Origin of the sequence: Pseudidiomarina aquimaris, from assembly GCF_003987395.1 — a bacterium.
Lineage (GTDB): Bacteria > Pseudomonadota > Gammaproteobacteria > Enterobacterales > Alteromonadaceae > Pseudidiomarina > Pseudidiomarina aquimaris.
The window spans coordinates 114,453-172,123 of record NZ_PIPT01000004.1; the positions used below are offsets into that span (position 1 = coordinate 114,453).

49 protein-coding genes and 1 riboswitch (2 of these 50 cut by a window edge) are annotated in these 57,671 nt (G+C 51.8%); of the genes, 14 read left to right on the plus strand and 35 right to left on the minus strand.

Translation table 11 applies throughout. The features are described from left to right. The 5 genes from CWE21_RS06420 to recC form a co-directional block, all read right to left on the minus strand. On the minus strand, positions 1 to 1,981 hold the 5' portion of the coding sequence (locus CWE21_RS06420; protein ID WP_126833626.1) for a penicillin acylase family protein. The gene continues 554 nt to the left of window position 1, outside the view; only the first 1,981 of its 2,535 coding nucleotides appear in the window; it begins with the start codon at positions 1,979 to 1,981; the stop codon falls past the left edge of the window. Between the two features lie 89 nt (positions 1,982 to 2,070). Then, positions 2,071 to 2,490 (minus strand): alternative ribosome rescue aminoacyl-tRNA hydrolase ArfB, encoded by a 420-nt coding sequence (gene arfB / locus CWE21_RS06425; protein WP_126833627.1) that lies wholly within the window; start codon positions 2,488 to 2,490, stop codon positions 2,071 to 2,073. Continuing rightward, the gene (gene recD, locus CWE21_RS06430; protein WP_126833628.1) at positions 2,487 to 4,412 is read right to left on the minus strand and encodes an exodeoxyribonuclease V subunit alpha; all 1,926 of its coding nucleotides are present in this window, start codon (positions 4,410 to 4,412) and stop codon (positions 2,487 to 2,489) included. The genes arfB and recD overlap by 4 nt, the downstream gene beginning before the upstream one ends. Beyond that, complete coding sequence (gene recB, locus CWE21_RS06435) at positions 4,409 to 8,059, minus strand: exodeoxyribonuclease V subunit beta (protein ID WP_126833629.1); 3,651 nt, start codon at positions 8,057 to 8,059, stop codon at positions 4,409 to 4,411. The genes recD and recB overlap by 4 nt, the downstream gene beginning before the upstream one ends. Continuing rightward, positions 8,056 to 11,487: an exodeoxyribonuclease V subunit gamma gene (gene recC, locus CWE21_RS06440; RefSeq protein ID WP_126833630.1), complete on the minus strand. Its 3,432-nt coding sequence runs from the start codon at positions 11,485 to 11,487 to the stop codon at positions 8,056 to 8,058. Before recC ends, recB begins: the two co-directional genes overlap by 4 nt. Before the next feature lie 111 nt (positions 11,488 to 11,598). Between recC and CWE21_RS06445 the strand changes: the two genes are divergently transcribed. The 4 genes from CWE21_RS06445 (at position 11,599) to CWE21_RS06460 (ending at position 14,051) form a co-directional block, all read left to right on the plus strand. Next, positions 11,599 to 12,144: a protein tyrosine phosphatase family protein gene (locus CWE21_RS06445; RefSeq protein WP_126833631.1), complete on the plus strand. Its 546-nt coding sequence runs from the start codon at positions 11,599 to 11,601 to the stop codon at positions 12,142 to 12,144. Positions 12,145 to 12,218: 74 nt separating this feature from the next. Further along, positions 12,219 to 13,145 carry an oxygen-dependent tRNA uridine(34) hydroxylase TrhO gene (trhO, locus tag CWE21_RS06450; RefSeq protein WP_126833632.1) on the plus strand — a complete coding sequence of 309 codons (927 nt, stop codon included), beginning with the start codon at positions 12,219 to 12,221 and terminating at the stop codon, positions 13,143 to 13,145. Positions 13,146 to 13,263: 118 nt separating this feature from the next. Continuing rightward, on the plus strand, positions 13,264 to 13,740 hold the full coding sequence (locus CWE21_RS06455) for a Dps family protein (protein WP_126833633.1): 477 nt from the start codon (positions 13,264 to 13,266) through the stop codon (positions 13,738 to 13,740). A gap of 113 nt (positions 13,741 to 13,853) precedes the next feature. Further along, positions 13,854 to 14,051 (plus strand): DUF3185 family protein, encoded by a 198-nt coding sequence (locus CWE21_RS06460; RefSeq protein ID WP_126833634.1) that lies wholly within the window; start codon positions 13,854 to 13,856, stop codon positions 14,049 to 14,051. A gap of 60 nt (positions 14,052 to 14,111) precedes the next feature. Here the strand turns inward: CWE21_RS06460 and CWE21_RS06465 are convergent, their stop codons facing one another. From CWE21_RS06465 to ubiD, 6 genes are all read right to left on the minus strand, one after another. Continuing rightward, entirely contained in the window at positions 14,112 to 15,455 is a 1,344-nt protein-coding gene (locus CWE21_RS06465; protein WP_126833635.1) for an MFS transporter, read from the minus strand. Between the two features lie 9 nt (positions 15,456 to 15,464). Further along, the gene (locus CWE21_RS06470; RefSeq protein WP_157982738.1) at positions 15,465 to 16,247 is read right to left on the minus strand and encodes a phosphotransferase; all 783 of its coding nucleotides are present in this window, start codon (positions 16,245 to 16,247) and stop codon (positions 15,465 to 15,467) included. Then, on the minus strand, positions 16,229 to 16,852 hold the full coding sequence (gene pnuC, locus CWE21_RS06475) for a nicotinamide riboside transporter PnuC (protein WP_126833637.1): 624 nt from the start codon (positions 16,850 to 16,852) through the stop codon (positions 16,229 to 16,231). The genes CWE21_RS06470 and pnuC overlap by 19 nt, the downstream gene beginning before the upstream one ends. Positions 16,853 to 16,873: 21 nt before the next feature. Then, complete coding sequence (locus CWE21_RS06480; RefSeq protein WP_126833638.1) at positions 16,874 to 19,006, minus strand: TonB-dependent receptor; 2,133 nt, start codon at positions 19,004 to 19,006, stop codon at positions 16,874 to 16,876. Positions 19,007 to 19,066: 60 nt separating this feature from the next. Continuing rightward, positions 19,067 to 19,199: riboswitch (TPP riboswitch) on the minus strand. Between the two features lie 22 nt (positions 19,200 to 19,221). Next, positions 19,222 to 19,920, minus strand: a complete 699-nt coding sequence (fre, locus tag CWE21_RS06485; RefSeq protein WP_126833639.1) for an NAD(P)H-flavin reductase — start codon at positions 19,918 to 19,920, stop codon at positions 19,222 to 19,224. Further along, positions 19,917 to 21,404, minus strand: coding sequence for a 4-hydroxy-3-polyprenylbenzoate decarboxylase (gene ubiD / locus CWE21_RS06490; RefSeq protein ID WP_126833640.1), 1,488 nt, complete (start codon positions 21,402 to 21,404; stop codon positions 19,917 to 19,919). The genes fre and ubiD overlap by 4 nt, the downstream gene beginning before the upstream one ends. A 119-nt stretch (positions 21,405 to 21,523) precedes the next feature. Between ubiD and CWE21_RS06495 the strand changes: the two genes are divergently transcribed. Beyond that, positions 21,524 to 22,528 (plus strand): endonuclease/exonuclease/phosphatase family protein, encoded by a 1,005-nt coding sequence (locus CWE21_RS06495; RefSeq protein ID WP_126833641.1) that lies wholly within the window; start codon positions 21,524 to 21,526, stop codon positions 22,526 to 22,528. A 109-nt stretch (positions 22,529 to 22,637) separates the two neighbouring features. On the opposite strand, the gene rho is transcribed toward CWE21_RS06495, so the two are convergent. Further along, positions 22,638 to 23,903, minus strand: coding sequence for a transcription termination factor Rho (gene rho / locus CWE21_RS06500; RefSeq protein WP_126833642.1), 1,266 nt, complete (start codon positions 23,901 to 23,903; stop codon positions 22,638 to 22,640). A 245-nt stretch (positions 23,904 to 24,148) separates the two neighbouring features. Next, positions 24,149 to 24,475, minus strand: coding sequence for a thioredoxin TrxA (trxA, locus tag CWE21_RS06505; protein WP_126773448.1), 327 nt, complete (start codon positions 24,473 to 24,475; stop codon positions 24,149 to 24,151). A gap of 88 nt (positions 24,476 to 24,563) precedes the next feature. Between trxA and rhlB the strand changes: the two genes are divergently transcribed. After that, on the plus strand, positions 24,564 to 25,856 hold the full coding sequence (gene rhlB / locus CWE21_RS06510; RefSeq protein ID WP_126833643.1) for an ATP-dependent RNA helicase RhlB: 1,293 nt from the start codon (positions 24,564 to 24,566) through the stop codon (positions 25,854 to 25,856). After that, entirely contained in the window at positions 25,856 to 26,773 is a 918-nt protein-coding gene (locus CWE21_RS06515) for a Ppx/GppA family phosphatase (RefSeq protein ID WP_126833644.1), read from the plus strand. The genes rhlB and CWE21_RS06515 overlap by 1 nt, the downstream gene beginning before the upstream one ends. Positions 26,774 to 26,791: 18 nt before the next feature. Here CWE21_RS06515 and hemB read toward each other — a convergent pair whose 3' ends face one another. Genes hemB through trmH form a run of 12 tightly spaced genes read right to left on the minus strand, consistent with a single transcriptional unit; the run spans position 26,792 to position 38,065 of the window. Further along, on the minus strand, positions 26,792 to 27,796 hold the full coding sequence (gene hemB / locus CWE21_RS06520; RefSeq protein WP_126833645.1) for a porphobilinogen synthase: 1,005 nt from the start codon (positions 27,794 to 27,796) through the stop codon (positions 26,792 to 26,794). Continuing rightward, positions 27,797 to 29,587, minus strand: coding sequence for a sensor domain-containing diguanylate cyclase (locus CWE21_RS06525; protein WP_126833646.1), 1,791 nt, complete (start codon positions 29,585 to 29,587; stop codon positions 27,797 to 27,799). It abuts the gene before it with no gap. Further along, the gene (locus CWE21_RS06530; RefSeq protein WP_126833647.1) at positions 29,572 to 30,378 is read right to left on the minus strand and encodes a TatD family hydrolase; all 807 of its coding nucleotides are present in this window, start codon (positions 30,376 to 30,378) and stop codon (positions 29,572 to 29,574) included. Before CWE21_RS06530 ends, CWE21_RS06525 begins: the two co-directional genes overlap by 16 nt. Positions 30,379 to 30,384: 6 nt before the next feature. Further along, complete coding sequence (locus CWE21_RS06535; protein ID WP_126833648.1) at positions 30,385 to 30,891, minus strand: hypothetical protein; 507 nt, start codon at positions 30,889 to 30,891, stop codon at positions 30,385 to 30,387. Between the two features lie 27 nt (positions 30,892 to 30,918). Further along, a complete protein-coding gene (gene tatC / locus CWE21_RS06540) occupies positions 30,919 to 31,656 on the minus strand; it encodes a twin-arginine translocase subunit TatC (protein ID WP_126833649.1) in 738 nt (245 codons plus the stop codon). Continuing rightward, positions 31,653 to 32,039, minus strand: coding sequence for a Sec-independent protein translocase protein TatB (gene tatB, locus CWE21_RS06545; protein ID WP_126833650.1), 387 nt, complete (start codon positions 32,037 to 32,039; stop codon positions 31,653 to 31,655). Before tatB ends, tatC begins: the two co-directional genes overlap by 4 nt. Positions 32,040 to 32,044: 5 nt before the next feature. Continuing rightward, entirely contained in the window at positions 32,045 to 32,245 is a 201-nt protein-coding gene (gene tatA, locus CWE21_RS06550; protein ID WP_198675079.1) for a Sec-independent protein translocase subunit TatA, read from the minus strand. 13 nt (positions 32,246 to 32,258) lie between these two features. Next, positions 32,259 to 33,899: a ubiquinone biosynthesis regulatory protein kinase UbiB gene (ubiB, locus tag CWE21_RS06555; protein WP_126833749.1), complete on the minus strand. Its 1,641-nt coding sequence runs from the start codon at positions 33,897 to 33,899 to the stop codon at positions 32,259 to 32,261. Between the two features lie 2 nt (positions 33,900 to 33,901). Continuing rightward, positions 33,902 to 34,504, minus strand: a complete 603-nt coding sequence (locus CWE21_RS06560) for a ubiquinone biosynthesis accessory factor UbiJ (protein WP_241970235.1) — start codon at positions 34,502 to 34,504, stop codon at positions 33,902 to 33,904. Next, positions 34,504 to 35,259 carry a bifunctional demethylmenaquinone methyltransferase/2-methoxy-6-polyprenyl-1,4-benzoquinol methylase UbiE gene (gene ubiE, locus CWE21_RS06565; protein WP_126833750.1) on the minus strand — a complete coding sequence of 252 codons (756 nt, stop codon included), beginning with the start codon at positions 35,257 to 35,259 and terminating at the stop codon, positions 34,504 to 34,506. The genes CWE21_RS06560 and ubiE overlap by 1 nt, the downstream gene beginning before the upstream one ends. 42 nt (positions 35,260 to 35,301) lie before the next feature. Beyond that, positions 35,302 to 37,383: an ATP-dependent DNA helicase RecG gene (recG, locus tag CWE21_RS06570; RefSeq protein ID WP_126833653.1), complete on the minus strand. Its 2,082-nt coding sequence runs from the start codon at positions 37,381 to 37,383 to the stop codon at positions 35,302 to 35,304. Between the two features lies 1 nt (position 37,384). Further along, positions 37,385 to 38,065, minus strand: coding sequence for a tRNA (guanosine(18)-2'-O)-methyltransferase TrmH (trmH, locus tag CWE21_RS06575; RefSeq protein ID WP_126833654.1), 681 nt, complete (start codon positions 38,063 to 38,065; stop codon positions 37,385 to 37,387). Between the two features lie 119 nt (positions 38,066 to 38,184). On the opposite strand from trmH, the gene CWE21_RS06580 reads away from it, so the two are divergent. The 4 genes from CWE21_RS06580 to CWE21_RS06595 all read left to right on the plus strand — a co-directional run bounded on the left by CWE21_RS06580 (position 38,185) and on the right by CWE21_RS06595 (position 42,989). After that, positions 38,185 to 38,826 (plus strand): TIGR01621 family pseudouridine synthase, encoded by a 642-nt coding sequence (locus tag CWE21_RS06580; protein ID WP_126833655.1) that lies wholly within the window; start codon positions 38,185 to 38,187, stop codon positions 38,824 to 38,826. A gap of 122 nt (positions 38,827 to 38,948) precedes the next feature. Beyond that, positions 38,949 to 40,187 carry a M20 family metallopeptidase gene (locus CWE21_RS06585; RefSeq protein ID WP_241970240.1) on the plus strand — a complete coding sequence of 413 codons (1,239 nt, stop codon included), beginning with the start codon at positions 38,949 to 38,951 and terminating at the stop codon, positions 40,185 to 40,187. Between the two features lie 17 nt (positions 40,188 to 40,204). Then, entirely contained in the window at positions 40,205 to 42,070 is a 1,866-nt protein-coding gene (locus CWE21_RS06590) for a GNAT family N-acetyltransferase (RefSeq protein WP_126833657.1), read from the plus strand. A gap of 1 nt (position 42,071) precedes the next feature. Next, positions 42,072 to 42,989, plus strand: a complete 918-nt coding sequence (locus tag CWE21_RS06595) for a histone deacetylase family protein (RefSeq protein ID WP_126833658.1) — start codon at positions 42,072 to 42,074, stop codon at positions 42,987 to 42,989. 3 nt (positions 42,990 to 42,992) lie between these two features. On the opposite strand, the gene CWE21_RS06600 is transcribed toward CWE21_RS06595, so the two are convergent. Together CWE21_RS06600 and CWE21_RS06605 are read right to left on the minus strand one after the other, a co-directional pair. Continuing rightward, positions 42,993 to 44,642 carry a fatty acid--CoA ligase gene (locus tag CWE21_RS06600; protein ID WP_126833659.1) on the minus strand — a complete coding sequence of 550 codons (1,650 nt, stop codon included), beginning with the start codon at positions 44,640 to 44,642 and terminating at the stop codon, positions 42,993 to 42,995. A 117-nt stretch (positions 44,643 to 44,759) separates the two neighbouring features. Then, positions 44,760 to 46,283 (minus strand): bifunctional GNAT family N-acetyltransferase/carbon-nitrogen hydrolase family protein, encoded by a 1,524-nt coding sequence (locus CWE21_RS06605; protein WP_126833660.1) that lies wholly within the window; start codon positions 46,281 to 46,283, stop codon positions 44,760 to 44,762. A 155-nt stretch (positions 46,284 to 46,438) separates the two neighbouring features. Between CWE21_RS06605 and CWE21_RS06610 the strand changes: the two genes are divergently transcribed. Continuing rightward, complete coding sequence (locus CWE21_RS06610) at positions 46,439 to 47,770, plus strand: Na+/H+ antiporter NhaC family protein (RefSeq protein WP_126833661.1); 1,332 nt, start codon at positions 46,439 to 46,441, stop codon at positions 47,768 to 47,770. On the opposite strand, the gene CWE21_RS06615 is transcribed toward CWE21_RS06610, so the two are convergent. Genes CWE21_RS06615 through gmk form a run of 4 tightly spaced genes read right to left on the minus strand, consistent with a single transcriptional unit; the run spans position 47,767 to position 51,249 of the window. Then, positions 47,767 to 48,159 (minus strand): RidA family protein, encoded by a 393-nt coding sequence (locus CWE21_RS06615; protein ID WP_126833662.1) that lies wholly within the window; start codon positions 48,157 to 48,159, stop codon positions 47,767 to 47,769. The two genes, CWE21_RS06610 and CWE21_RS06615, sit on opposite strands and share 4 nt — an antisense overlap. A 1-nt stretch (position 48,160) precedes the next feature. After that, positions 48,161 to 50,269 carry a bifunctional GTP diphosphokinase/guanosine-3',5'-bis pyrophosphate 3'-pyrophosphohydrolase gene (gene spoT, locus CWE21_RS06620; RefSeq protein ID WP_126833663.1) on the minus strand — a complete coding sequence of 703 codons (2,109 nt, stop codon included), beginning with the start codon at positions 50,267 to 50,269 and terminating at the stop codon, positions 48,161 to 48,163. Positions 50,270 to 50,274: 5 nt separating this feature from the next. Beyond that, entirely contained in the window at positions 50,275 to 50,547 is a 273-nt protein-coding gene (gene rpoZ / locus CWE21_RS06625; protein WP_126833664.1) for a DNA-directed RNA polymerase subunit omega, read from the minus strand. A 60-nt stretch (positions 50,548 to 50,607) separates the two neighbouring features. Further along, the gene (gene gmk / locus CWE21_RS06630; RefSeq protein ID WP_126833665.1) at positions 50,608 to 51,249 is read right to left on the minus strand and encodes a guanylate kinase; all 642 of its coding nucleotides are present in this window, start codon (positions 51,247 to 51,249) and stop codon (positions 50,608 to 50,610) included. 86 nt (positions 51,250 to 51,335) lie between these two features. Here gmk and CWE21_RS06635 point away from each other — a divergent pair, with 86 nt between their 5' ends. Continuing rightward, on the plus strand, positions 51,336 to 51,929 hold the full coding sequence (locus CWE21_RS06635; RefSeq protein WP_126833666.1) for a LemA family protein: 594 nt from the start codon (positions 51,336 to 51,338) through the stop codon (positions 51,927 to 51,929). An 11-nt stretch (positions 51,930 to 51,940) separates the two neighbouring features. Next, positions 51,941 to 53,575: a M48 family metallopeptidase gene (locus CWE21_RS06640; protein ID WP_126833667.1), complete on the plus strand. Its 1,635-nt coding sequence runs from the start codon at positions 51,941 to 51,943 to the stop codon at positions 53,573 to 53,575. Between the two features lie 3 nt (positions 53,576 to 53,578). Here the strand turns inward: CWE21_RS06640 and CWE21_RS06645 are convergent, their stop codons facing one another. The 4 genes from CWE21_RS06645 to CWE21_RS06660 form a co-directional block, all read right to left on the minus strand. After that, on the minus strand, positions 53,579 to 54,571 hold the full coding sequence (locus CWE21_RS06645; protein ID WP_126833668.1) for an alpha/beta hydrolase: 993 nt from the start codon (positions 54,569 to 54,571) through the stop codon (positions 53,579 to 53,581). A gap of 44 nt (positions 54,572 to 54,615) precedes the next feature. Next, entirely contained in the window at positions 54,616 to 55,926 is a 1,311-nt protein-coding gene (locus CWE21_RS06650; protein WP_126833669.1) for an O-acetylhomoserine aminocarboxypropyltransferase/cysteine synthase family protein, read from the minus strand. Positions 55,927 to 56,037: 111 nt separating this feature from the next. Next, positions 56,038 to 57,120 carry a homoserine dehydrogenase family protein gene (locus tag CWE21_RS06655; RefSeq protein WP_126833670.1) on the minus strand — a complete coding sequence of 361 codons (1,083 nt, stop codon included), beginning with the start codon at positions 57,118 to 57,120 and terminating at the stop codon, positions 56,038 to 56,040. Then, positions 57,117 to 57,671 carry the 3' portion of an alpha/beta fold hydrolase gene (locus tag CWE21_RS06660; protein WP_126833671.1) on the minus strand. It continues 357 nt past the right edge of the window, so the window shows 555 of its 912 coding nt (coding positions 358-912); the start codon falls outside the window, past its right edge; its stop codon occupies positions 57,117 to 57,119. Before CWE21_RS06660 ends, CWE21_RS06655 begins: the two co-directional genes overlap by 4 nt.

Sequence of the window (57,671 nt, forward strand, 5' to 3'; positions counted from 1 at the left end):
AAGCGACCTGCCACTGCGGGTTACGACGGAATTCAGTAGCAAACTCACGGAACAACATGGCACCAATACTATTCAGGTTCATGCGGCCGTCGAACTGCGCCAATGCAGCACAACTCGCAGAGATATCGACACTTGCTCCACTCGCTGTCATGACCGGCGTAGAGCCTTGAGCCTCACAATGAGTAACAAGGTCAGCTAAGACTTCCTCAACCAGCCACGCGCGATTACCAATCAGACGATCAACTAAGTCTTCACGAGTGAACTTACCGTCCACTGAACCACCTTGAGCTAACATTTTCTGACCCATACGCGAGCGGAATGACTGCTGATTGCCGACCGGCCCCCACAAGGGTGAAACACCAGTGATAGGCGCAGCAGGGTTGGTTAACCAATAGCTGTCGTTAGAGTTCTGCACAAAGTCTGAGCGTTCAAGCTGCGGTGCTTGCGCAAATGGAACGGTTCCTTGCGGTAAGTAAAGACTTTCATCGCCGGGGAAAATAAATAGTCCTGCTTGTTGTGACAAGCCTTGGTACAGCTGATTCTGTGACCATGCAGCTAAAGCTTCAGGGACAATATTGGGCACCGAAGAGCCATCAGTAAAGAACGCGTTACCGTCTTTATCAACCGCCATCGCATTGTTGAAAACAGTACCTGTGTAATCGACAAAGGTCTGTTTATAGCTTTCGATGCTGTCAGCCAAGTTCATGCCCAGCCAATGATCGAATAGTTCATAGTTGGGTAAGTTAGCATCGTGCAGGGCATACGCGACTTGTTGCCCAGTGACCGGATCGGTACCCCACGGCAAACCATTCGGGATCACAATGATAGGACCAAACTCGCTGTGGTAGCTCGAGCGTTGCAAGGTCATAAACGTACCTGGCCCTGTCGCAACTTCGATCGAGTGTTGCTGTTTCGTCATTGCCACCGGCTCGCCATCGAGCATGTAGGTGGTGCCGGTCGCGTCATTACTATCAAGCGTCAAACGATGAATGGTAAAACGCGAGGCGGTCGAGAAGGTATGGGTCCAAGCGACATTTTCGTTAAAGCCAATATTCACGATACCAGGCATACCCGATAATGAACCGCCAACAACTTTCATTTCGCCCGGAATTTCAATACCGAACTGCCAAAAACGCTGATTACCCGTGTGTGGAAAATGCGGGTTAGCGATAAGCATCCCCTGCCCAGAGGCACTTAGGTCTGAGCCAATCGCCCAGCCGTTCGAGCCTGACTCAGTAGGGTTGGTATCAGGAACTTCCGCGTAAAGCTCGGCCAATGGTGCTAGGTCCAATGCCTCGCCAGTCTCTTTGTTGGTCGCTCCCGCGCTCTGACTCGGCGGTACGGCTAAGAACAGCGGCCCAGTGAAGTTAGCTGCACCAGGCAAGAGTGCAACACCTTGGGCATAAGTCATCATGTCGATCGGGGTAATGGGTTGTACCCACGGCTGACCGGCACACTCAGGTGCAATATTATCCACGCCCGTGTCAGCTAGGTATTTGTTATAGCCGGCAGCGTAGCCTGTAATGAGTGCTTGAGCGCGTTCGCTAATTTGTTCAAACCCTTGCTCGGCATTGTCGCGGATCCCCAGGGCCAAGTAACCAAAGTCATTGAGAATATTGCCGGAATCACCGCTTCCCGGCACTTGGTCAGGGCCAAAGTACATGGCGCGCTGCGAATTAAATTTAATGATTTGGTCGGCCAAAATACAAATATTGTCGCGGGCAAACGCATAGCCGACACCAAAACCGAGACTCTCGAGGTTCTCAGCCTTAACGTAAGGCACGCCGTAGTCCGTCCACGTAACATCAGCACTCAGCTCACCGTCGGGAGCGAAGGTGATAAGACCGGTTGGCGCAGGGTTGGTGACCACTACCTCATCGACTGGATCTGGGTCATAGCCATCGCCGCAGGCACTCAAAGTTAGGACACCTGCCCCAACCAACAGTGCGGCTGCACTGCGTTTAAAGTATTGTTCTGCCATAGTAAATACCTGTTTTAGGTTGTTATTGTTGGTTTAATTATTTGTTGTCAGACCAGTATGGTTGACCAAACAGCGCGCCGCAAGTCGCTTTAGACCAATGGCTTTTGTCGCAGAGATTTGACGTCGCCGCGCTTTTTCTTTTTTTCAATGCGACGCTTTTGACTGGCTTTGCTGGGTTTGGTGGGAATACGCTTCTTCTGCACGCGGTTGACGCTCGCTACCAGCTCAATAAACTGCGCCAACGCTAGCTCACGATTTTGTGCTTGGCTTCGGGTGGTCTGTGATTTGATGATTATTTTGCCGCTTGGAGTAATCCGATGATCGCTCTTCGCCAACAAACGCTGCTTATAAAAGTCCGGCAGCGATGACGCCTGAATATCAAAGATCAGCTGTGCCGCAGTCGCCACTTTATTCACATTTTGCCCGCCGGCACCGCTTGAGCGAATAAACTGCCACTCGATCTCATGCTCGGGAATGCTCACGCGCTGCGAGATTTCGATGTCGCTCATGTTAATCCTCCACTACGGCGAATACGCCGCTCGGTTGCTCGCAACACCAGTTCGCGCTGCTTAAATACTAGGGTGCAATGCTCACTGGCACGGGTGATACCTGTATAGAGTAGCTCTTTCGTGAGAATAGGCGAATCATGGTCAGGCATCACTACCACGGTATGATTGAACTCTGAGCCTTGCGACTTGTGAATAGTCATTGCGAAGGCAGTTTCAATATGCGCCAGCCGCGACGGCAGCAACCACCGCAACTCACCGTTCGCACCGCGGAACAGCACACGAATGGGTTCAGCTGGGCCAATACGCACTGCTAAGCCAATATCGCCATTTCGCAAATCGACGCTGTAGTCATTCTGCGTAACCATCACCGGACGCCCCACAAACCATTTGTCTGCGCTCACTTGCTCGCCAAAGAGCCACTGCGTGATAAGTTTGTTGAGGTGTTCCACGCCCCAATCACCGCTGCGCACCGCAGCCAGTAGTTGGAAGCGTTCGAGCTGCGCCAAGAGCTGTTCGCCCCATTGCTCAACAGCGCCTTCAGGCCCACGTTGCAGCACCTCCAGCAACGGTTGGTAGCCCTCTTGCACCAGCACGCGTAGCGGCTTCTGGCTCGCATGGGTCAGTTCTAGCGTGTGGATATTCGCAAAATCAGGATTTTCTGCGGCGATACGCTTGGCATCGCTCAACCAATCTACAAGCCACTCGGTTTGCTGGGTGTTCACCTCGTGCGCCAATTTGCCGATACCCTGCTCGGCGTTAAAGCGCCGACTTTCATGCAGCATTACCGTATGTTGCAAATAAGGCCAGCGTGCCGCGCCGTTTGAGTCACAATACTGCTCAGGTAGCTGCGGGAGTGCATGGCTGTCGGCTAACCAGTCGGCGAGCTCAGGTGCATAATGTCCTTGCTCGGCTTGCTCACAAAGCTGGCCTAACACAGCGCCCGCCTCGACTGAAGCCAACTGATCTTTGTCACCAAGCAGAATTAACTGCGTATGCGGAGCCAACGCCCCAGTCAAGGCGGCCATCATTTCAATATCGACCATCGAAGCTTCGTCAACGATAACCACATCAGCCAATAACGGGTTACGGCGGTTATGCTTAAATTCACGGCTATGGCTTTGACTGCCAAGCAGGCGGTGTAACGTAACAGCCTGCCGATTCGGCATGGTCTGCTGCAAGGTTACCTGAAACTGCTCGGGCAAATTACCCAATTCACCTTCAATCGAACTGGTCATGCGCGCTGCGGCCTTACCCGTTGGCGCTGCGAGTCTTATACGCAGCGGTTTTGAGCCGCTACGATGATGCTGTAAGGTCGCCAATAAGCGCACTACCGTGTAGGTTTTCCCTGTGCCAGGTCCACCGGTGATAATAGTGAAGCCGCTGCGCACCGCCATGGCACAAGCAAGGCGTTGCCAACTCAATTGCTCAGCATTACCAAACAGTGCATCGAGGGTTTTACGTAACTGGCTCACTTCGAGCTCCGGTTGCGTAGCACAGCGCTGGTTTAAATCCTGTTTAATTGCTTGCTCATAATGATAGTAACGGCGCAAGTACAAACGCTTCTCGTCACTCAAAACCAAAGGCGAGTTGGGCTGATTGACGGCAATTGAAGTGGGCAACACCTGCGACCAATCGCTCGGTAATTGCGCCAGCGCCTGCGTAGCTGTGAGACATTGATGACGACTCTCAAATGAGGCGTTTTCAGGTGGCAATTGCAACAAAGCATCAGCTTCGCTAGCCAAGCTGGCGAGATCCAAACACGGGTGTCCATGGCCAAGTTGGTGGCTGGTGAGTGCGGCTAAGAAGGCGATAGCTTCAGCGTCAGCGCCCAACTTATCTAGCAAGTATTCAGCAAGGCTGAGGTCCACTGCGCGTAGCCAGCCATGCTGGTGCCAGGTGCGTAGAATATGCAGATGCGTCATACCACCTCCTTGCCGGCAAAACACTGTTCCAACGCTTCAATCAAAGCTCTTGCGGGCCGATGAAAATAGGCTCCGGCGGTCTCAGCTTTAGCGCCGCGTAAAAATAAATAAAGACTACCGCCGACATGAGCATCATAGTCATAGGCGTCACCCAAACGCGCTTTCAGTAGCTTATGCAACGCCAGCGTGTAAATCACAAACTGCAGATCGTAACGACTTTCCAGAATTTTATGCTCCATCGCCGCATGGGTGTAGGCGCCGGCATCAGGACCAAGGTAATTCGATTTATAATCGGCCACGTAATATTTACCCTGCCACTCAAACACTAAATCGATAAAGCCTTTGAGCATGCCGTTTAACGTCCGCTCTAGCAATTTCGGCCGCGAACGTTCGGGCAGCACGTACTGACAGACAAGTTGATCAATTGCGGTGGCCTGAACCTGATGAGTTGGAAACCAAAACTCCGGCTCGGCTTGGTAGTGGTTTAGCTCGGCAAGCTTGACTGGTGGTGTGCCATCATCTAACTCAAAAGCTGACTGCAAATAGCTTGGTAGCCATTGCTGTAGCGTTTGTTGCTCACTTTCATCAGTCACATGACGAACTTGCTCAGTCAGCCACGCTTGGCAGGCGCCAGCATCATTTGCCAAGTAGGCAAAACCTTCGTCAGCCGCCGCTTCAAGTAGGTTGTGCAGGAACGTACCCGCCTCAGCACCGCGTTTGAAACTATGAATCGTGCCTAACTTGGGCTGGGCCGGCGCATCGGGCGGCACATCATGCAAGGCTTCTTGTAAGTTTTCCGCTGCCGCATCATCCGTCGCCAACCACTCACCGTAACGCAATGCACTGTAGCTGGCCATCCACCACGAAGTAAACGCGAAGCCATCCGGTAAGTGGCGTACCTCGAGTTCTTGTTGTTCCTGCGGCGGCCCTTGGTAGCACGTTGGCTCAGCGGGCAGTTCAGGAGTGAAGGCGACGCTGTAACCGTCCAAACAGTAACCCTCTGTACTCGCAGCTTCTTCTTGTGCATTAAACAAATAATGCCAGGCAGTTTTGGCTAAGGTTTTGTAACCCGCGACACCGACATAGGTCGCAAATTGAGCGCGGGTGACGGCGACATACAATTTACGAATTTCTTCGGCAAAGGACTCTTCAAGCACCTGCGCTTTCGCCGCGTCATCTTTATCAAAACACAGCGCTAAATTGCCATTAGCATCATGATAGCGCTGCGGGAATTTCATGCGGCTTTCATCGCGCCCCTTACTAACGAAAGGTAAGAATACTAACGGATACTGCAAACCTTTCGACTTATGAATGGTGACCACTTGAATCAGCTCCGCATCACTTTCGAGGCGAACTTGCTGCTCTGCCGCATCAACACTACTGCCGTTTTCTTGTGCTTTGTTGATGTGCTCAGCGAGAAAGCGCAAGAGGCCATGGCAGCCTTCTACCTGCTGCGCATGTTGCTGCAATAATTCCGCCAAATGCAGCAGGTCAGTTAACTCACGTTCCCCTTGCGGCAAGGTCAGCAAACGTGCCGGTATCGAGAAGTGATGCAATACATGTTGGATCATCGGCAGTACGCCTTGCTGCAGCCAAATGTCGTGAAATTCGACAAACTGTCCAGCAAAGTCGTCCCAACGCAATTCGTCAGTGTTAATCGCATCGATTTCAGTAAGTTCCATGCCCAACAGCTCACAGCCTAGGACACTGCGTAAGCGCCGTGGATCACGCGGCACCGCACAAGCATACAGCAAGGTATAGAGCTCTTGCGCCACACGGCCGGCAAACACGGAGTCACGCTCTGACAAGTACACACTGCGTAACTGTCGGCGCCGCAAGGCCGTGCGCATGATCTGAGCCTGCGGACCGTTAGCAACGAGGATGGCAATATCACGCGGTGCCACGCGCGTCAGCTCCCCACTCGCATTATCACGAAAACCCGTCTCGGGGTCATTCAGCAGTGTGACAATCGTCTCGGCAAACGCTTCGGCTAGCAGCTCATCAAGGCTACCGTTGTTGCCTTTCTCTGCGCTGTAATCCACCACAGCCAACGCCTTCTGCGTCGTACCGCCCACCACGAACTCTCGTTTCAAGCCGTTTGCTTGCACTGATTGGAACGGCATCGCATTGTCGTCATCGGCGGTTTTGAAACGAAAAGCCCCCTGCGGGCTTGCTTCGGCTTGCGCAAATAGCGCATTGACGCTATCGACCATCGCCTGCGTCGAACGGAAGTTGGTCCCTAAGGTATGGTGCCGCCCCGCGGTCGCACGCCGCGCTTGCAAATAGGTAAAAATATCTGCGTTTCGAAACGAATAAATCGCTTGTTTAGGATCGCCGATAAGAAACAAGCCATTTTCTTCAGGCGTTTGCGCAACCTGATAAACTCGGTCAAAAATCTCGTATTGAATCGGGTCGGTATCTTGAAATTCATCGATCATGGCGATTGGAAACTGTTGTCGCAATTGACTCGCCAATAACTCGCCGTTCTCCGCGCGCAAAGCATCGCGCAAGCGGGTCAACATGTCATTAAAGCCAATTTCGGCGCGTTGTTGTTGCAACTGGCTAAAGCGCTGTTGCAACCAGTTGCCAGCGTGACGCAGTAACGCAACTTTCGGACTTGGTAAAGCCGCCACATCAGCGGCCAGTCCAGCCAAACGTCGCGGCAATGCGAGCTGACGATCATCAAGCTCGGAACTACACGCCTCCGCTAGGCCTTCGGGCGTTAAGCGGCGACTGGCAGCCTCGGTAAGTGGCGGCGCCAGTGGTGCATCCGTATCCGCTGCGGCGATCGCATCACACCAGTCCTGCACCTGCGCTAACCAGTTTTTCAAGTGGGTAAACTTACGCCCATCAGCCTTAACCTTACCCTTCAACTGTGCGGCAAAATGCTCTTGGAAATCATCCAGTGCAGCTTGCCAAACGTCAGCTTCGTGCCATGTGGCGCGCAGCTCTGCTTCAGCGGCCAAGTAGTCATCGAGCGCCGAGAGGCCCTGAGCGGTATCGCTCGGCTGCACATGCTGGAGTTCGCGCGTTTTTTCTAATAATTTGTCCGGCGAGCGGAACAGTTCGACAAGATAAGCGTACTTTTCGACCTCATCACTTTTGAGGCTAGCAACGAAGTGTCGCCAATAATCCTGCGCTGCTTGCTGCCATTGCGCGCTGTTGTCGGTATTCAAGTTCTGGTTAAACAGACTACCGCTGGCAAAGGCATGCTCACTCAACATGCGATTGCACCAGCCATGTATGGTCGAGACCGCCGCCTCATCCATTTGCTGCGCAGCCAGATCTAAAATGCGCGCTTGCGTTGGCCACTGCGCACTCGGGTAGTCTTTGCGCAAGCCAGCTAAAATGGGATCATCACTCTCGAATTCGTCGCGAAAGAAACTGGCAGCCTCAGTTAGACGCGCGCGAATCCGATCCCGTAACTCTTGGGTGGCCGCATCGGTAAAGGTCACAACCAAAATCTCGGGTGGCGTTTTCATCCTCTCACCGGCCTTCATTTGGCCCTCGTCAGCGGGGTCGTGACCAAGTACGAGGCGCAGATAAAGCGCTGCGATGGTATAGGTTTTCCCGGTACCTGCACTGGCTTCTATCAAATGGCTACTGCGCAGCGGAAAGGTTAATGGATTCAGTGAGGTCGCGCTCATTTCTGCTCCTCCTGCGCCAGCGCCTCAAGCAGCGGCAGGTAAAGCGCTCGCGCTATGCTAAGGCTGCGTTCGTCCGCTGGTAGATCGGCAAAACTTGGGTAAAAGCGACTCATATACCGCGCTCGCAGGCGCAAAGCCGTGTGGAAGCCCATATCATTTGACTCATCATAATAACGCTGAGCATCGTCATTGTGAAAACTCAGATCATCCGCCGCAATAAAAGCTGCGATGCCTTTTTTCATTGCCTTACTCCAACCTGCCAGCACCAACTCAAAATGTATCGGCAAGGGTTCGCATAATGCCTGAGTGGCCCGGTCGAGTAGCTGCTTAAGGACATGGCATGCGTGCGCAGTTTCCATACTGGATAAGCACAGACGATGTTCGGCGCTAACGATATAAGTGGTGCAAGGCGCATCAGAGTTTAGCAGCAGGTGCGCCAGCCAACTTTCGAGCAGCTTATCAAGCCTTATTACACCTTTGTCAGTGACGATTTCCGAGGCCGACAACTTAAGGTGAATTTGTTCACCCGCGCCATTGGTCCGCACGCCACTGAGCACATCCTCAACCTGTACTTGGTCAGCGTCTCCAAAGCCCAGCGGATAAGCTTCGACTTCTTCTGGGTACGCAGCCACCAAGTCTTGTATTTGTTCCCACAGGCTTAGCCCACTCTCAATAACGAATTGTTGCTGAGTGGCGCCCGCAGCACCGATGGCTAAGCGGCCCTCGCCTTCTAAGCGCAGCGAGATATGCTGTAATTGTTCCAACCACTCCTCTTCGTTTTGCGCTTCTCGTATGGCCTCAAGCAAGGGTTCTTCTAGGCCATGCAGTAGCTGCCAGCGGGTCAGACCATCGAGGGTGAAAAGCTCTTCATCTTGGTTTTCAACGCGAGCCTCGGGCAAATAGCACTGGAAGCGCTGCTGCAAAAACCAACGCGCGGGCTCTTCGAGGAAGCCCTTCAACTGCCTTAGCGATACCGCACCCGCAGGCAGCCATTTGGGTAAGACTTGTGGCGTCGACCCATCAGCGCTTGGCACAACGCTATGCAAGGCTTGCCATTCTTTTGCGTAGGTAAAATAGTGTTCAGCCGCAGTGGCTTGAAAGTAAGCTGGATTAAAGGGCTGTAAAAAGTGCTCCTCGAGTTCAGCTGCATGACCTAACTGCTGCAGGTGATCCCGCAGTTGGCTCACCAACACCGAAGGCGGCTGCTCGGCGTTATCTTTACTACTGCGCCCGCACCAACTGAGATAAAACCATTGCCGCGCTGACAACAAGGCTTCTAAGAACAGGTAGCGGTCATCCTCACGGCGCGAGCGGTCGCCCGGTCGACGGTCGTGCGCCATGAGGTCGAAATCAAAAGGTTTGCGTTGGCGAGGGTAATCGCCGTCATTCATGCCCAACAAAAAGACGCCCTTAAATGGAATAGCGCGCATTGGCATGAGCGTAGCAAAATTTACACTGCCGGCTAAAAAGCGCTGGGTCAATTGATGTTCGTCGACTTTTGACAGCCAGCTCTCTAACACGACGGCTAAGGCCACCGGCTGGTCGTACTCAGCAGCAGTGACGCTGTCCTGCCAGTTGTTTAACTGCGTCTGTAATTGCGCCAAAACCCACGCATCCTGATCGGTTTCGGCAGCAAAAAGACACTCCATCAAATCAGTCAGCTGTGCGCACCACTCTACCGGACGCAATTGTTGCAAGGTGAGTTCGAAAGCGCCATCGAGCACCCGCACGAGTTGCTGCAGCGCGCCTACGGCATTGGCCGCCAAACCGCCGACCTCAGGATACGGCTCATCATCTAACCATGCGGTAGTTAAGCTGTCGGTGCGGCCCACCGCATAACCGAGCAACATCCGCCGCAAGCCGAACCACCAACTGTGTCGTCCCTCCGCTGCAGGCAAACCTAGCTGTTCACGATGCTTGCCATGTAAGCCCCAACGTACGCCGGCCTCATGCAGCCATTGCTGCAGCTGCTCGACATCATTGCCGTTCAGGCCAAAGCGCTTTTGTACCGCGGCGACCTGCAAAATATCGAGCATCTCGCTCGCCGTCGCGCGTTCGACATTGAGCTTCAGTACATACTCTAAGGCTAATAAAATCGGGTGTCGTTGCCGCATGCCCTGATCGGCGATAGTGAAAGGAATGCGGCGTGAATCGTCATAGCCATAGCGACCAAACACCGCTTGAATATGCGGCGCATAGAGATCTACATCAGGCACCATGACGATGATGTCGCTCGGCTTTAATTCATCATGTTCAGCAAATAGTTGGAGCAAGCGGTCGTGCAGAACCTCAACTTCGCGTTGCGGACTGTGACAGCTCACAAAACGCAATGAATCATCTTCGGGCAAGGCGGACCAATGCTCCCGCGTTTCGCCAATACTGCGCAGATGCAGCATATCGGATTGTAATTGGGCCAACTGTGACTGTGGTGCCTGCGCCTCTTCAAATAGGTCAAAGTTGAGCTTGGGAAAACGCTTCTGCTGCTCTTGGGTGCCATCAAAAGCATCCAACATACGAATGTAATCGCCGCCTTGTTTACCCCACGACGCTAACAGTGGATGTGTTTCAGTATGCAGATTATTGATATCCAACTCCGCCTGTCCAGGCTTGCGCTGCAAGCGTTTGCGTTTGATTTCACGCAATACATCGCGGCCTTCGATACTGTCCATCCAAAAGTGCTGACTCGGATTGTGTACACAAAGCACCACCTGACAGCAATGTGCCAACGCATTTAGCACTTCTATCATTTGCTGCGGCAAACTCGATATACCAAAAACCACGACGCGTGGTGGTAGACCTGACGGACGCTGCGCCGGCGTTAAACTTTGCGCTTTGGCGACAAAACGCTGATGTAACTGCGCACGGTCACTCAAGCCATGCGCGCCAATGTCCGCGCGAATCAAGCGCCACAATACAGGCTGCCAGGCATTGGCCTCATCGACCGCAATGGCACCGCCTTCCGCCCAGTCTGCCAACCAATCAGCACGATACATTTGATATTGGTCATAAAGGTCCGCCAAACGCTCCGCTAATTGGTAGAGCTTGCGCTGCTCGGTATCGTTGCGCATGTAGTTGGCCAATGCGGCGAATTCAGGGGCGTCGAGATGCTCGGGCAACAAGCGCAATAAACGCCAGGTAAGGCGGTCCTTATCAAAGGGCGAGTGCCGCGGTAAGTCGTTACCGAGGACCGCACGATAGGCCTGCCACTGAAACCGCGCGGGCAAGGTTACATCGACCATGGCGGCAATACCCAATGCTTCAGCCCAGTGTCGCTTGAGCCACTGGGCGATACCGTTGGACTGCACCAGCACACATTCCGATTCGAGGGGGGCGAGAGGAGCAATCCTTGTCATCTCCACAACCAAGTTTGTCAGTTCCTCTAACTTATGGCTGTGGGCTACGATTAATCCTGCGCTTTGTTCACTCATTTGCTATCCTCTCCATACATGTGGATCATCCTACCCAAACATGTAGCGGTAGGCTAGCAAGATGGCGCGACATTTAACGTCGCACAGACGACATTCAATAGGGATGAGCAAATGAAATTATCGAGCGCAATTTTCACGATTTCTATAGCCTTTGCAGTCACCGGTTGTGCTACGGCGCCAGCGCCAGAGAGCAGCGCGTCCGCGCCAGTGGCAGTCTCGGCGACCGCGAGCGAAATCTATAATTTCTCACAACCGGCCCCGCAGCACCTTGCCGGCGGCCAACCGAAAAAGCATGAAATTGCCGCTTTGGCAACGAGTGGTGTTGACGCAGTCATTAACCTCCGCAGCCATGCTGAGATGCGCGATATTCACGAAGCAGAGTGGACCACCGCGAATCAAATGGCGTACTACCACATTCCGATTGCCGGCGCTGACGGCTTGACCAAAGAAAATGTGCAGATTTTTCATGAAACCTTGCAGAACACCAGTGACGACACTGTCTTCATGCACTGCGCTAGTAGCAACCGGGTGGGCGCCATGATGGCCCTTCGCGCAGCGTGGTATCAAGGCGCAAGCACCGAAGAAGCTCTGGCGCTGGGTGAGCAGTACGGCATGACCAGTCTGCGTAAAAGAGTAGAAGAGCTGCTCAGCGAGTAATTTTGTGCTAGACTGCGCGCGCAATTTTTGACCTCGGATTTGCGATCCGAATCGCCAAAAGAAGGAAGTAACAGATGTATATTTGCGCCGCACTCTACAAGTTTGTGGAATTTAACGATTTTGAAGCCTTTCGCGAGCCACTCTACGACTGCATGGTCGAGAATGAAGTGAAAGGCACATTGCTACTCGCCCGCGAAGGTATCAACGGTACCATTTGTGGCACCCGCGAAGGTATCGATAACGTCCTTGCGTTTATTCGTTCGCAAGAAGCCTTTGCCGACATCGAGCACAAAGAATCGCCTAGTGATACCCAAGCGTTTTACCGCACCAAAGTAAAACTGAAAAAAGAAATCGTCACCATGGGCATCGACTGGGTTGACCCGAAAAATGTGGTCGGTACTTATGTTGACCCGCAAGAGTGGAACGATCTCATTCGTGATCCTGAAGTGCTGCTGATTGATACCCGTAACGACTACGAATATGCCGTGGGTACATTCGAAGGCGCGATTAATCCGCACACCGAAACCTTCCGTGAATTTCCGCAGTACGTGAAAGATCATCTTGACCCTGAAAAACATAAAAAGGTCGCGATGTTTTGTACCGGTGGTATTCGCTGCGAAAAATCGACTGCCTACTTAAAATCACTAGGTTTTAACGACGTCTACCATTTGAAAGGCGGCATTTTAAAGTACCTTGAAGAAGTGCCTGAAGATGATTCGACCTGGCAAGGCGATTGTTTTGTCTTTGATCAGCGCGTGACGGTGCGTCATGGTCTTGAGCAAGGTGAGTACGACCAATGCTACGCCTGCCGTATGCCGATTAAGGAAGCAGAGAAGCAATCTGAACACTACCAAAAAGGTGTTAGCTGCCCACACTGCTATGACAAAACCACAGCTGAGCAAAAACAGCGCTTTGCTGAACGCGAAAAGCAAATTCAGCTCGCCAAGCAACGTGGCGAACAGCATATTCGCGATGGAAAGGTCGAAGAAAAATCGATTTAAGCAATCGCTAAACTAAACTTCTCGTTGGCGCTTGAAAAGGTCTATACTGACCTTATGTAATTAATAATAAGATCAAGTTTTTAGACTTATTTTCAAGCGTTCCAACAAGGAGTCTGCAATGCAACAGTTAAATGTTATTGGTTTAGACCATCATCATGCCGAGCAGCTTGGCGAAAAGCTGAATAACCTACTCGCCAACTATCAAATCTTCTACATGAACGTGCGTGGCTTTCATTGGAACATTAAAGGCCAAGAGTTTTTTGAGCTGCACGCTAAATTTGAAGAAACCTACAACGACTTGCTAATGAAGGTCGATGAAATCGCTGAACGTATCCTGACCTTGGGTCAGCGCCCATTGCATGCTTATTCGACCTATATCAAGAGCAGCGAGATCCAAGAAGCCAAGGATATTCACGACGGCAAGGCTTGCGTACGAGAAATTCTGGATAGCTACCGCGTGACCATTCGCTTGCAACGCGAGCTACTCGACCTAGCGGGTGATGCCGGCGATGAAGGTACTTCAGCGCTTATGAGCGACTACATCAAAGAGCAAGAGAAAACAGCTTGGATGCTGACTTCATACCTAGGTTCTTAATAAATAGGTGCTTAATTTTAGTAAAGAAAACCCAGTGTAATTGTATTGCACTGGGTTTTTGCTATGCTGAATTCAGCAGTACCTAAACACAAAAATAACTAAAGGAAGGTTTCATGAACAAAGTCATCGGAATTATCTTACTTGTGGTTGGTATTATCTTGTTGTACTTCGGCTACGAAGCTTACAACTCGCCAGCATCAGAGATTTCTAATGCGGTCACGGGCGAACCAACAGATAACGCAATGTGGTATCTAATCGGTGGCGCTATTGCCGTGATTGTTGGACTTTACGGTGTCGTTCGCGGTAAATAAGCACTTTACGAAAAGAGCAATTAAAGAGCCAACGCCATACCAGCGTTGGCTCTTTTCGTTCTAGTCTTGCTGCACATTTGGCAGGGTCAACGCGCGTAATCCTGCGACACTCCCCAGCACTATAAGCAACAGCATCACCGCCTCAACGCCGGCATAAGCGTCCACCGCACCGAGTACAATACCCAGCAATAACACGAGACCAATAACGGTATTTGATACTGCCGTGAATTCGGCACGATTATCTTGCGTTGCCATATCAACTAAATAGGTCTTACGACCCACACGTGCACCGTGATGCGCCACCGCCGCGACAAAGATTAACAGACCGCCCAGCCATTGTTGCGCCAACCAGTCGCTCGCCAGCGTGTAAAATGCCAGCGCGACTGCCATGACCGCCACGGCAATAAAGGCCGCTGCCGCCATGACATGGTGACTTGCTGAGTCGGACCAACGCCCCCAAAAACGCCCCGCCAGCATACCAGCGATACCACTTGCCAACATAAGTCCACCCAAGCTGGTAAGACTGCCCTCACCACTGCGTTGTATCATCACCACAATGTAAGGAATGGCAAACGCTGATGAGACCAACAGCGCGCGCGTTAGAACAAAGCTGCCAAACTGCTTGTCTTGCCATAACAAGCGAATCGATTTCAGTGCTTCGATAAGCGCATTGCCACCGCCTTCGGTGGCGCCCGGCACTTCAGGAACTTGCGCATAGGTGAGCGCTGCGGCAAACCACAGTACTGCGGCAACACCTAGCAGCCCAACAAAAACAAGGGTATTCCCTTCGCTCACAGTGGTACCGAACAAACTCGGCGCAAACAGCACAACAAGCGCCGTACCGACCGATAAAAAGCCTGCAATGGAGGCTGCCAAGCCCGACAATCGCCCGCGCCGCGTTTTCGAAATGGTTTTGCCCTGGACATCTTTAATCGACACCGAACATACACCACGTGCGATGCTAAACACGGTGAGCAAGGCTACCACGGCCCAGCCCAACGCGCTGCCGTGCAACGCAAGTACGCTGAACAACATGCCCACCAATGCTACGGCTTGACCGATGCTGCCGGCCACCCAAAACCATTTACGTATCGGCGTTTCGCGCAGTTGTTGCGCAATAATCAGTTGTGGCAGTAAAGCCAATGATTCGCGCAGCGGTACCAGCGCACTAATAAACGCCGAAGGCGCACCGAGTGACGTTAAGATCCAAGGTAATACCAACCGCGCGCTCACCAACGAGTCACCCAGTTTCGTCATGCTCAGCGCAATAAGATGGGCAATAAAAGCTTGAGGTTGGTCGTTACAGGCAGAATCTGGAATATCCTTACAAACGCGCGCATCTTCGTCCTCAGCAAGATAACCGTAGAGTTTCTCTGTTAGTTCTTGCGACCGCTGCGTAGTCATTCGCTGTCCTTATTCGTTAATGCGTTGCAGGTGATGATGTAATTCGTACCAAAGCTGATTCACGACCGCAACCAACTCGCGCCAATTCTCCAAAGTATCGCGATGCACCTGAAAACCCGCACTGGCCTCATAAGCATTAATAAAGGCCGTGCGTTGCGGAAGTTCTAATTCATTGGCAGCCATCGCATTGGCCAAGTCAAAATAGCGCTCGCCTATACCGGAATACTCCCAGTCAATAACGCGCGGTGTTGGAGCAAGGAAAACGTGATGTAAGGCAAGATCGTTGTGGCAAAACACCGGGTGTGAAGCAAAGCTATCGATCAGTTTGCGAAAGCCACGCAGGCGACTCTCAAATTGTTTGGCGTGGTCACGATCAAACTCAGCAAGCTGTTGGCAGTAACGCGCAAGGCGTTCGCGCAACGACCACACCGGCGCGTTTACCGTCACCCGATGAATATGCGCTGCCAGCTCTGCAAGCTCGCGTAACTTATCCGCCATGGGTATATCAGCATGGGCAAGGTCTGGCTCTTCTAAATAGCTTTGCAGCACCAAGCCTTGCGCCGCGTCGTAATGCAAAACTTCGGGTGCCAACTGCTGCTCGGCGAGTTGCCGTTGCACCGACACTTCTTGATCGCGGTCGAGGCCGTAGGGGTGATCAAAGCGAAATTGCTTCAAGATATAAGTAGTTTTGGTGGTCGTAATTTTATAAACGTTATTGGCGACGCCTCGCAATAGCGGCTCGGCTTTGATAACGCCGTGTATTGGAAGACTATCTAACCATTGCTGCTGCATTGTTGCTGTTCCGTCCTTGCTGTTTGCCATTGCCACATCGCATAAACTACCAGTATAAGATATACGAAATAAAGTGCCCCTGTGATCACAAAGCCTTTGCTGGCATACAGATACACATAAACACCATCAATGACGAGCCAATACCACCAATTGGCGAATTGCTTTCGGGTCAACAGCCAGGTTGCGAACAAAGAGAATACCGTGGTGTAGCTGTCGAGCCAAACTGCATCGGCTGAGGTATAGCGTTCGAGTAACAGCGCAATGGCGCCGGCTGCGAGTGCGAGTGCAACCAGCCATTGCAAATGCCAGCGAACCGACAACTCAGCGACATTACTTGCCGCTTTTCGCCCGGCACCATAACGCCATTGCCACCATCCATAGCCGGCTAGCAGCACATAAATCAGCTGCAATACCGTCTCCATGTAGAGCTGCGCATGCCACATGAGAAAAGTGTAAATGCTGCAACTGACCGCGGCAGCATACCAACACCACAATGACTGATGCGCAGCCAACACCAAATAGACCACCGCCAACACAACAGCTGTCCACTCCAACCAAGAAGTGGCCGCGATCTGCTCGACGATTGTGTGCAAGAGTTCTGTCATTGCGGTGGTCCTTAGTTGTGCTTAAAAATGGTAGTTAAAAGTAACACCAAGACGGCGTGGCTCACCAAATTGTTCGTAGGTTTCGTTCACGTACTCTTTGCGCGGGTCATTCCCAAAGTAGAAACCACGAATGCCATAGTCTTCATCGGTCAGGTTACGTCCCCATACACGCACTTGCCATGGGCCTTGGCGCCAGCGCAAGAAGGCATTGACTACTGCCATACTGTCGGCCTCACTCATGTGCGAGTCCGAGTAGTAAAAACCGTCTTTCGCATCCACTGAAAGTCCCATTTGCCACGCTTTCGATAACTGATAATTGAAGCCCGCGTTGACTTGATAATTCGGCGCATGCGCTTGGTCGCGTCCGCTCATATCGACGCCATCTTCGGTGACAAAACCCTCGATTTCGGTATCCAGTAAGCCGATGTTGGTAAATAGCTCCAACTGTTCAAACGGACGGTAGCGAACTTCAAACTCCGCTCCATAAGCTTCACCTTCGGCAGCATTTTGCAAATAACCGACAAAGCTTTGATCACGATTCACCCAGCCTTTCAGTTGCACGTCATCACGCTGATGGGCAAAAACAGCGAACTGCATGCTAAGGCGACCATCGGCACTCACACGTTTGTGACCCACTTCAATGCTGGTTAATAGTTCTGGCTTAAAGGTGGCGCGCGCCAGCAAGTAGTCACGTAATTCCGTTAACTCGGTATCTTGCACTTTGCCTAACGCATCACCGTTAACGCCGCCCGCTTTATAGCCGCGCGCTATGGTGGTATACCACAAGACATCCGCAGTTGGCAGATAGCTTAGGCTTACACGTCCGCCCCACATGGTATCTTCCGGTGTTTCATTCACGCCATTAGTGTCGTTGTAGGGGTTATCGTAGCGCTCCACTCGCGCACCCGTGGTGATACGCCACGCTGCAGACAAATGCTGCGTGAGCTCACCGTAAACGGCATTATGGCGGCTGTCATAGCTGCTGGTGAAAAGGTCCTGCTGACCAATGTCCCAATTGGAAAAGTCGCGGGTTAGCACTTCGTCGCGGCGGTAATGGTAGACGCCGAGTACCCAATCACTGTCATTGCCGAACACACTAATAGGCTGAGTACTTACCCAGCGGGCTTCAAGGGTGTGATCATCGCGCTCGCGCTCGTAGGCATCAAACGAGCTGTATTCCCAGCCCGGAGCAATACCAACATAGCTCCAATCTTCGTCATAGCTGTAGACACTGTCGGCACCCAAAAACGCATACGCCAGCTCAAGTTCAGCACCTTGCCAGCCGGAATAGGTGAGTGCCAGTCGGGCCGCGCGAGTACGCAGGTCATCTTCACCCGGTTCATCCGACAGGGTGGTGCGGTTGTTATCTAGGGAAAAAGCATCGTAACCATTGTCTTGGCTAAGCGCATGCAAGGTCGTACGTAATTGCCAATCTTGTCCGAGCTCGCTGAACAGGTTCGCGCGTACATTACGCTCTGAGCGTTTGTTAGTGTCGTCGCGACCTAAGTAAGTATTTTCAATAAAGCCATCGTCGCGCTGCTGGAACACACTCAAACGGCCGCGGCCAAGCGCACCGAGGTCACCGCCCACAGCGAAACCGCCACTTAAGGCGTCGTAATTTGCCGCGCCGAGCTGCCACACGCCCCTGGCTTCAGTACTTGGCATGGTGCTTTCTAACACCATCATGCCGGCCATACCATCGGCGCCGAAGCGGCCGCTTTGCGGACCGCGGTAGACTTCAATTTGGCTGATATCGAACAACTGTGCTGCTTGTGCAAGCCCACTGTAGTTGATGCCATCCACCAGCAAACCGACAGAAGGCTGAATCGGATCAACAAATTGACTGCGCTCACCAACACCACGGATTTGGATGAAGCGGGCGCGCGATGAGCCGCCAGAGAAATTCACATTGGCAAACGCATTCAGCGTCGACTCAAGATGCAAGGCGCCACGCTCAGCAACATCTTCAGCGACGAGCGCCGTGACACTGGTCGGCGCTTCTTGCACAGTCATTTGACGAAACTCACCTTGAATGGTGATACGTTCAATGTCTTTCTTTTCGGTGCTATCGTTCTCTTGAGCGAACGCCGTCGGCGCTACCGCAAAGCTTGATAGAGCTAAATAGACCGCAGCGGCCAGGGTAGATTTTTGCATGGATCATTTCCTCAACGTCTGGTTCAGAAATAATCCGGTCGGGCAGGATTCAAATGGACTAAGGTTGTTAGCTACCATCCCTACGCCAGTATTAACCGGATCAGGTGCAAAGGGTTCGCATCAATGTGCATCTCAGCCGCTGTACGTAGATTCCTTAGAACCTAAACGTACAAGGGCACCCCTTGGTAATTGCGCCGCGAAGTATAGCAGCGCAGTTAAATGAAGGCTAGTGCGTCACCATAAAGCTGCGCCAATGGCAAACCACGCGCATGAAAGTCATCACGAATCACACGCACCATTTCAAATCGGCCCGCCACGTAAACGTCCGCATCACTCAAATCAGATTGCTCCGCCAGTACCGCATGCGGAACCAAGCCAATGGTACCGTGCCACCCTGCGCCAGCCTCTTCTACAACCGGACGATAATGGAAATTAGCATGATCATCGCTGAGCTGTTTGAGCTTCTCATCGTAATACAAATCAGCGGCTTTGCGCCCACCCCAATACAAGGTCACAGGTCGCTTCGAGCCACTGCGCAAGTGGGCCTGCAAAATCGACCAGGTGTACGAGAAGCCAGTTCCGCCAGCGATCAAAATAAGTGAGCGATCACTGTCTTCACGATAACCTGCATCACCTAATGGTGCTTCGATGGTGAGCTCACCGTTCGCGCGGATGGCTTCGATGACTTCCATGGCGTAAGGGTTATCTGGCGTCGCACCAATGTGCAGCTCCAGTTCACGCGTTTTAGAAGGGCACGAGGCGATTGAAAAAGGCCGCTTATCACGCTCACCCATCACCACCTGTAAATACTGCCCAGCGACGAACTCAATCGCTTCGGGCAGCTCAAGTAGCACGCGGTAAACATTCGGTGAAAGCGTTTCGAGCGCCGTTACCTTACAAGAAAACTGTTTCATTTAACTGACTTATCCTGTTGCAAAATTCCGAGGTCATCCCAAATGTCATCAACGCGCTGTTTCACCGCTTCGTCCATAACAATCGGCACGCCCCACTCACGATCCGTTTCGCCCGGCCACTTATTGGTCGCATCCATCCCCATTTTGGAGCCCAAACCCGAGACCGGTGACGCAAAATCGAGATAATCAATCGGTGTATTCTCCACCAGCACCGTGTCACGCGCAGGGTCCATGCGGGTGGTCATCGCCCAAATCACGTCTTTCCAATCACGGGCATTCACATCATCGTCGCAAACAATCACAAACTTGGTGTACATGAACTGGCGCAAGAACGACCACACGCCCATCATGACGCGCTTGGCGTGCCCAGCGTATTGCTTCTTCATGGTGACCACCGCCACCCGATAGGAACAACCCTCGGGTGGCAGATAAAAATCGACAATTTCCGGGAACTGTTTCTGCAGCAAAGGCACAAAAACCTCATTCAGCGCCACACCCAACACTGCAGGCTCATCCGGCGGGCGGCCCGTGTAGGTCGAGTGATAAATAGGCTTACGACGCTGGGTAACATGAGTAACGGTGAACACGGGGAAGTCATCTACTTCGTTGTAGTAGCCCGTGTGATCCCCGTACGGCCCTTCTGGCGCCATTTCGCCCGGCTCAATATAGCCTTCGAGAATAATTTCAGCGTGCGCTGGCACTTGTAAGTCGTTACTCACACACTTGGTTACTTCGGTCTTGCCATCGCGGAGCAAACCTGCGAAAGCATATTCAGACAATGTATCGGGCACCGGTGTTACCGCACCAAGAATCGTTGCCGGATCGGCACCGAGGGCTACCGCCACCGGGAAACGCTCGCCCGGATGCTGCTTTTGCCACTCTTGAAAGTCCAAAGCGCCACCACGGTGCGACAGCCAGCGCATAATCACTTTATTTTTACCGAGCAATTGCTGGCGATAAATACCTAGGTTTTGCCGCTCTTTGTGCGGTCCTTTGGTTACCGTCAGCCCCCAAGTAATCAACGGGGCAACGTCACCGGGCCAGCAATGCTGAATCGGCAACTTGGTTAAATCAACCTCATCACCACTCACCACCACCTCTTGGCAGGGTGCTTTTTTCAGTTGTTTGGGCGACATGCTCAGCACTTTTTTGTACATCGGCAACAAATTCAGCGCATCGCGAAAGCCCTTCGGCGGCTCCGGCTCTTTCAAAAACGCCAGCAGCTTACCGACATCACGCAAAGCCTCAACTGACTCTTGCCCCATACCAAGCGCTACGCGTTCGGGCGTACCGAACAGGTTCGCCAGTACCGGCACCGAGTGCCCTTTCACATTTTCAAACAGTAACGCCGGACCACCGGCTTTGAGCGTACGATCGGAGATTTCGGTGATCTCCAAATACGGATCCACCTCCATTTGAATACGTTTTAGCTCGCCGCGCTGCTCTAGCAACGCGATAAAATCACGCAAATCTTGATACTTCACTGCGTCCGCCCTTATCGCGACTCAATTGCCGCCAGTATACTGGTTTTTCTGACTGTTTTCAGCGCCTCGAAAGTACGCTAGGCTTAAACGCATTATTCGCCACGGACGATCACCTGCGCATGCCAGAATTCAATGTCGCTTTTCTGACCCTAAGTTTGTTTACCCTGCTGCTCGTTGTGGTCAGTTTGCTGCCACTCTCCCAGCGCACCCATTGGCTCATTCGCTTGTGGGACTTCCCACGCCTGCAATTGACAACCTTTGCGTTGGCTCTGCTCGTTGCCAGTGCCGCATTTTTGCCGGTCGATCGCAGCACGACTTGGTTCTTGGTCGCACTGCAGCTGGTGTGTTGCGCATGGCAGTTATGGTGGATCTTCCCCTACACGCCACTCGCCGAGCGCAGCGTGACCCGCTATCAGCGCAAGCGTGACGAAAAAAAGGTCGAAGAGCACCTACGTATTCTTGCCGTCAACGTGCTCGAGCCGAATCGCAATGCCGTTGAACTGGTGCGGATGATTAACCGTGAGCGGCCCGACATTATTGTTGCGGTTGAGACCGACGATTGGTGGGAAAAACAATTCACCGATATCGAAGACGACCTACCCCACGTGGTGCGAGTGCCGCAAAATAACTTGTACGGCATGATGCTCTATTCCGTGTGGCCACTCGAAAACGTGAAAGTTGAAAACTTGGTGCAGGAGAATGTGCCATCCATCAGCGCCGATGTGCAGATGCCCGATGGCCGTGTGGTGAAACTACACTGTGTGCACCCCGCGCCACCGAGCCCGACGGAAAATGAAAAATCCAAACCACGTGACCGCGAGCTCTTACAAATCGCCAAGCGTGCCGCGAAAGAAACAGGACCAGTCATCGTTACCGGCGACCTCAACGATGTCGCTTGGTCACCAACCACGCGCGAATTCATACGTGTCAGCAAGCTCCTCGACCCCCGTATGGGTCGTGGCTTCTTCAACACCTTCCACGCGCAATTGCCATTCTTGCGCTGGCCCCTCGACCACCTGTTTCACAGCGAACATTTCATGCTCGTCAAAATGCGCCGCCTACCCAAATTCGGCTCCGACCACTTCCCACTACTGATCGAGCTCGCCCTCAAACGCCAAGACTAAGCTTCGGGCTTTGGGGTCGGCTTCGGCTTTGGGCTTTTGGCGAGTTTGGGGTCCCTCAGCAATCGATCACGTGGAAGCGCCGAAGCCAAGGGGCCGTGCAAGCCAACGCTTACGATTTCTGGCGCTTCATGGCCTCGAAGAATTCGTCGTTGGTTTTGGTCATTTGCAGTTTGTCGATGAGGAATTCCATGGCTTCGGTTTCGCCCATTGGGTGAACGATTTTGCGTAGGATCCACATTTTCTGGAGCTCTTCTTGCGAAGTGAGCAGCTCTTCGCGACGGGTGCCTGAACGGTTGAAGTCGATAGCTGGGAAGACGCGCTTCTCGGCGATCTTGCGGTTCAGGTGCAATTCCATGTTACCGGTACCTTTAAACTCTTCGTAGATGACTTCATCCATCTTCGAGCCAGTATCGATAAGCGCAGTCGCGATGATGGTCAAGCTACCACCTTCTTCGACGTTACGCGCCGCACCGAAGAAACGCTTCGGTTTGTGCAGTGCGTTGGCGTCGACACCACCCGTCAAGACTTTACCTGAGCTTGGAATAACGGTGTTGTACGCACGAGCTAAACGAGTAATTGAATCGAGTAGAATCACCACATCTTTCTTGTGCTCGACCAAGCGCTTGGCTTTTTCGATGACCATTTCAGCTACTTGTACGTGACGGTTCGCTGGCTCATCGAAGGTTGAGGCTACCACCTCGCCTTTTACTAGGCGATGCATCTCGGTCACTTCTTCTGGACGCTCGTCAATCAGCAACACCATCAACACACACTCTGGGTGGTTGGCGGCAATTGACTGGGCAATGTTCTGCAGCAACAAGGTTTTACCGGCTTTCGGTGGCGCGACGATCAAACCGCGTTGACCTTTACCAATCGGTGAAGCTAAGTCGAGTACACGTGCCGTAATATCTTCTGTCGAACCATTACCACGCTCCATGCGCAGACGCTCGTCGGCATGTAAAGGAGTAAGGTTTTCAAAAAGGATTTTGTTGCGGGAGTTTTCAGGTTTGTCGAAGTTGACTTCACGAATCTTCAGGAGGGCAAAATAACGCTCGCCTTCTTTTGGCGGTCGAATCTTTCCGGCGACGGTGTCACCCGTGCGCAAGTTGAAGCGACGTATCTGGCTTGGAGAGACATAAATGTCGTCAGGGCCAGCAAGGTAAGAAGAATCCGCTGAGCGCAAAAAGCCGAAGCCGTCTTGCAAGATTTCCAACACCCCGTCGCCATAAATGTCTTCACCGCTTTTCGCGTGAGCCTTCAGGATGGCAAAAATGATGTCTTGTTTGCGGGTACGTGCCATGGCCTCGAGGCCCATGGACTCTGCGAGCTGCACGAGCTCGTTTACGGGTTTATTTTTTAATTCTGTAAGATTCATAAGAAGGGTATGACTTTAGTGTCCAAAGAAAACAAAGGGTTCGTTTAATCGTGTAAAACTATAGCTTTCGGGGTTTGCTATCTGGCTGCCGTAAGGCTGGCAACCTGAAGAAATATGGGAGAAAAGTAACACCTAAATCGCAATTCGTCCAGTTTTTTGCTGTTTATTTAGGCTAAAGTTCGCGAAAACGTCACCAAACCTTGCGGATTGGCAACGTTTTCCGCAACTTTGACGCACACCTAAGCTTACAGGTTTGAGTCAATGAACTCTGCTAGTTGCGCTTTCGACAACGCACCTACTTTCGTTCCCGCAACTTCGCCGTTTTTGAACAACAACAGCGTTGGAATGCCGCGGATGCCATACTTCGGCGGAGTTTGACTGTTATGGTCGACGTTCAGTTTACCGATAGTGATGCGATCGCCATACTCGTTTGCAATATCGTCAAGGATAGGTGCAATCATTTTGCATGGACCACACCACTCGGCCCAGAAGTCAACGAGAACTGGCTTATCTGAATTGAGGACATCGGCCTCAAAAGTATCATCACTTAGCTGAACAATTTTATCACTCATGGTAATCTCCGCTGCTGAATTCGCGTGAAATAATAAAACCCTATTATTTCTGTTTTTGAATGTTAGCGCAAACTGGTATGCTTACGCTATGAGTAAAACACACCTTACAGAGACACGCTTTGCCGATCTCGACCTGCATCCGCAGGTATTAACTGCTTTAAACAAGGCGGGCTTTGAATATTGCACGCCTATTCAAGCTTTGAGCTTACCTGTTGCCCTTAAGGGTCAAGATGTTGCTGGTCAAGCACAAACCGGGACGGGTAAGACCCTGGCGTTCCTTGTGGCGACCTTCACCACCTTGCTCAACAAGCCGCGAGAGGGCGAAAAACGTTATCCGCGCGCTATTATTATGGCTCCTACGCGTGAACTCGCCATTCAGATCGCAAACGATGCTGAACTATTGGCCGATCACTGCGACATGCGCCTTGGTATCATCTATGGGGGCGAGGGTTACGAAAGTCAACGGCAGAAGCTCGAGGATGGGGTCGATATTTTAATCGGCACCACCGGTCGTTTGATTGACTATTACAAGCAAGGGATTTATCAGCTCGACAAAATTGACGTGGTCGTGCTGGACGAAGCCGATCGTATGTTCGATTTAGGCTTCATCAAAGATATTCGTTATATGTTCAACAAAATGCCGAGTGCGAAAGAGCGTCAAAGCATGCTGTTCTCAGCGACGTTGTCACAGCGTGTGCAGGAACTTGCGTACGACCATATGAACTCGCCGACGAAAGTTGAAGTTGAGCCGGCCCAAAAAACGGGTACGCGCATTACCGAAGAACTTTTTTACCCGTCGAAGCAAGACAAAATCAAGTTATTGCTGACCCTCATCGAGGAAGACTGGCCCGAGAAAGCCATCATTTTTGCTAACACTAAGCATGTTTGTGAAAAGCTCTATCAATGGCTCGACGCCGATGGCCACCGCGTGGGTTTACTCACCGGCGATGTGCCACAGCGGAAACGCCTGAAGATCCTGGAACAGTTCACTGACGGTTCGCTGGATTTCTTAGTTGCCACAGACGTAGCGGCTCGTGGCTTACATATTCCAGAAGTCAGTCATGTCTACAACTACGATTTACCTGACGACTTTGAAGACTATGTACATCGCATCGGTCGTACCGGTCGTGCTGGAGCAAGCGGTAAAGCGATTAACCTTGCCTGCGAAGAGTATGTGTATAACCTTCCGGCCATCGAAGAGTATATCGGCCACGCGATTCCGGTGACCAAATACGATCCTGATGCCCTACTGACTGATATTCGCAGTCCACGCCCGTCAGGCCGTCGTCGCGCTCGCGGTGGTCGCAGAGGTGGAAGTCAGCAGCGTCGCGGCGGCAATAACCGTGGTGGCAAGCCTTCAGGTAAACGAAGTAACAGCTAATGCAAGTGAACGCGCGCCTTGCGGCAATCGACTTAGGCTCTAACAGCTTTCACATGTTGATTGCCAAGGTGACGTCGCGTGGCTACCGCATTCTTACACGGCAGCGCCAAAAAGTACGCTTAGCCGATGGCTTACAATCTGACCTGACTGTTGACAACGCCGCAATTGAACGCGGCGTTGCTTGTTTAAAGAGCTTTGCTGAGCTCATCGAACGTTACCAACCCCTGCAAGTTCGTTGCGTTGCCACCGCTACTCTGCGACTGGCTAAAAACCGTAAACAACTACTGAAGCAATTTGAAAAAGCACTCGGCTTTCCCATTGATGTTATCGCTGGAACCACCGAAGCTGGCCTTATCTATCGCGGCGCAACCGCCGAACTCGCCCAGGCCGACCAGCCCATGTTGGTCTTAGATATTGGCGGTGCCAGTACCGAAGTCATCGCCGGTGTAGGCACGGAACCACACGTTTTAAAAAGTCTTGATATGGGCTGCGTGGTGTGGCAAAACCGTTTCTTCGCCAATGGCATCAAGCAAGAGAACTTTACTGCGGCCATAGCAGCCGCAGAAGAGCTTATTCGTCCATTGGCACGTACTTATCAAGCACATGGCTGGGACACCGTATGCGGCGCCTCAGGTACGTTCCGCGCCTTGCAAGATCGTCTCCGCCATTTGCAGTCAGAGCATATGGACCAAGCGTTTATCTTGGCCACCATGGAGGCAGCAATCAGTACGGGCGATACACAACGCTTGGTTGAGCTTGGTATACGGGAAGATAGAATTGCGGTGTTCTGTGGGGGCTTGGCTATTCTTATCGCGCTGGTGAAAGCACTCGATATTAAACAAATTGACCTAGCCCAAGGCGCTTTGCGCGAAGGGCTAGTACATACCATGCTGGCTGAGCGCAGCGCCGCACGCTAACCGCGGCGCTCAAGTTAACTAGTCCTTTTGCGCCATTTTTTCCGCAGCGAACTTGGCGAAATACGTCAAAATGCCGTCGGCCCCAGCGCGCTTGAAGCCCAATAAGGCTTCAAAAATCGCTTCTTCGGTCAGCCAACCATTGCCGACCGCCGCCTGCAACATAGCGTACTCACCACTCACCTGATAGGCGAATGTTGGCACTTTGAAGGTGTCTTTGACACGACGCACGATATCTAAATACGGCATACCAGGTTTGACCATGACCATGTCAGCGCCTTCTTCAAGGTCGAGCGCGACTTCGTGCAGGGCCTCATCGCTGTTCGCAGGATCCATTTGATAGGTTTTCTTGTTGCCACCCTTTAAGTTGCCGGCAGAGCCGACCGCGTCACGAAAGGGTCCGTAAAATGCTGAAGCGTACTTGGCTGAATACGCCATGATTTGCACGTTCACGTAGCCGCTTTCTTCCAGCGCTTCACGAATTGCGCCAATACGACCGTCCATCATATCGGACGGTGCTACCACATCGGCACCGGCCGCTGCATGCGACAGAGCTTGGCGCACAAGCGCTTCAGTGGTGATATCGTTCTGCACGTAGCCGTCATCGTCGATAATGCCGTCTTGGCCATGCATCGTGAACGGGTCTAAGGCGACATCGGTGATCACGCCTAACTCAGGTACTGCTTTCTTGATGGCGCGCACGGCACGTTGCGCTAATCCTTCAGGGTCCCATGCAGCTTCGGCAGTCAATGATTTGTCTTCTGCAGGCGTTACCGGGAACAGCGCAACAGCTGGAATGCCAAGGTCAAAAATGGTCTGACATTCAGCAACAAGCAAATCGATGGATAGGCGTTCGACACCTGGCATCGAGGCAACTTTTTCACGTTGGCCTTCACCTGGGATAACAAACATTGGGTAAATAAAGTCGGCTGGGGTTAAATTATTTTCAGCCACCATACGCCGACTAAAATCATGACGCCGCAAGCGACGCATGCGGCGGAACGGGAAAACACCTACATCAGACATCTATGGCTTTTCACTCACATCATTCAATGAACGGGCAATGCGGATTTGATCACGCCCTGCATTCTTGGCTTGGTACAACGCGTTGTCCGCGGCTTCGAGCAACTGTTTACTTGACGCGTGCCCTGGCATGCTATTCAAAAGCGCCATACCGACACTAACGGTGATTTTAACCTCTCCGCGCTCAGTTTTAAACGAGTGGGCTCGAATTACGTCAGTTACGGTCAACACTTTGTCGTGGCAACCAAGCTCTTGTGCGCCTGGCATCAGAATCACAAACTCTTCGCCGCCGTAACGATAGATACGGTCACCCGCGCGACGGAAGTTAACACGTAACAAGCGCGCAAGCTCAACTAGCACCTCATCACCGGCTTGGTGACCAAGGTTATCATTCACTTTCTTAAAGTGGTCGATATCAATCATCACCACAGCAATATCGTAACCCGTTCGACGGGCACGGCGCACTTCGAGCGGCAGGTCCTCGTCGAGAACGCCACGATTATAAAGCTTGGTAAGACGATCTTCGTTGCTTTTCACTTCAAGGCGCTGATTCATTTCTTTCAGCTTCCGCATCACGGCTTCAAGTTCGGCAGTACGCTGCTTAACTTTAACTTCTAAGCGCGAATTCAAACGCTGTTCCGCGGCTAAACGCTCGCGGCGATCTTCGTTGAAGCGAATCGCTAGCACCAAGCTCAGCAGCATAATCTCAATCGCTGAGCCGATCATGATCATGTAGCGCTGAATAAAGAACGACTCGAAGAAGCCAAGGTAGCCAATGGCGTTAATAATAATCGCCAACAACAGCACGCTAAGTGCGAGGGTGTAAATCCGCGCATAGGCAAGCCCTTGTTGCCACAGTGTGAAACCGGTAAAAATTAGGAAGCTACTTGCCAGTATTGCTACCACCAATACGGCGCTAATCATCAGCTCATAAGGCAGTATGAGTGACGCTAAAAATAGCAGTCCGGCGACAATCATGATGCCTTGCAGGCCTTTATGTAACTTCGGCGCGCGCGTTTCAGTTTGTAGGATTTGGCTCGCTACCAGGCTCGCGAATACAAATACAATACTGCCAAATAGTGCGATCGACTTGTATTGAATCCACTCCGACCAAGGCCACAAATATTGATAGCCGGTACCGTCCAGCCCAGCCAATAGCAGGCCAATGGCGACGATATAAGCACTATAGATAGCAAAGCGCTTGTCACGCGTGACCGTGTAACTGAACAGATTGTAGATAATCATGCACAGCAACAAGCCAAAATACATAGCCGTAGCTGTGTTTAAGGCTTGTTCAGAGCCAATCAAATCACTCGGCTGCCAAACGCTCAGTGGCATCCGCATAGAGCTTGTCGTCTCAACACGCAGATACACTTTGACTTCATCATGTGTATCTATCGGAAAGATAAAATTACGGCTGTTGACGCGGCGTTGATCAAACTCGAAGCTGTCTCCAGCTTTTACGCGATCGATGATGGTTTCACCGCTAACAAAGTAAGCATCAATGCGGTCAAGTAGCGGATAGTCAATACGGATCATGCGGTCATAATCAGCCGCAGGGAGTTTAAAATAGAACCAATAGACATCGGACGTATACCCGAACGAGGCACCATCACTTGGGAGCACATTCCAATAGCTAGGCTCTTTATCGAGCAATTGCTCTACTGACTGATTACCTGTCTTATCGACGTGATAATAAACAGGGGGCATTGTTTCTTGCGCATACGCAGCTGCCGATACCCATGTGAGCACCAACATACATGCAGCGAACCAACGCTTTAGTTGTTTTGCCATCCTTCGCGTCCAAAAAATAAAAAACTATTGTTTCGAGTATACGCTGAGACATCTGCAAGAGTCTCGTCTCGCAGTTCTGCCACAACGCGTGCTATTTCTGGGAGCCAACATGGCTCATTCATGCTTGGGCGGGGTTTGAGCGTTCTCGGTAACAAAAATGGTGCATCTGTTTCCAAAATTAAGCGCTCGCGAGGAATCAATGGTACCGCTTCGCGTAAAGCGCCCCCACGCCGCTCATCGCAGACCCATCCGGTGATTCCAATGTAACAGCCTAACTTTAGATACTCTTTGAGCTCATCGCAACCACTTGTGAAGCAATGTGCTAATTTTCTTGGTATTTTTTTGGAAAATTTTTGTAACAAACCATGCTGTTCGCGAAACGCATCGCGTTCATGCAAGTAAACAGGAAGTTGTAATTCAGCCGCCACTTCAAGTTGTTGCTCGAAAATCTCAAGCTGCACGTCGCGCGGTGAGTAATTGCGATTAAAATCGAGTCCGCATTCGCCAATCGCTACCACCGCAGGGTGTTGCGCCAGTTCACGCAGCTGATGTTTTAGGTCCGCAGGGGCGTCTTTCGCATCGTGGGGATGAATCCCCGCAGTGACAACTAATTCAGGGTGGGATTCCGCAAGCGCACAAGCTTGTCGCGCTTCTTCAAGATTACAGGAGATAACTAGTAAATGCTCAACACCCGCTTCACGAGCGCGTTGCAGAACATCGTTAAGACGTGACTGCAAACGCGCATTCGTTAAATTAACGCCAGCATCAAACCAATGAAGTTTTTCACTCACTCTTAATTACTTAATACGGCGCACTTTGATGCGCTTGTTCAGGCCATCTCGACCCAGAAAGTAACTATTTAATAAGCCACGCTCGATTTCATAGTCGCCATCTAACGGCAGCGGGAAGTATTGCGAATCGGTTTGCTGCCATACTTGGCCGTTGGTGAAGTGAATCACCCACTTGCCGTATGGGTCTTTCTCTGCCTTGCTTATGGCTACATAAATGGTGTCGTTGCCGTCATCTGTCTCTTTCGCTGGCAAGCCAAACGTATCCGTTGGCGACGCTTGAGCATTACTATTGCGCTGCGGTGCAGCAGCACCTTGTGGCTGAGCAACAGCAACATCAACACCTTCACCGGCGGCAACTTTGTCGTAGCAGACCAAGCGTTTTAACGGGTTCTCGATTCCCGCACAGGCACGCAGTTGTTGCAACGTTGGCTCTTGAGCACTAGCGTTTGGAGTCCACAGAAGTGCCACTGACAAACAACTGACAACACTCCCCAAAGCTAACTTTTTAAGCATCTTTTTTGCTTCCTACTTCTTGATTATTCATTCACGCTCAGGCTCTGCTGAGCGCGGTGTTTGTTGGTATAGACTAGCAATCAGCAAGCCAAGTTCAAACAGTAACCACATGGGAATCGCTAAAAGCGTCTGCGATATCACGTCAGGTGGTGTCAAAATCATGCCAACAACGAAAGCAACGACAATGACATACGCCCGCTTTGCACGCAAGGATTTGACGTTGGTAACGCCAGTCCAGCAAAGCAAAATAATTGCTACAGGCGTCTCGAAGGCGATGCCAAAGGCCATAAAAATAGCCAAAACAAAATCCAAATAGCGGGCAATATCCGTCGCAACTGTTACACCTTCAGGCGCCGCATTTGCCAAAAAGTTCAATGCGAGAGGCAAAACCACCCAGTAAGCAAAAGCAATGCCCGCATAAAAGAGCAATGTGCTCGAAACCATCAATGGCATGACCAAACGCTTTTCACGTTTATAAAGACCTGGGGCGACAAAGGCCCATAGTTGCCAAAGCAATATAGGGATGGCCAAGGCAATAGAAACGACCAATGCGAGCTTAAAGGGAGTGAAGAACGGCGTCGCAACGTCTGTGGCTATCAAGGTACTTCCTTGCGGCAAACTGGCTAACATAGGTGCCGCGAGGAAGCTATAGAGTTCGTCAGCGAACACCGCCAACACAGCAAATATCGCCAATACCACAATGACGCTGCGTAAGACGCGGCGGCGCAGTTCTAATAAATGATCTAATAGGGGCGACTGACTCATGAAGAGGACTTATCTTGCTGAACTGACGATGGCTTGGAATCTTTCTCGCTCGGCTCTTGCTTGGCGTCCTCTTGCTTAGCGTTCTCTTGCTTAGCATAAGGACGCTGCACTGCGGCCGCTGCGTTGCGCAATTCGGCCATCGAACGTTGTAACTCAGGCGACAGTTTATCTGCGTCGAGCTGCTCGGCTTTACGCAAGTGCTCGTGGAGCTCTTTGATGCGCAACTCATGATTCAATTCAGCCTGCACCGAGGTACCAAAGCTTTTGGCTTTTTGAATACCGCGCTGTAGCGCTCGTAAAGCCGTCGGCAGGCGCTCAGGGCCGAGCACTAGCAAACCAATGAGTGCGACCAGTAAGAGCTCCCAAAAGCCGATATCAAACATGACGATTACGCGTCCTTGTCAGTGTCGTTTTTGCTATCTACTTTTTTTTGATCTTGTGATTTTTCAGCGTCGTCGTCACTGACTGACTTCTTAAATCCTTTGACTGCTGAGCCTAAGTCACTGCCCATAGAGCGCAAACGTTTGGTCCCAAATAACAACACGATAATGACCAAAACGATCAGCAGTTGCCAAATACTAATTCCCATAATGTCCTCTGTTTTACTTTGCTGGCTTGCGCCAGCTCATCGTTATACTGACTAGCGTTGCTAAGCCACTGATAGCGGTCAGCCAATGATTCTGTTCAGTGACCCACAACAAAGTGGTGTTCACCAGCGTGGCTGAGCTCGCTAACCCCCACCACAAGCGCCAAGCCATTTTCTTTTGACTCGCTAACAATGCCTGTGTGGCAAGCTGTTGCTGGTCTACTTGGCTCTTTTGCGTGCGCAAATAATCATAGAGCAAGGTCGGCATTTCTGGCATTTTTTCTGCCCAATAAGGCGCGTGCTCTTTCACTGAACGCAATACCGCACGCCAGCCGAGTTGCTCTTGCATCCAGCGCTCTAAAAATGGCTTGGCGGTCTGCCAAAGATCCAGCTGCGGATACAAGGTGCGGCCTAAACCTTCAACGTAAAGCAAAGTCTTCTGCAGTAGCACCAGTTGCGGCTGCACTTCCATTTCAAAACGTCGGGCCGTATTGAACAAGTTTACCAGTACATGGCCGAAAGAAATATCGGCAAGTGGCTTATTAAAAATAGGCTCGCACACGGTGCGAATTGCTGACTCGAATTCTTCGACATTGATATGTGACGGCACCCACCCCGAATCCACATGTAATTCAGCAACTTTGCGGTAGTCGCGATTGAAAAACGCCAAGAAGTTTTCTGCCAGATAACGCTTGTCTTCACGGTTGAGCGTACCGACGATACCAAAGTCGATTCCTAAATACTGTGGGTCTTCCGGATTTTCTCGCGAAACGAAAATATTGCCTGGGTGCATGTCAGCATGAAAGAAACTGTCGCGAAATACCTGCGTGAAAAAGACCTCCACACCGCGCTCGGCAAGCTTTTTCATATCAACGCCAAGCGCCATCAAGGTATCAACATCGCTCACTGGAATGCCGTCGATACGCTCCATTACCATCACGTTGTGACGGCTAAAGTCACTGTAAACCAACGGGATATAGAGCAACGGAGAGTCTTCAAAATTGCGTCGCAACTGAATGGCATTCGCTGCTTCACGCGCAAGATCCAGTTCGTCGAGCAAGGTTTTGCGATACTCTTTAACCACTTCACGCGGTTTCAGGCGACGGCCATCAGGTAGGTGCTTGGCCAGCACTGAGGCGAGCGTTTCCATGAGACTCAAATCGGCATCAATGGCATCGCGAATATCTGGCCGAATGACCTTAATCACTACTTCAGCCCCGGCGTCATCGCCATGCTTGAGCGTAGCTGTATGGACTTGCGCAATTGACGCTGAGGCCAACGGTGTCACCGCAAAATCATCGAATAGCTCATCGATACTCTTAAGGCCAAGTGCTTTCTCGATAAGTTTTTGCGCGCGTTCACCACTGAAGGGTTTTACTTTGTCTTGCAACTTAGCTAATTCGAGCGCGATATCAGGAGGTAACAAATCACGCCGCGTCGAGAGCATTTGGCCAAACTTCACCCACACCGGCCCCAGCGACTCCAGAGCAAGGCGTAACCGCACTCCAGCAGGTTTATCCTTGTGTCGGTTGGGTAACCAAAACAAGCCAATGCGCGCAATGCGCACCGACCAAGGCATCCACTTGGCTGGGATCAGCTCATTCAGACCGTAGTGCAGAAAGGTTCGTGTGATTTGGTAAAGTCGCTTCGCTCGCATACTCACGTTCGGCTCTTCCGTAGTTCCCGCTCAAGTTTATCAATGCGCGCACGCAAGGCCTGCACGTCCGCTTGAAATTGCAAAAATTGTTCGCGCGCAGGCAGCACCTGTTTTTCTTCAACAAGCGCATCTTTTAGCCACTGCTGACTATCGGTCTGCATACTTTGCATGCGGCTGCGTCCGCGTCGAAATGCACTTACCAATAACTGTGCTGGCACATCGCCAATACGCTGCGAAAGCTGCTCGGGCCAATCGATGTCCAGCTCAGTAAAGAGCTTACTCAATTGTTGCGCCAGCATTGGGTCGCCATCGATATCGAGCTTATCGGCTTTGATCAAACGCGTGATATTGGCGCTGTCACGCAGTTCCGGCAGCACTGCGAATTCCGTCATGATATGACAATCCACCGCATCGGATTCGATCCAACTCATATAGACACTGGCTTCCGTCACCGTCACAGTTAACGGCTTACCAATTTCTTTCAAGGTGACCCGCAGGCGTTTACCAGCGAGTTTCGCTAAGCGCTCTTCACTCGCTGGGTCGAGCGTCAGCAACTGCTGTGCTGCCAACTCTAACAATTGGTTCGGTAGCACGGTCCACAGCATCAGAATTTAAACCCTCGATGCAGGGCTACAATGCCGCCAGTAAGGTTGTGATAGGTGACCTGCTCATAGCCTGCGGTTTCCATCATGCCTTTGAGTGTCTCTTGATCTGGGTGCATACGAATCGATTCGGCAAGATACTGATAGCTCTCGGCATCACCAGCAACCAATTGACCCATTTTGGGCAAGACATTAAACGAGTAAAAATCATACGCTTGCGACAGGAGCGGTGGTTCCGGCTTCGAAAACTCAAGCACCAAGAGGCGACCGCCAGGCTTCAATACACGGAACATCGACTCTAATGCTTTCTGCTTATCAGTGACGTTACGCAGACCGAAGGCAATGGTGATGATGTCGAAGCGATCGCTTTCAAAGGGCAATTCTTCGGCATTTGCTTGCACGTAATCGACATTATCTACGATGCCCATATTACGTAACTTATCGCGACCCACGTCCAACATGGCTTGGTTGATATCAGCCAACACTACTTCGCCGGTCGGCCCGACACGGCGCGAGAATTGTGCGGTTAAATCACCAGTACCACCGGCGATATCGAGCACCTTCATGCCCTTGCGAACGCCACTACAATCAATGGTGTAGCGCTTCCACAAGCGATGGATACCGAACGACATAACGTCATTCATAATGTCGTATTTTTTTGCCACTGAATTAAAAACGTTGGCTACGAGTCCCTGCTTCTCGTCGCGGGCGACTTGTTTGTAGCCAAAATCAATGGTTTCTGACTTGGAATCTTTCATCATACTGCCTTTTTACAAGTGTGCGCCTAGTGTACTACGAAATCATGCTTGGGCGTAGTGGTCTCGACGGGGTAACCAGCGCTGAATCAATGCTTCCGAGGTTTCACGGTAATCACTCCATAAGTGCTGCGCAAGCGACTGCGCCTCATCCAGCAATTCACTGTGTTTCATTACGTCGGCAACCTTCATTTCGGTCACTCCCGTTTGCCGCTGACCTAGGAGTTCGCCAGGACCACGCAGCTCGAGGTCGCGTTGGGCAATGACAAAGCCATCGTTACTATCACGCAACACGCCCAAGCGCTGTGTGGCGGTTTTTGACAAGGGCGCGTGATAGAGCAGCACACAGTGACTCGCGACCGCGCCACGCCCCACGCGACCACGGAGCTGATGTAACTGCGCCAAGCCCAAGCGCTCGGGATTTTCAATAATCATCAAACTAGCATTTGGTACGTCAACGCCCACTTCAATCACCGTGGTAGCCACCAATAAATCCAGTTCATGCGCTTTGAAGGCCTGCATCACCGCTTCTTTTTCTGCGCTTTTCAAGCGCCCGTGTACCAAGCCAATACGTAAATCTGGTAATGCCGCTGCAAGCTGGTTCGCGGTGTCTTCCGCCGCTTGGCATTGCAAAGCTTCTGACTCTTCAATCAAGGTACAGACCCAGTAAGCTTGCCGCTTTTCTTCGGTACAAACTTTATGCACACGCTCCACCACTTGCTCGCGCCGGGTATCTGGCACCGCGACTGTGGTCACGGGTGTGCGTCCAGGCGGTAGCTCATCGATGACTGACGTCGCCAAGTCAGCATAGGCCGTCATTGCTAACGTACGCGGAATCGGCGTCGCGGTCATGATCAGCTGATGCGGTTGGAAGCCTTGCTGTACGCCCTTTTCACGTAGCTCAAGACGTTGATGCACACCAAAGCGATGTTGTTCGTCGATAATCACCAGTGACAAATTGTGATAATCCACATCGGCTTGAAACAGTGCGTGGGTACCGACAACCAGTTGCGTCTGCCCAGTCTTCAGCGTCGCTAACACCTCGTTGCGCTGCTTACTGGTTTGTTTTCCGGCCAACCAGCCGACTTCAATACCTAAAGGCGCAAACCATTGGCGGAAGGTTAAAGCATGTTGCTCAGCAAGAATTTCAGTCGGTGCCATCAACGCCACTTGATAGCCTTGCCCAATGGCTGTTAAAGCTGCAAGCGCCGCCACTAACGTCTTACCCGAACCTACGTCACCTTGCACTAAGCGCATCATCGGAATCGGCTGCGCTAAATCTTGTTGGATTTCCTGCACCACTCGTTGCTGTGCCTTGGTTGGCTGAAAAGGCAGTTGCTGCAAAAAGGCCGACTCTAAGTCACTATTCGGCTGCAGTGGCCGCGCGTGGTGTTGCTGCTTCAAGCTGCGCAGTTTTAGTAGGCTCAATTGGTGGGCCACCAACTCTTCCATCGCCAGCCGCAGCTGCGCTGGATGCGTACCTTCTTGCAACTGGCTCAAATGCACATCAAGAGGCGGGCGGTGCAACAATCTAATAGCGGCACTCAACTCCATCCCGTTGGGCCTAAGCTGCTCTGGCAAAAGCTCCGGTAGTGCTTGTGGCGTAAGGTAAGTAAGCGCTTGCTCGGTGAGTTTGCGTAAAGTCGCTTGCTGCACGCCCTCAGTGGTTGGGTAAACCGGCGTTAGGGATGTTTCCGCCAATTGCGGAGCCTCGCCCTGCACAATTTTATACTCCGGATGGATCATATCCGGTCCCTGCATGCCCCGGCGTACTTCACCGAAAAGTTGCAACTGCGTACCTTGGGCAAATTGCTTCAACTGCGCGGCACTAAACTGAAAAAACACCAGATTCAGACCACCGCTGGCATCACGCACATTCACCTTGAGCATGCGGCGGCGGCCATAGACCACATCCGCTTTTACCACATGCGCAATCACCGTGGCGGTGGTACCCGGCTGCAATGCCGCAATCGGGTAAATCCGCGAGCGGTCTTCATAGCGCAATGGAAGGTGCAGCAGCACGTCTTGGATCGTCGCCAGCCCCAACTTAGTGAGGCGTTCTTGCAGCTTCGGCCCTACCCCTTTGAGCACTGAAACTGGTATACGATGCAGGCCCGCTGCTGCCATATTAATTCGTCCTTACCGCTTGCCACCAAGCATCATCGGCTACAATTTGCCCCTGCGCATCAAGTTCAGGATAAGGGAGCTTTTTACGCCGACAAATCTTGGCAAAAATCGGGTGCCCGCCCTCAAACAGCACGCGATGGCGTTCGGCGGCCGACAGTTGCGGTCGTTCGTACATTCCCGCATTTTCACGTTGCCGCTGCGCCTCGTATAAAATCGCCGCAGCCGCCACCGAAACATTCAGTGATTGGGCCATGCCTACCATCGGAATCACAACATGGTGGTCGGCAAGTTCGAGCGCTTGTTCCGACACACCATGCTTTTCTTGCCCGAAAATAATTGCCGTCGGCTGAGTGTAATCCACCTGCCGAAAATCTACCGCAGTGGCCGACAAATGGGTGACGAGCACCTGCTTCCCTTCTTGCTTGAGCTGCGCTATGGCATCAGTGGTACTGTCATGATGATTGACTTTGACCCATTGCTGCGAGCCCATGGCTGTGCCACCTTTGATTTTTCCCTTGCGGTCAAACCAGATGGCATGTACTTCGTGCAGGCCCACGGCATCTGCGGTACGGATAAGTGCCGATAAGTTATGGTTTTTGTGGACACTCTCGAGACAGAGCGTAAGATCGGGTTGGCGCCGATCGAGTAATGCATTAATGCGAGCAAAGCGTTCCGGTGACATAGTAAACCCAAAAGCGTTGTTTGATGTTCGCTGTTCGCACGCTCGCCTGCGCTCGCTCTTTGTTTAAACCAACAACAAACAGCGAATAGCGAACAACGGTTTTTAGTGAGTATAACGGTATGCGCGAGTTAACCCTAGTATTTCAACATGCTGATTTTTATGCCCTAAACAAACCGGCAGGCGCCCCCATGCATGCCAACGAGCATGAAATTAGCGTGGTGCACCAACTCGCCCAGCAACTTGACGAACAACTTTGGCCCGCACACCGCCTTGATACCCCTACTTCAGGGTTGCTGTTGGTCGCGCGCAATGCCGCGGCGGCAGCAGCTTTGAGTCAGCTATTTGCCGAGCGGCAAATCAACAAAACCTACCTTGCCATTGCGGCCGGTAAGCCGAAAAAGAAGCAAGGCTGGGTCATCGGTGATATGGAAAAAGCGCGCCGCGGCAACTGGCGGTTGTGTCACAGTAAGCTAAATCCGGCCCGTACCCAATTTACCAGTACAGCTATTGCGACGGGGTACCGCTTATATGAATTACACCCGCAAACGGGGCGAACCCATCAATTGCGCGTTGCCATGAAGAGTCTTGGCGTCCCCATTGTTGGTGACAGCCGTTACGGCGGTGAGGCACATGAATACCTGCACCTGCATGCCTGGCGCCTCGCCTTTAGCTATGCTGGGGAGAATTTTTCGCTGACTGCGCCGGTTCCAGACTACGGTTTGTTCGCGGATGTTGCGACCAAAGCCGTATTGGCAAAATAATCGACAAAGAGGCATACTCAAATCACTCTAAATATAACTTGGATAGGTGATGGGTCATGTCTAAAATTTCTGCGTTTGCAAAACTTACCGTAGCCTGCTGTGCGACATTAGCTGTCGCACCAATGCCTCTGCTCGCCGCAGATGAGCCGGTACGTATCTCCGCCGAACTCGAGCAACAGGTCATTGAGTGGCGTCGTGATCTGCACCAACATCCTGAGCTCAGTAATCGCGAGTTCCGTACAGCCAAGGTGGTCGCCGAGCACTTACGTGAACTGGGCCTTGAAGTACAAACCGAAGTGGCGCACACCGGCGTAGTGGGTATTTTGAAAGGTGCCAAGCCAGGCCCCGTAGTCGCGTTGCGTGCCGATATGGATGCGCTGCCGGTTACCGAAAAAACCGATGTACCGTTTAAGTCTACTGCAACCGCCGAATACCGTGGTGAAGAAGTAGGCGTGATGCACGCTTGCGGGCACGACATGCACGTCGCCATGCTCATGGGCGCAGCTGAACAACTCGCGGCGATGCAAAGTGAGCTAGCGGGTACCGTTATGTTCATCTTCCAACCGGCCGAAGAAGGCGCACCCAAAGGTGAAGAAGGCGGTGCTGAGCTGATGTTAGAGCAAGGCTTGTTTACCGATCTTAAGCCTGACGCGGTGTTTGGCATTCATGTTTGGTCGGCAGGCACCACTGGGCATATCGGCTACCGTTCGGGTCCACTCATGGCTTCGTCTGACCGCTTTGAGATCAATGTAAAAGGTCGCCAAACGCACGGTTCACGGCCTTGGGGTGGTGTCGACCCTATCGTTGCTGCCGCGCAAATCATCAACAACACCCAGACTATTATCAGCCGCCAGGTTGATATCACCAAGGCACCCGCTGTGGTCAGCTTTGGTATTGTCGAAGGTGGCGTGCGTAACAACATTATTCCGGACGAAGTTTATCTTGAAGGCACGATTCGCAATTTCGACATGGACAATCGCGCACAAATTTTTGAGAACTTGAAGACCACCGCAGAACACACGGCGGCAAGCTCGGGTGCCGAAGCCCATGTGCACATTGACGAGGGCTACCCAGTCACCATTAACAATCCAGAGCTCACGGCGCAAATGTTGCCAACGATTGAGCAAGTGGCGGGTGCTGACAAAGTGAAGGTCAATCCACTAGTCACGGGTGCTGAGGACTTTTCATTTTATGCCCTTGAAGTCCCTGGTCTGTTTGTTTTCTTAGGCATCACTCCTGAGGACCAAGATCCGGCCACTGCACCTAGCAACCACTCGCCGTACTTTTATGCCGATGAAGATGCGTTGAAAGTCGGTACCGAGTTATACGTGAACTGGGTGTTCGATTACGCCGGAGAATAAGTTCAAGGAGGCCAGTCATGACCAGCGCACAGGGTAGCTTATCGGTAGCAGGACAACTCACCCATTGGCATCAGCTGTTAAAGTCGGGGAGTCGAATTTTCATTGGCTCTCATGCGGCGGTACCCCACGCGCTCATCAATGACCTCATTGACCACAGCCAGCACTTGCACGACATCGAAATCGTGCAAGTGTATGCGCTTGGCGACAACAAATGGGCCGAACCAGAGCATACCCAGCAGTTCAAGGTAAACAGCCTGTTTATTGGCGGGCCGCAAGTTCGTAAGGCTGTCGCTGAAGGTCGGGCCGATTACACGCCCTGCTTTATGTCGGATATCCCCTATTTGTTTTCCGAAGGCATACTGCCACTCGACGCTGCTCTGATCATGGTCAGCCCAGCGGACAAATACGGTTATCACTCCCTCGGCGTATCCGTCGACATTGTCTCGTCAGCTCTTAAATCAGCCAAGAAGGTGATTGCCCAAGTGAACCCGAAAATGCCCGTCACCTTTGGCCAGGCGTTTATCCACAAAGGGCAAATTGATGCTTTCTTCGAGGCCGAAGAAGATCTACCGGAAATCGAAGCGACCGAACTCGATGCGGTCACCGAACGCATCGGCCAGTATGTTTCGTTATTGATTGACGATGGCGCTACGATTCAGATTGGCTTTGGTAATATTTGCGACGCGGTGCTGCGTTACCTTGGTAACCACAAAGATCTTGGCGTACACAGCGAAATGATCACCGATGGCATCATGGAGCTCATGCAAAAAGGCGTGATAAATAATCGTAAAAAGACCTATCACCAGCACAAGGCGGTGACCAGCTTCTGTATCGGCAGCAAAGCATTATACGACTTCGTTGATGGCAACCCACATATCGGCTTTTATCCGAGCGAATACGTGAACTCGCCTGCGAATATTGCGCGCAACGACAACATGATTTCGATTAACAGTGCTATCGAGGTGGATTTAACGGGGCAAGTGGTATCAGACTCCATCGGTCATCAGTTCTACAGTGGCATTGGCGGTCATGTCGATTTTAGCCGCGGTGCTTCGATGAGCAAAGGTGGTAAACCTGTCATCGCGCTACCCTCAACCGCCAAAAATGGCACCATCTCGCGAATCGTGCCGCACCTAACCGAAGGCGTTGGCGTTGCCACTTCACGCGCGCATGTCTATTACGTGGTAACTGAGTTTGGCGTGGCCTCCTTACGCGGTAAAAGTATTCGTGAACGGGCGCTTGAACTGATTCGCGTGGCCCACCCTAAATTCCGCCAGCAGCTGCTCGAAGAAGTCCGCAAACACTATTACGTACCGAATTATCAAACCATCAAATCGGTCGAAGTGCCAGAGCTTGGGAGTGTCGGTTTTAAAGAGCTCAACATTGACGGTCAATGCTACGACCTGCGCCCGCTCAACCCAAGCGATGAACGGCGGCTGCAAGAGTTTTTCTATTCGCACACCAAAGAAACCTTGCAGATGCGTTACAACACTGTGCCGACGCAAATGAGTCGCGAAAAATCCTGTACCTTGGTAAGCGTGGATCAAACCACCGATCTGGCGTTATGTATCGTGCGGCAAAAAGGCTCAGCGGCGGAGATTCAAGCTGTGGGGCGCTATTACTTTGTGCCGCAAAACAATAGCTGTGAAGTCGCCTTTGTCACCCGCGAAATTCACCAAGGCAAAGGCATGGCGAGTCGGCTGTTGGACGAAATGATCCGTATCGCCAAACTCAGATCTATTGATCATATGGTCGCCTATGTGCGCGCCGAGAATCATAAAATGCTAGCGGTGTTCGAGCGCGCTGGCTTTAAACGATTACCCAGCGAAGAGCCTGGTGAAGTTCATCTGAAGCTACCGCTCACTTCTAATAACGAGTCGTAATATGTCGGTTACCGTATTCAGCCATCCGCAATGTATGCAGCACCAAGTTACGGAAGTGCACCCTGAAGAACCTGCGCGATTGAGCGCTATTAATGACCAAATCATCCGCTCTGGACTAGAGTTGGCCATTCAGCAACGTGATGGTGTGAAAGCCAGCCAAGAACAACTCTTTCATGCCCACAGTGTGGATTACGTAAAGGATGTTTTTGCGCGTGCCCCCAGTGAAGATCATATCTGGCTCGACCCTGATACTCTGATGACCCCAGGCTCACTCGATGCTGCACTGTACGCAGCAGGATGCGGTATCAGTGCGGTCGATGAAGTGATGCACGGTGAAAACCCGCGCGCCTTCTGCGTGGTGCGACCGCCGGGCCATCATGCCTGTTATGACAAGGCGATGGGCTTTTGTATTTTCAACAATATCGCAGTAGCCGCGACCCATGCCCTGAGTGTTCATAACTTAGAGCGCGTGGCTATCATCGATTTTGATGTACACCATGGCAACGGAACCGAAGATATTTTCTTTAACGACGAACGGGTGTTGCTGTGCTCCTCGTTTCAGCATCCGTTTTATCCTGACACCGGCGCCGACACCATCAGTCCGCATATTATCAACTCACCGATGCCCGCTGGTACCACCGGTGAAACGTGGCGTGAAGAAGTTTGCGCACGCTGGTGGCCCGCGCTCGAGCGCTTTGAACCGCAACTCATTCTGGTCTCTGCTGGCTTTGATGGACATGCCGAAGACGACATGGGCAACTTCAAGTTACGTGAAGAAGATTATTTCTGGATAGCGAAAGAATTGAAAACCTACGCTGAGCGCTATTGCTCGGGGCGCGTGGTCGGCATGCTCGAGGGTGGCTACGACCACAGCTCGCTGGGGCGAAGTGTGGTCGCATTTATCAAAGGCTTAATTTAAGGGCTAGCTTTCTTGCAGTTGACTGCGGATCAGCTTCTTATCGACCTTGCCGACACTGGTGCGCGGGATCTCATCGACAACCTTAATGCTATCGGGAATCGCCCACTTCTCGATGTGTCCTTCATCGACAAACTGCTGCATGAATTCGGCCACCGCTTGCTGGTCCACTTGCGCGCCTTCGCGCACCGTGACCACCGCATGTGGACGCTCACCCCACTCATCATCTGGTAGACCGACCACCGCCGAGAGTTCCACATCAGGGTGTTGGCTGATTAGGTTTTCAATGTCGAGTGACGACACCCATTCCCCGCCGGTTTTAATGACATCCTTGATGCGGTCGCGGATCTGTAAGGTATAGCCGCTATCGATACTGCCGACATCGCCGGTGTGCATCCAGCCATTAGCCCACAGCTCGTCGCTCTTTTCTGGCTCGTGCAAATAACCTTGGGTCAACCACGGCGTGCGTACCACGACCTCACCCATCGCCTGACCGTCATGAGGTAAGAAGCGGCCGTTGTCGTCGATAATACGCATATTCACCAATGGCACTGGCTTACCGGTACGCACTCGCGTACGTACCTGCTCTTCCAGACTCATGTCATCCGCATCAAGCGGCATCCATGTGGTACTCAACAACGGACACGTCTCAGACATGCCGTAACCGGTATAAACTTTGATGCCCCGCTCCAGAGCAGCTTTCGCTAAACCTTCGGTCAGCGCACTGCCGCCGATTAACACCTGCCAGCCACTGAAATCAATTGCCTTCGCCTTCTCACTACTCAAGATCATCTGCAAAATCGTTGGCACGCAGTGCGAGAAGGTTACTTTCTCGGTCATGTAGAGCTTCAGCAAGGTTGCCGGTTCATAGCGACCTGGGTACACCTGCTTAAGACCCATCATGGTCGCCACATAAGGCACACCCCAAGCATGCACATGGAACATTGGGGTGATTGGCATGTACACGCTCGATGCCTGCATCAGCTGCATGTTGTCGTTCATACTCGTCGTCGCAGACAACGCAAGGGTATGCAAAACTAACTGCCGATGACTGAAGTACACACCTTTCGGATTACCCGTCGTGCCGGTGGTATAGAAGGTTGTCGCAATGGCATTTTCGTCAAAGTCAGGAAAATCGAATTCGGTCAAAGCGCCCGCCAGCAGACTCTCATAATCACCGATAACTTCCAGCGGCGACTGCGGCGCCTGTGCTTCATCGGTCAACTGAATATAACCTTTCACCGTGGTCAATTGATCTTGTACCTTGGCAATCAGCGGCAAAAAGTCGTCGTGCACCAACACCAGATCGTCTTGCGCATGGTTCATGGTGTACACCACCTGCTCCGGCGCTAAGCGCACGTTCACCGTGTGCAGCACCGCGCCAATCATCGGCACCGCAAAAAAGCACTCAAGATAACGTGGCGTATCCCAATCAAGTACGGCGACGGTATCACCTTCTTTCACCCCAGCTTCAGTGAGCACGTTGGCTAAGCGATGCACGCGTTCAATGAACTCAGCGTAGCTAAAGCGCTGGCCATTGTTGCCGCCCACGATTTCGTTATCGCCGGCATAACGCTCGGCAGAAAGCAGAAGCTGTTTGATCAGAAGCGGATAGTTATAGGCCTCATCCGCTGGAGAAATCAGTTTTACCGCCATAAAAACCTCGCTGTTTGCTGTTCGATGTTTGATGTTCGATAAACACAGATCGTTGTTAGCTGTTTGATGTTTGTTTTAAACGAAGAGCGAACATCAAATAGCGAACAACGGTTTTTATTACCATTTCCTGGTGACTTCGTAGATGTCGGTGCGTCTATCTTTTAGATTTGTCACCGAACCTTCGTGATGTAAATACCGCAATTCATCCAAGTTTAGATCAGAGAAAATCAGCTGCTCCGTATTTGGTGTTGTCTCTGCCAAAATGGCATCGTACGGAAAAGCAAAGTCAGATGGCGAGAATACCGCCGACTGAGCGTACTGCACATCTAGGCTCTCGACTTGCGGCAAGTTACCGACGCTGCCGCAGGTAACCACGTAACATTCGTTTTCGACGGCACGGGCTTGGGCACAATGACGTACGCGCAGATACGCGTTACGGGTATCGGTCCAGAACGGTACGAAGAGAATCTCTAAGCCTTCGGCCGCCATCAAGCGACCAAGCTCAGGGAACTCGACGTCATAACAAATCAAGATGCCAATTTTACCGGCGTCGGTATCGAACACCTGCACATGATTGCCACCTTCAATGACCCAGTCACGCTTTTCATGTGGCGTTACATGAATCTTACGTTGCTCTTCAATAGTGCCATCGCGCCGGCAAAGATAGGAAACGTTGTAGATCACATCGTCTTCATCGAGCGGCATCGAACCTGTGATGATATTGATGTTGTAACTCACGGCCATCTGCGACATTTCGCGCTTGAAGCGATCGGTGTAGCCCGCTAAAAAGCGGATCGCATCTTTTTGGCGACTTTGATCGGTCAAGCCCATCAGTGGCGCGTTAAAAAATTCTGGGAATACTGCGAAATCACTTTGGTAGCTGGACATGGCATCGACGAAGTACTCAACTTGCTTAAGCATCTCTTCGACCGAATCGATTTCACGCATTTGCCACTGCACCGCGCCAATCCTCACATTGCGAATGCGACTGCCAAGAATATTATCCGAAGGCTCGTACAAGAAGTTGTTCCATTCCAGCAAAGTGGCAAAGCCGACCGAGCGTTTGTCCTCGGGCAGATACTTACCGAGCAAGCGCTTGACGGTGAAATCGTTGGCTAACTGGAACGTTAAAATGGGGTCGTAAATTTCGCGACGGTGCACGCCTTCGATGTATTGACCTGGGGTCAGCTCATCAGCATATTTGTGAAAATTAACAATACGTCCACCCGCCAGAATCGCTTTCAGATTCATCTGCCGACAGAGCTCTTTGCGCGCGTCATACAAACGGCGGCCTAAGCGAAAGCCGCGATAATCTGGGTGAATGAGGACGTCGAGACCATACAAAGCATCGCCTTTGCGGTCATTGAGTATATTTTCGCGTGCATCCATGAGGTCGTCATACGTATGCGGGTTACTAAAACGCGCATACTTAACGCGCACGGTCAGGGCGACACCGACCATTTGGCCGTTATCTTCCAGACAAATTTGTCCTTCCGGGAATTCCTTTACTAGCTTGAGAATGGTGTGCTCTCCCCAAGCCCCGCCAATATCTGGGTAAACCTTGTCCATCAAGGCTTTTAATTGTGGGTAGTCTTCTTTGCGAATATTACGTAACTGCAAGTGCAGATCATCAGGGCTCATTCGACTTCCTTTGTATTCCTTAGTACAACATGTAACTTAGTATGACGAAGTCGCGGTAATTGGCAACAGCTAATCGGCTTTGGCTATTGCACCCGAAGTTAAGGATGTATACACTTCTGGACGTCCAAATAAAAATGATAAAGGTTCGCTAACTTATGACTGAAGCTGCTAGCGCGCGTGCGCTGCTCCCACTGGGGCTCTTTCTCGCACTCTTCGTTGGTGCCGGTATTTACTTTCAACTCACCGGCGTGGATATGGCGTTTTACCAACTGGCGAGTCCAGTTGCGATTTTACCGGCAATTATTTTGGCGGTACTACTGAGCAAACAGGCTTTCGAAGAGCGTATTAATACCTTCGTCGCTGGGGTCGGTGACCGCAATATTGTCACCATGTGCATGATCTACTTGTTGGCAGGTGCCTTCTCGACAGTAGCCGCAGCAACGGGTGGTGTCGATGCTATGGTTGCTTTGGGTCTACACGTGATTCCGGCGAGCTTCTTGTTGCCAGGTCTATTTATTATTGCCGCGGTGGTATCTACGGCAATGGGCACCTCGATGGGAACTTTAGGTGCCTTGGCGCCGGTGGCACTGGGTCTTGGCCAAGCCTCAGGCATCGACTTGCCATTACTTGCCGGGGTACTGGTCAGTGGTGCGATGTTCGGTGACAACTTGTCGATTATTTCCGACACCACCATTGCCGCAACGCGTACGCAAGGCTGTAACATGAGCGACAAGTTCAAAGCGAACTTAAAGATCTCGATTCCAGCGGCCATCATCACAATTCTTTGGCTGGTTAGCTACGATACCGGCGCAACACCGCCGAAAATCCCTGATGCCAACTTGTGGTTAAGTCTTCCCTACTTCTTCATTATCGTGTTGGCGGTCATGGGACTGAATGTGTTCGCAGTGCTGACACTCGGAATTATTTTGGCCGCAGCGTTTGGCATGGTCACTGTCGATTATCAATGGGTTGCCTTCAGCCAAGATATCTACAAAGGCTTCGCCAGCATGCAAGAGATCTTCTTACTTAGCTTGTTGATTGGTGGCCTGTCAGCGCTGATTCGTCAACAAGGAGGCTTGAAGTTCCTTGCGAGCTCGGTGGGCAATGTCACCAAGCGTTTGTTCAAACATCCTCAGCAACGTGCAGCCTTTGGTGTCGCTGGCCTCACTGGGCTTACCAATTTCGCCGTTGCAAACAACACAGTCACAATTTTGCTATCCGGTGAGGTAAGTAAGCGCTTGGCGGAGGAAGGCAATCTTGCGCCGCGGCAGAGCGCCAGTTTGCTGGATATCTTTGCCTGTGTAGTTCAGGGCGCATTGCCCTATGGTGCGCAAGCACTGTTTATGGGCGCAAGCTTTGGCCTGACGCCGATTCAGGTCAGCGTCAATACCGGCTATTGCTTCATTTTGGGCGCAGTTGCATTGGCAATGATCATTTGGCGCAAGCCGCTTGAAGGCCGTGAAAAACTAGAGCCGAGCACCTCTTAATTGGTGCTCGGTAACTCCATGACACCATCAATTTCGATTTGCGCGCCCTTCGGCAAAGCTTTCACACCGATAGCGGCGCGCGCTGGGTAAGGCGTACGGAAGAACTCGGCCATCACTTCGTTAACGATGGCGAACTGACCTAAGTCGGTTAAATAAATTTGGACTTTGACCATATCTTGCAGCTCACCGCCGGCCGCTTCACAAACGGCAGATAGGTTTTTAAATACCTGCACGGCTTGGGCGCGAAAATCTTCGCTGACAAATTCCATGGTCTCCGGAACCAACGGGATTTGCCCCGACAAATAAACAGTCGTGCCGATTTTAACGGCCTGTGAGTAGGTACCAATCGCCGCTGGTGCCTTGTCGGTACTGATAATGACTTTTGACATGTTATTTCCTTAAACGCGCGACGCGTTGTACATCTGGCATCTTGCGAATATGACGGATGACATCCGCAAGTTGTTTTCTATCATGAACGGTGAGCGCCACATCAATATAGTAAATGTTGGCGTCGACTTCTTCGGTTTTCAGGCCATGAATATTACAGCCAGTCGCCGAAATAGCAGAAGTAAGTTTCGCTAACGCGCCCTGATGGTTGACCACCTCGACCCGCACTTCGGTAACAAACTCAGCATCGGGCTTGTTGTCCCATTGCACAGGGAAGTAGCGTCCTGGTTCGTCTTCGTGACCGCGAACGTTTTTACATTCGCGACGGTGAATCACCAAGCCTTTACCTGGGCTTACATGCGCAATAATATCGTCACCTGGAATCGGTCGGCAGCACTTGGCAAAACTCACCAATAAGCCCTCGGCACCTTTGATCGCCAAACCGCGCCCATTACTTGGTTGCTCGTCTTTAAGTTGCTGCACTTCACCTAACAAGCGCTTGGCAATCGCGACCGACATCATATTGCCGAGCCCGATTTCGCGTAATAACTGTGACTTGTCTTCTATTTTGACCTCTTCACAAACCCGCGCAAATTCTTCCGCCGAGATGTCATTGTAATTCACTGGACCCAATGCGGCGCGCAACAAACGTTCGCCTAATTGCTCGGCTTCGCGGGTTTCTTGCCCTTTGAGGTACTGACGAATCTTAGCCCGCGCTTTACCTGTGACGGCAAAGTTCAGCCATGCAATGTTAGGGCGTGAACCCGGTGCGGTCTTAATTTCGACGGTCTGCCCAGTTTCCAATGGCTTACTCAGTGAATACACCTTGTGGTTAACGCGTGCACCAATACAGGTGTTACCGATATCGGTGTGGACCGCGTAAGCAAAGTCGACCGGTGTCGCACCCTGCGGCAACTCAATAATGCGGCCTTCTGGCGTGAACACGTAAATTTCTTCTGGGAATAGCTCGGACTTCACGTTCTCGATAAACTCAAACGCATTACCCGTGCTTTGTTGTAGCTCCAATAGGCTTTGCATCCAGCGGCGGGCGCGTACCTGCGCGGTGGTACCTGAACTTTCGTCAGTTTTATACAGCCAGTGCGCAGCAACCCCGCGGTCAGCCATTAGATTCATTTCTTCGGTACGGATCTGAATTTCTACCGGAATGCCGTGCGGGCCTTTCAATGAAGTATGCAGCGACTGATAGCCATTCGATTTCGGGATCGCAATATAATCTTTAAACCGCGTTTCTATCGGCTTGTAGAGGTTATGCAGGGCACCGAGCACGCGGTAGCAAGTATCAACTTCATCTACAATCACGCGAAACGCGTAAATGTCCATCACCTGCTCAAAGTGCAACTCCTTGCTCAGCATTTTCTTATAAATGCTGTACAAGTGCTTTTCACGTCCTATCACGCGAGCATTGATACCATGTTCATGCAGCCGCGCTTCGATCTCTTTTTGCACCCGCTCAACCAGCTCTCGGCGATTGCCACGCGCTTGCTTCACTTGCGACTCAAGTAGTTTTGCCCGCCACGGATACAAGGCAAAAAAGCCTAAGTGCTCGAGCTCGTTCTTGATGTCGTGAATACCCAAGCGGTGGGCCAGCGGTGCATAAATCTCGAGGGTCTCGCGCGCAATGCGGCGGCGCTTATCTGGGCGCAAATGGCCGATGGTGCGCATGTTGTGCGTACGGTCGGCAAGCTTAATCAAAATCACCCGAATGTCATGCACCATCGCCATGATCATCTTGCGATAGTTTTCGGTTTGTAACTCTTCTTTGGAGTCAAACGTAAGCTTGTCGAGCTTCGAGACACCTTCAACAAGCTCAGCAACGGTCGAGCCGAACTGCTCAGCTAAGTCTTCTTGGGTGAATTCGGTATCTTCGATAACGTCATGCAACAGCGCCGACATGATGGTTTCATGGTCGAGACGCATGTCTGCAAGAATGCCAGCTACGGCAACAGGATGGGTAATATAAGGTTCGCCACTACGGCGTTTTTGCGTTTTGTGTGCTTCTGCGGCCAATTTAAAGGCCGCAGCCGCACGCTGCACCTGATCAGGTGGGAGATACTCGGCTAGTTGCTGCCGGAGACCTTCAAATAAATACACCCGCGTTACTCAAGACCACGAATCGCATCTACAGCAGCAAGTTCATCAGCGTCTTGCTGAGCCATTTCAGTGCGCTCTTCAACATCCAAGCGCTCGGCGTCGATCAAGCCTTCTTCGATTTCACGCAAGGCGACCACAGTCGCTTTCTCGTTTTTCCACGGAACCAAAGCGTCTTTGCCTTGGGTGGCCAACTGACGGGCACGGCGTGAGGCGACTAATACCAAGTCAAATCGATTGCCAATACGATCAACAGCTTCTTCTACAGTTACGCGCGCCATAGTTACTCCAACTTAATAAAATAGATTGCAATTGCAAAATGGGTCACGAATTATACGGATTTAACCAGCATTCGCCAAGAGATCTTTGAGTTTAGCCGCATGTCGTGATTGCTGCAACGCCATTCTCTGGCGTCGTGCCAACACTATGTGCTCAAAATTGGCCAAACTTTCATTGAAATCATCATTCACTAGCAAATAGTCAAACTCGTGGTAATGGGACATTTCCGCTTGCGCCTTGGCCATCCGCCCAGCAATGACTTCGTCGCTATCTTGGCCGCGGCTGCGCAGGCGTTGTTCAAGAGTTTCCAGGCTTGGCGGCACGATGAAAATGGACTGAGCTTGCGGATAAGCTTCGCGTACTTGTCGTGCACCCTGCCAATCAATGTCTAAAAAAACATCAATGCCTTGTTGCAAGGTCTCTTCAATCACTAGGCGTGACGTGCCATAGTAGTTATCGAAGACTTTGGCCCATTCGTAAAAGGCATTTTCTTCGATCTTGCGCTGGAACGTTTCAACATCTAAAAAGTGATAGTGCACACCATCGACCTCACCAGGGCGCGGCGCTCGCGTGGTGCACGAAACCGAGACTTGCATGCTGCCATCATTGTGGCGCTCGAGCAAAGCACGGATTAAACTGGATTTACCTGCACCACTTGGTGCAGCAACAATAAATAAATTTCCGTCAGCGGTGGATGTCGTCATGGCTTCTAAAAATCGCTTGCGAATGACGGCAAAGCATAGCATGTTGCTGATAAGCGTGCGACATCTTAACAACAAGGAAAACCGACATGAGTACAGGTTGGATTATTATCATCATCGCCGTCGTCTTGTTTGTGTATTTGATCAGCATTTACAACAAACTTGTACGTCTAAAAAACCAATTCGAAAATGCGTTTGCGCAAATCGAAGTGCAACTTAAACGTCGTTATGACCTGATTCCTAATTTGGTTGAAACCGCAAAAGCCTATTTGAAACACGAAAGTGAAACCCTTGAAGCGGTAACCCAAGCGCGTAATCAGGCTGCAGCCGCGTTGCCCAAAGCCGCACAAGATCCACGTAATGCCAACGCCATGCATGAATTAGGCGGAGCCGAAAGTGCATTAGGTAGCGCTTTAGGTCGTTTGAATGTGGTGATGGAAGCGTACCCAGAGCTGAAAGCTAACGAAAACATGATGCAAGTGTCGGAAGAATTGACCAGCACTGAGAACCGTGTGGCGTTTGCCCGCCAAGCGTTTAACGATGCGGTGATGAGCTACAACACTTATCGTCAGTCATTCCCGCCGGTCGCTTTTGCGAGCTTCTTTGGTCACGGTAAAGACGCCAGCTTGCTAGAGTTCGCGGATAGTGCCGAGATTCAAGCCGCACCTAAAGTTAACTTTTAAGTCGTATTAGAATGGTTAATTTCTTTGAACATCAACAGCAGGCCCGACGTAATACGGGTCTGCTCGTCCTGCTATTTTTTCTTGCCTTCGGCCTGATTATTGCTGCCGTAACGTTAGTCGTGGCTTTTATTGCTGGGGCAGTACAAACCGATGGCAACGGTGGCTATCAACTGAGTATCGAACCGTTTTTGTGGGTGAGCTTGGCAGTGGGTGGCGGTATTCTGCTGGTCATGCTGTTTAAGTGGCTGCAATTAAAAGCTGGCGGTAAGGTCATTGCCGAATATCTCGGCGGAGAGCTGGTCTCGCCTGATACCCAAGACGCCGTTGAGCGCCGTGTACTGAATGTCGTCGAAGAAATGGCAATTGCCGCCAATATGCCCGTTCCTGCGGTGTATATCTTGCCCCACGAGAGCAACATTAATGCCTTTGCAGCTGGGTATGACACCCGTGATGCCGTTATCGGCCTCACCCGCGGCTCCGTCGAAGCTTTCTCACGCGAGCAGTTACAAGGCGTTGTCGCCCACGAGTTCAGCCACATTCTAAACGGTGACATGCGCTTGAATATTCGCTTAATTGCGGCACTCGCAGGGATTCTTGCAGTGGCTCACTTAGGCCGTATTTTGTTGTACTCCGGTGGCCGCAGTCGTGGTCGAAACAACAAGAATGCGCTACCTCTGGTTGGCATTGGCCTAATGATTGTTGGTGGAATCGGTGTGCTGTTTGGCAACTTGATAAAAGCAGCCGTGAGTCGCCAGCGCGAGTTCCTGGCCGATGCTGCAGCAGTGCAATTCACGCGTAACCCAGAAGCGCTTTCGGGTGCGTTGAAGCAAATCGGTGCACGCCAGTACGGTAGCCGTCTGGTCAGCAAAAACGCTGATGAAGCGGCGCATTTATTTTTTGGTGAAGCGCTCAAACACTGGTTTGGCATGATGGCGACCCACCCGCCGCTCGAAAAGCGCATCAAACGCATCGAGCCGCACTGGAACGGGCGCTATCCAGAGCCACGTAAAGCCCGCAGTCGCTCTGAAAAAGAACATGTTGAGGCTCAGCCTAAGCCTTCGGCACTGAATAAGTTGGCGATGCTAGCACTCCCTGCAGTGCTGCTTGAACAGGCACATAGCCCCCAACAGGCACCAAAACTGGTGCACGACTTGGTGCTGAGCGAACTGCTTGGTGAGCCTAACGAGGTTCTGAAAGGGTTAAATCCGGCCCAGCAATTGGCATTGGTTGAGCTGGCAGTACCTGCCTTAAGGCAAGCCTCTGAATCACAACGCTTAAACCTGCTGAAAGACTTGCAAGCAATGGCGCAGAGCCAAGATCTCTTCCATTGGGGTCTGTACCAGCTGCTCGCCCGGCAACTCCTACCGAAAGGTAAATTCAAAGACACCCTCGATAATCAAAAAGCTTTGGATGTAACGATCACAGCTTTGGAACGCACTGATGCAGGGCAAGATGTTGACCGTGAAACACTCAGCAAAGCCCTAAATACGTGCCGTGGTTGGGCGCCCAAAGCCAAGGAAACGCTCATTGAGAAATGGCTGATGACCGTACGTAAAGATAATGTCGTGTCACCAGCGGAGCGTCAGCTATTGGCAATTTTGTGTGCCTGTATCGAGGTGCCCATCCCCGATGAGATGCTGCAATAGCCGTTATTGCGCGGTGAGCCAAGCGCTAATGTGCTGGTGCAGCTCATTATCCACAATGCCCACGGTGATGTGATGGCGCCCCGGCGCCATTACCAACGTACGCTCTGCTGACTCTAATGGCAGGTAGCGTTCATAGGGCGCAACGGTATCCATGTCGCTGGCGATTATTAATGTCGGCAAAGCAAGCTGCGGCAGAAGCTGTTTTAAGTCGGTATCGGCAAGCTCGATATCCTGGCGCTGCATTGCACCAATCACGCCTTCGCGCACCGATGCAACCGGCATAAGTTTACTTAATTGCGGGTACCAAGCTTCGAGCATCGCATTGGTTGCCTCATCCATAGGCGCCATCGGCGCAAACAGAATTAAGCCGTCGACGTCGTCTCGTTGCTTAGCCACATGCGCCGCAGCGACAGTGCCCATCGACAAACCAGCGAGGTATAAGGGCTTCGGCATCTCGCGTTGCGGTAAGCTGTCCAATAAAGCCGTGATCAGCTCAGCGTCACGCACGCCAAAACCCATTTGGTCCACGGTTGACTGTCCATGCCCCAACAAATCCGGCACCACCACGTGATAACCAAGAAACATGAAATAGGCTGCGTTAATCGCCATGGTCGATTTATTGCCACCGTAGCCATGCAGCAGCACCACGGTACCGCGCTGCGGATTAACCTCTTCACGTTTTAAATTCAGTTGGTACTCTTCAATGCCATCGCCAACGTCAAAGGCGAAATCAAAGTCAAACTTCGCAACATCATCTTGCGCATCTTGGCCCAACAAATGATAGGGCTTACCGTACAGATACCCGGTGCAACCACCGAGAAAGGGCAGGCAAAACTCGCGGGTCGTCAGTTTTAAATTGCGCAGCGAAGCTTCCGTGTCGCCTTCATTTGAAAACCCTGACGGGCGCATCGACAAACTTTCTTCGACCACCGCCGCACAACTGATAAGTAAGGTGCTCACCAAGGCAAGCACCACCCATTGTAAACCTCTTTGCATGTTTCTATCTCAGGCTAACGTCAAAGAGGCTCACTATACCTAATCTAGTTGGTTGCAGCTACTTTCTGAGCCGTCTTTACTAAAGCCTGCTCGAGGTCGCCAATAATGTCATCAGGATGCTCAATGCCCACACACAAACGTATAGCTTCGGGCTTCACACCGACCTTGAGTTGCTCCTCTGGGGTTAACTGCCGGTGCGTGGTCGAGGCTGGGTGACAAGCCAGAGATTTAGCATCTCCAATATTTACTAGACGCTTAAAGAGTTTTAGTTTGTCGTAGAACTGTACACCTGCCTCGTAACCGCCTTTTAAGCCGAAGGTAAGCAGCGACGCGGGAAGACCGCCACGAATGTACTTCTGTGCCAGTTCATAGTTTGGATGATTCTCGAGGCCGGCATAATTGACCCACGCAACTTCGGGGTGATGCTGTAAGAAGTGCAGCACCCGCTCAGTGTTTTGACAATGGCGTTCAATGCGTAGCTCCAAGGTTTCCAATCCCTGCAAAATTAAGAAGGCATTAAACGGCGACAACGCCGCACCAGTGTTACGCAGCGCCACGGTGCGCACTCGGGCAATAAAGGCTGCCGCTGCAAAGGCTTCGTTGTACACTACGCCGTGATACGCAGGTTCAGGTTCATTAAACTGCGGAAATTTGGCTTTGTGCTTGACCCAATCGAAGCGTCCACCGTCCACAATCAAACCGCCAATCGTGGTGCCGTGACCACCGATGTACTTGGTCAGCGAATGCACGACAATGTGCGCGCCCCAGTCCAGCGGCTTACACAACGACGGGCTAGCGACAGTGTTATCGACCACTAACGGTATGCCATGCTGTTCAGCCAGTTTACCGTAGCCTTCAAGGTCGGCAATGTTGCCCGCTGGATTACCAATGGTTTCGCAGTACAGCGCCTTCGTGCGTTCGTCGACACAAGCGGCTAAATCTTCGGCGCTGTCTGATTTAGCAAAGCGCACTTCGATGCCAAACGACGGCAGCATGTGCGCAAATAAAGTGTAGGTACCGCCATAGAGTTGCGGGGTGGTAACAATATTGTCGCCTTGGCTGGCAAGCGTGATCAAAGTGTACTGAATCGCCGCCATCCCCGATGCTACCGCTAAGCCAGCAACACCGCCCTCGAGGGCAGCCACGCGTTGCTCCAAGACGTCATTGGTCGGATTCATGATGCGCGAGTAAATATTGCCCGGCACCGCTAAATCAAATAGATCGGCACCGTGCTGTGCATCGTCAAAGGCAAACGCCGCGGTTTGATAAATTGGGGTTGCCACGGCTTTGGTGGTCGGATCGGTTTCATAGCCATGGTGGATAGCTAATGTTGCAGCTCGGTAATGTTCAGACATAAAGCACTCACTTGTAATAAATACGTCGATACGGATGTTTATACGTTTAGACGTCCATATTAATTAAGTCAGTGCAATGTGCAAGCTTTTTTCGGCTACTTTTTCAACTCTCTACTTTTTCAGCAGAGTAATGAGCTGTAATACATCGCTATGAACGCCCGCCGCCGTGACTTCAGGTCCAGCGCCGGGCCCCTGAATCACCAGTGGGTTGGCATCATATTGCTGGCTGCGCACGGTAAAGTTGGCATTGCCAGGTGGTAAGCGCGCATAGACCGAGTCGCCATTAATGGATACCAGCTCGGTGCCCGCACTTAGCTCGCCGGTAGCGCTTCGCGCGATGTATCCTAGGTAAACCCACTGCTTCGCCTGAGCATCAGCGCCTTGGCGCCAGTTATCAAAAGCACTATCAAATTCGTTCAGGCGCTGTAAAAACTCCTCCGTTGTGCCATCACGTAAGGTTTCGGGTACGAGGTTGTGAATCCTGACATCAGCCAACTGCAAGGGCAGCCCCGCTTCACGTGCCAGAATCACTAACTTACGGGCGACGTCCATGCCGCCGAGATCGGTGCGCGGGTCAGGCTCGGTCAGTCCCTGTTCGCGCGCCTTTAATAGCCACTCAGACAAGGCATCACCACTGCGATAGTTTTGGAAAATCCACGATAAAGAGCCGGATAAATTCCCTTCAATACGCAGAATCTCGTCGCCGCAGCGACAGCGCTCGGCAATTGCAGTCAAAATAGGCAAGCCCGCTCCAACCGTCGTGTTATAGAGCCAGTTACGTTGATATTGCTGCAATGTCCGCTGTAACTCGCGATAGTAAGCCAAGCCACTCGAACCGGCATATTTGTTCGCCGAGATAATATGCGCGCCAGCCTTCACCCACGCCACGTAGTCACGACTGATGGATTTTGCTGCGGTGAGGTCCAATAACACGGTTTGCTGTCCACGTTGTTGGCTGGCCCTGATCCACTTCAGAATCGTGTCCGCATCGCTTTGCTCTGCTGCGGCAGCAAAGTCTTGGCGCCAGCGCTCACTAGCTATGCCACGCGGTTTTATCAATGCTCGCTTACTGCGAAAAATGGCTGTGACACGACTTTGTGACGCAAGCGACAATTGGGTGGCGAAATGATCTAACCAATAACCACCAATAGTACCTGCTCCTACTACGCCCAGCGCAATTTCAGCTTGGCTCATGCTTCCTCCAAAAACTGTTTAAGTTGCGGCCCAAAGCTTGCCGTATTGAGAATAAAACCGTCGTGCCCATGCACCGTCGCAACTTCAAGGTGCTCACGACAATCAGGCAGTAAGACTGCGAATTCGCTCATCAGGTGAGATGGCGCCAAATAGTCATCGGCAAAACTAACTAACAAGGTGGGGTTACGAATGGCTTGAGGTGGCACACGGAAATGGTCCAACGCCGGCCCGAAGCAGGCAAAGAGCTGCTCGGCTTGCTGCGGATTCGAATCCACCAATTGCGCCGCGCGCTCGTGTACATAGGCGACGGCACCCGCTGGATCAGGGAACCGAGTATCAAGTCCTTGTGCACCGCGATAACTCAACATGGCCAGTGCCCGCGCTAACTCTACACCACGTCGGTCTTGCCCAGCGGCCTGCCCAAGCGCGACAAAATCCCGCTGCAAGCTGCGTACAATAACGGCTTGCGCGGTGGGTCGGTGGGCAGCACCTAAGACGACCAGACGTGCATCACTAAACTCCTCATGCTGGGCCAAACATAGCGCCACACA

What these genes read in the sequence shown, in the direction of transcription:
- CWE21_RS06655 (WP_126833670.1), bottom strand. Translation starts at nt 57,120, where the DNA reads ATGAGCCAAGCTGAAATTGCGCTGGGCGTAGTAGGAGCAGGTACTATT.
- CWE21_RS06495 (WP_126833641.1), top strand. Translation starts at nt 21,524, where the DNA reads ATGCCAGAATTCAATGTCGCTTTTCTGACCCTAAGTTTGTTTACCCTG.
- rho (WP_126833642.1), bottom strand. Translation starts at nt 23,903, where the DNA reads ATGAATCTTACAGAATTAAAAAATAAACCCGTAAACGAGCTCGTGCAG.
- tatB (WP_126833650.1), bottom strand. Translation starts at nt 32,039, where the DNA reads ATGTTTGATATCGGCTTTTGGGAGCTCTTACTGGTCGCACTCATTGGT.
- CWE21_RS06445 (WP_126833631.1), top strand. Translation starts at nt 11,599, where the DNA reads ATGAAATTATCGAGCGCAATTTTCACGATTTCTATAGCCTTTGCAGTC.
- trhO (WP_126833632.1), top strand. Translation starts at nt 12,219, where the DNA reads ATGTATATTTGCGCCGCACTCTACAAGTTTGTGGAATTTAACGATTTT.
- CWE21_RS06605 (WP_126833660.1), bottom strand. Translation starts at nt 46,283, where the DNA reads ATGAGCCCTGATGATCTGCACTTGCAGTTACGTAATATTCGCAAAGAA.
- tatA (WP_198675079.1), bottom strand. Translation starts at nt 32,245, where the DNA reads ATGGGAATTAGTATTTGGCAACTGCTGATCGTTTTGGTCATTATCGTG.
- rhlB (WP_126833643.1), top strand. Translation starts at nt 24,564, where the DNA reads ATGAGTAAAACACACCTTACAGAGACACGCTTTGCCGATCTCGACCTG.
- pnuC (WP_126833637.1), bottom strand. Translation starts at nt 16,852, where the DNA reads ATGACAGAACTCTTGCACACAATCGTCGAGCAGATCGCGGCCACTTCT.
- tatC (WP_126833649.1), bottom strand. Translation starts at nt 31,656, where the DNA reads ATGAGTCAGTCGCCCCTATTAGATCATTTATTAGAACTGCGCCGCCGC.
- CWE21_RS06515 (WP_126833644.1), top strand. Translation starts at nt 25,856, where the DNA reads ATGCAAGTGAACGCGCGCCTTGCGGCAATCGACTTAGGCTCTAACAGC.
- CWE21_RS06600 (WP_126833659.1), bottom strand. Translation starts at nt 44,642, where the DNA reads ATGGCGGTAAAACTGATTTCTCCAGCGGATGAGGCCTATAACTATCCG.
- rpoZ (WP_126833664.1), bottom strand. Translation starts at nt 50,547, where the DNA reads ATGGCGCGCGTAACTGTAGAAGAAGCTGTTGATCGTATTGGCAATCGA.
- CWE21_RS06535 (WP_126833648.1), bottom strand. Translation starts at nt 30,891, where the DNA reads ATGCTTAAAAAGTTAGCTTTGGGGAGTGTTGTCAGTTGTTTGTCAGTG.
- gmk (WP_126833665.1), bottom strand. Translation starts at nt 51,249, where the DNA reads ATGACGACATCCACCGCTGACGGAAATTTATTTATTGTTGCTGCACCA.
- CWE21_RS06640 (WP_126833667.1), top strand. Translation starts at nt 51,941, where the DNA reads ATGGTTAATTTCTTTGAACATCAACAGCAGGCCCGACGTAATACGGGT.
- hemB (WP_126833645.1), bottom strand. Translation starts at nt 27,796, where the DNA reads ATGTCTGATGTAGGTGTTTTCCCGTTCCGCCGCATGCGTCGCTTGCGG.
- ubiE (WP_126833750.1), bottom strand. Translation starts at nt 35,259, where the DNA reads ATGAAAGATTCCAAGTCAGAAACCATTGATTTTGGCTACAAACAAGTC.
- CWE21_RS06590 (WP_126833657.1), top strand. Translation starts at nt 40,205, where the DNA reads ATGACCAGCGCACAGGGTAGCTTATCGGTAGCAGGACAACTCACCCAT.
- CWE21_RS06455 (WP_126833633.1), top strand. Translation starts at nt 13,264, where the DNA reads ATGCAACAGTTAAATGTTATTGGTTTAGACCATCATCATGCCGAGCAG.
- CWE21_RS06470 (WP_157982738.1), bottom strand. Translation starts at nt 16,247, where the DNA reads ATGCAGCAGCAATGGTTAGATAGTCTTCCAATACACGGCGTTATCAAA.
- trxA (WP_126773448.1), bottom strand. Translation starts at nt 24,475, where the DNA reads ATGAGTGATAAAATTGTTCAGCTAAGTGATGATACTTTTGAGGCCGAT.
- recD (WP_126833628.1), bottom strand. Translation starts at nt 4,412, where the DNA reads ATGACGCATCTGCATATTCTACGCACCTGGCACCAGCATGGCTGGCTA.
- CWE21_RS06580 (WP_126833655.1), top strand. Translation starts at nt 38,185, where the DNA reads ATGCGCGAGTTAACCCTAGTATTTCAACATGCTGATTTTTATGCCCTA.
- arfB (WP_126833627.1), bottom strand. Translation starts at nt 2,490, where the DNA reads ATGAGCGACATCGAAATCTCGCAGCGCGTGAGCATTCCCGAGCATGAG.
- ubiB (WP_126833749.1), bottom strand. Translation starts at nt 33,899, where the DNA reads ATGCGAGCGAAGCGACTTTACCAAATCACACGAACCTTTCTGCACTAC.
- recB (WP_126833629.1), bottom strand. Translation starts at nt 8,059, where the DNA reads ATGAGCGCGACCTCACTGAATCCATTAACCTTTCCGCTGCGCAGTAGC.
- CWE21_RS06645 (WP_126833668.1), bottom strand. Translation starts at nt 54,571, where the DNA reads ATGCAAAGAGGTTTACAATGGGTGGTGCTTGCCTTGGTGAGCACCTTA.
- CWE21_RS06650 (WP_126833669.1), bottom strand. Translation starts at nt 55,926, where the DNA reads ATGTCTGAACATTACCGAGCTGCAACATTAGCTATCCACCATGGCTAT.
- CWE21_RS06635 (WP_126833666.1), top strand. Translation starts at nt 51,336, where the DNA reads ATGAGTACAGGTTGGATTATTATCATCATCGCCGTCGTCTTGTTTGTG.
- CWE21_RS06460 (WP_126833634.1), top strand. Translation starts at nt 13,854, where the DNA reads ATGAACAAAGTCATCGGAATTATCTTACTTGTGGTTGGTATTATCTTG.
- CWE21_RS06465 (WP_126833635.1), bottom strand. Translation starts at nt 15,455, where the DNA reads ATGACTACGCAGCGGTCGCAAGAACTAACAGAGAAACTCTACGGTTAT.
- CWE21_RS06610 (WP_126833661.1), top strand. Translation starts at nt 46,439, where the DNA reads ATGACTGAAGCTGCTAGCGCGCGTGCGCTGCTCCCACTGGGGCTCTTT.
- trmH (WP_126833654.1), bottom strand. Translation starts at nt 38,065, where the DNA reads ATGTCACCGGAACGCTTTGCTCGCATTAATGCATTACTCGATCGGCGC.
- CWE21_RS06480 (WP_126833638.1), bottom strand. Translation starts at nt 19,006, where the DNA reads ATGCAAAAATCTACCCTGGCCGCTGCGGTCTATTTAGCTCTATCAAGC.
- recC (WP_126833630.1), bottom strand. Translation starts at nt 11,487, where the DNA reads ATGAGTGAACAAAGCGCAGGATTAATCGTAGCCCACAGCCATAAGTTA.
- CWE21_RS06595 (WP_126833658.1), top strand. Translation starts at nt 42,072, where the DNA reads ATGTCGGTTACCGTATTCAGCCATCCGCAATGTATGCAGCACCAAGTT.
- CWE21_RS06585 (WP_241970240.1), top strand. Translation starts at nt 38,949, where the DNA reads ATGCCTCTGCTCGCCGCAGATGAGCCGGTACGTATCTCCGCCGAACTC.
- CWE21_RS06615 (WP_126833662.1), bottom strand. Translation starts at nt 48,159, where the DNA reads ATGTCAAAAGTCATTATCAGTACCGACAAGGCACCAGCGGCGATTGGT.
- CWE21_RS06525 (WP_126833646.1), bottom strand. Translation starts at nt 29,587, where the DNA reads ATGGCAAAACAACTAAAGCGTTGGTTCGCTGCATGTATGTTGGTGCTC.
- CWE21_RS06560 (WP_241970235.1), bottom strand. Translation starts at nt 34,504, where the DNA reads ATGCTGTGGACCGTGCTACCGAACCAATTGTTAGAGTTGGCAGCACAG.
- fre (WP_126833639.1), bottom strand. Translation starts at nt 19,920, where the DNA reads ATGAAACAGTTTTCTTGTAAGGTAACGGCGCTCGAAACGCTTTCACCG.
- recG (WP_126833653.1), bottom strand. Translation starts at nt 37,383, where the DNA reads ATGGCAGCAGCGGGCCTGCATCGTATACCAGTTTCAGTGCTCAAAGGG.